Below are 53,031 nucleotides of genomic sequence, written 5' to 3' on the forward strand. Positions count from 1 at the left end.
GGGCAGGGGTTTGGATGTTTATGCGGACCAAACCCTAGCCGACGCCCTCCGGGGGGTCAGCGGGAGGGGTGCCTAGTCACTCCGTGGGTTCGCTGAATTGGCGGCTGCGGGTTGTTTGTGGCTGATCGCGCCCCGCGGCGGAGCCGCCGGTGCCACAGCTCCGCGCCCCTTGGGGGGTTAGCGTTGCCGCGTGTCTTACTTCGACGCTGCTTCCGCTGCTCCCCTCCATCCCGTAGCCCGTCAGGCGCTGTTGGCCTCATTGGATGAAGGGTGGGCCGATCCGTCCCGTCTCTACCGTGAAGGGCGCAGGGCCCGGCTGCTCCTCGACGCCGCTCGGGAGGCTGCTGCCGAGGCTGTCGGGTGCAGGCCGGACGAGTTGGTGTTCACTTCCTCCGGTACTCGGGCCGTGCACTCCGGTATTTCCGGGGCGTTGGCCGCACGGCGTCGCGTCGGGCGTCACCTGATCGTGTCAGCCGTTGAACATTCCTCCGTACTCCACTCGGGCGATGCGCACGAGGCCGACGGCGGGACGGTCACGCAGATCCCGGTGGACCGTGGGGGAAGCGTGAGTCCGCGGTCGTACGCCGATGCCCTGCGGCCGGACACCGCGGTGGCGTGTCTTCAGTCGGCCAACCACGAGGTCGGGACCGAGCAGCCGGTGGCGGAGGTGGCCGAGGTGTGTCGGGCGGCCGGGGTGCCGTTGCTGGTGGACGCGGCGCAGTCGTTGGGGTGGGGGCCGGTGGAGGGGCCCTGGTCGCTGCTCACCGCGAGCGCGCACAAGTGGGGCGGTCCCCCCGGAGTCGGACTGCTCGTCGTGCGCAAAGGGGTGCGGTTCGCTCCCCAAGGGCCGGCCGACGAGCGGGAGTCCGGGCGGGCGGCCGGGTTCGAGAATCTGCCCGGCATCGTCGCGGCGGCGGCCTCGCTGCGGGCCGTGCGGGCCGAGGCCGCGCAAGAGGCGGTACGGCTGCGGGAGCTGACGGAGCGGATCCGGGCGCGGGTGCCGCGGCTGGTGCCGGACGTGGAGGTCGTGGGCGATCCCGAGCGGCGGCTGCCGGGGATCGTCACCTTCTCGTGTCTCTATGTCGACGGGGAGACATTGCTGCACGAGCTGGACCGGGAGGGCTTCTCCGTTTCGTCCGGGTCGTCCTGTACGAGCAGCACCCTGACGCCCAGCCATGTGCTGAAGGCGATGGGCGTGCTGAGTGAGGGGAATGTGCGGGTTTCCCTGCCGATGGGGGCGGCCGAGGAGGACGTGGAGCGGTTCCTGGAGGTGCTGCCGAGAGCCGTGGCGGGGGTGCGGGAGAAGTTGGGGGCACCGGTGCCGGTGACGGTGCGGGAGGAGGGCGCGCTGGTCGTGGACGCGCTCGGCAAGCTGTGCCCCCTCCCCGTCATCGAACTGGCGAAGGTCATCGGGGACGTACCGGTGGGCGGCACGGTCCGGGTCCTGGCCGACGACGAGGCGGCCCGGCTGGACATCCCGGCGTGGTGCGAGATGCGCGGTCAGGAGTACGTGGGCGAGGAGCCGGCGGACCAGGGTTCCGTGTACGTGGTCCGCCGCGTCTCCTAGTACGTCACGCCAGGTGCTTCCTGACCTCGGCGGCGGCGTCGTGGCCGTAGGCCTTGGTGAAACGGTCCATGAAGTGGGCGCGCCGCAGCTGGTACTCCTGGGTGCCGACCGTCTCGATGACGAGGGTGGCCAGCATGCAGCCGACCTGGGCGGCGCGCTCCAGGGAGACGCCCCACGCGAGACCGGACAGGAAGCCGGCGCGGAAGGCGTCGCCGACGCCGGTGGGGTCGGCCTTGCGCTCCTCCTCGGCGCAGCCCACCTCGATGGGCCCCTCGCCCGCCTTCTCGATGCGTACGCCCTTCGAGCCGAGGGTCGTGACGCGGTGCCCGACCTTGGCGAGGATCTCCGCGTCGGACCAGCCCGTCTTGGACTCGATGAGCCCCTTCTCGTACTCGTTGGAGAAGAGGTACGTCGCACCCTCCAGCAGTATCCGGATCTCGTCGCCGTTCATCCGGGCGATCTGCTGGGAGAAGTCCGCGGCGAAGGGGATGGACCGGGAGCGGCACTCCTCGGTGTGGCGGAGCATCGCCTCCGGGTCGTCGGCGCCGATCAGGACCAGGTCGAGGCCGTCGACGCGGTCGGCGACGGTCTTGAGCTCGATCTGGCGGGCCTCGCTCATGGCGCCCGTGTAGAAGGAGCCGATCTGGTTGTGGTCGGCGTCGGTGGTGCACACGAAGCGGGCCGTGTGCAGGGTCTCCGAGATACGCACCGAGGCGGTGTCGACGCCGTGCCTCTCCAGCCAGGCCCGGTACTCGTCGAAGTCGAAGCCGGCCGCGCCGACCAGGATCGGGGTGGTGCCGAGCTGACCCATGCCGAAGGCGATGTTCGCGCCGACGCCGCCCCGACGGACGTCGAGGTTGTCGACCAGGAAGGAGAGCGAGACCGTGTGCAACTGGTCCGCGACGAGCTGATCGGCGAAGCGGCCGGGGAAGGTCATGAGGTGGTCGGTGGCGATGGAGCCGGTGACTGCGATGCGCACGGCGGGATTCTCCTGTGGGGAGAAGACGGATTGACAGTTCACGCTACCCGGTCGCGGAGCGCTGAAGCAGTGGTTGCACTCTGTTGAAGCCGCCAAATCTACCCGATAGTAGATCTTTCTTCGCGGGCAGGAGCGTGCATACGGTTCTGCCATGACGAACCTCAAGGTCCACACCCCGGCCCCGGTCGACCTCGAAGGCGACATGGCGTCGCTGTGGGGCGACTGCGCCCGGATGGTGCCCCACTGGGCCGCTCCCGACCGGGTCACTTCCCGTCCGGTCTCCCCGTCGCTCATCCATGGTGTGACGGTGCCGTCGAAGTCGGCCAGGCTGCTGGACGCGATGTCGGACTACGGGGACTGAAAGGGACCGAGTCCGGCGCGGTAGATGGCACGGGTAGTCCGGATCGGCGCGTGAGAGGGAACCGCGCGCTCCCCCGCTGCGTCCCATCGCCGTCCCCCGTAAAGGGGATGCGCGATACGACCCTTTGCAGGCCGATTTGACAGGGCCGGGTCAGGGTCATGGGACAGCACGTGAAGGAGCGATGCGGTGACTACGGAGCGACCCGACAAGGATGCCGAGGAGCAGGGCGCCCTGGAGAAGCAGGGTGCCGGGACTCCGGACGTCACGGAGGGTGAGGCGGAGGCTCCTGCGGCGGAGGAGTCCGCGGAGGAAGCTCCTGAGACGGAAGCGGAGGCTCCCGAGACGGCTGCTTCTGAGACGGCCGCTTCTGAAGCCTCGGACGCCGAAGGTGAAGAGGCCAAGGGCGTCTCGTCCGAGGAACCCGAGCGCACCGAGGTCGAGGAGGCCGGGGGCGCAGAGGCCGAGGAACCCGCACGCTCCAAGGTCGAGGAGGCCGCACGCACGGAGGTCGATGAGGCCGCGGGCGCAGAGGCCGAGGAACCCGCGCGCACCCAAGCCGAGGAGGCCGCAGGCGTAGAGGCCGAGGAGCCCGCGCGCACCGAGGTCGAGGAGGCCGCAGGCGCAGAGGCCGAGGAGGTCGAGAGCCCGGCGGCCGGTGAGGCCGCTCGTGTCCGGGCCGGCGCGGGTGGCGAGGACGACGCCGATGTCCCCGACGCCACCCCCGACCCCGAGGCCGAGCACCCCCGCCCGGTGCGTCACCGCTCCCCCGTCCTCATCGCCTCCGTCGCCGCCGCCGTTCTGCTCGTCGGCGGTGGCGGGGCCTACCTCGCGGCGTCGGCCTCCGGCGGTTCCGATGGTCGTACGAGTTCCGGGGCCCCCGGCGACGGCACTCCCCCGCCGCTCTCCCTCGACGGCTACAGCGAGGGCGGCTCCAACGGCATCGCGCCCGGGGAGCCCAACCCCTACGGCGTGACCTACAAGGTCGATGGTTCGCTGCCCGACGGACCGGACTCGGCACCCGTATACCGGGCATCCGGCGAGGTCACCCAGGACGAGGTGGCCCGGCTGGCGAAGGCGCTCGGGCTCGACGGGACGCCGGTGGAGAAGGGGCAGGCCTGGCAGGTCGGGCCCAGCAAGGACGGCTCGGGGCCGAGCCTCGTGGTGAACAGGCAGGCGCCGGGCATCTGGACCTTCCATCGGTACGCCGCCGGGACCGACGCCTGCCAGAGCGTCACCGTCTGCACGAAGGACCCGGCCAACCCCGCCGGTGACACGGTGAGCGAGGCGGCCGCGAAGAAGGCCGCGGCGCCGGTGCTCAAGGCGGTCGGTCAGGATGACGCGAAGGTCGACGCGAGCCAGGTGATGGGCGCCCAGCGGGCGGTCAACGCCGACCCGGTCGTCGGCGGACTGCCCACCTACGGCTGGACCACCGGCCTGACCGTGAGCGCGCAGGGTGAAGTGGTCGGCGGCAGCGGCCGGTTGAAGGCGCCGGTGAAGGGGGACACGTACCCCGTGCTCGGCGCGCGGAAGACGCTCGCCCTGCTGAACGCGGCGCCCACGACCGACCACCGCATGGGCATCGGCGGCTGCGCCAGCCCCGAACCGCTGAAGGACCGGCTCGAGGCGCCGTGCGGGCAGGGGACCTCGGCCGCGCCGGCGTCCCCGACGCCGGCGAAGAACACGGTCACCGTCGAGAAAGCGGTGTTCGGGCTGGCCTCGCACACCGTGTCCGGAGGGCAGCCGGCGCTGGTGCCGTCCTGGTTGTTCGAGGTACGGGCGGCGGGTGCGCAGGACACCTTCACGGCGACGTATCCGGCCATCGATCCGAAGTACCTGACCACCTCCGCCCTGGCCCCGTCCGCCCCGTCGACCATGGCGCCGAGCGACGAGCCGACCTCGGCGCCGAAGACGCACGACGTCAAGGTGGACGGCTACACGGCCGACGGCAAGGAGCTGACCGTGACCTTCACGGGCGGGGTGTGCGGCGACTACGACGCCACGGCGAGCGAGAGCGCGGACGAGGTGACCGTGACGGTGACCGAGACGCCCTGGAAGGGCAAGGTCTGCATCATGATCGCCAAGGAGATGACGAGGACCCTCCAGCTGGACTCGCCGCTCGGCGACCGGAAGGTCGTGGGCTCGGACGGCAAGGAGATTCCGCAGGTGAAGCCGGGTGCGCGGCTGCCGCGGGAGTCCGTGGCCCAGTAGCCCGGACAGACGCGAAGGCGGCGGCCCTGTCGGAGGGGGCCGCCGCCTTCGGCGTTGGTGCGGTGGTGCCTTCAGGGCTTAGCTGAAGGAGTCACCGCAGGCGCAGGAGCCGGTCGCGTTCGGGTTGTCGATCGTGAAGCCCTGCTTCTCGATGGTGTCGACGAAGTCGATGGAGGCGCCGCCCAGGTACGGGGCGCTCATGCGGTCGGTGACGACCTTGACGCCGCCGAAGTCCTTGACGACGTCGCCGTCGAGGGAACGCTCGTCGAAGAAGAGCTGGTAGCGCAGGCCGGAGCAGCCGCCGGGCTGAACGGCGACGCGCAGGGCCAGGTCGTCACGGCCTTCCTGGTCGAGCAGGGCCTTGACCTTCGCCGCTGCGGCGTCGGACAGGATGATGCCGTCGGTGACGGTGCCGGTCTCGTCCGATACGGACATCTACATCTCTCCCGGGTTGTACGGAGACTGCTTGCCGACGGCTTCAACCGTCGGGGCGCCGGATTCATTCCGGGCCGAGCGACTTCCTTTTCGCCTGTTCTTTCATGCTCGCACACCCGCGGGGAAGCGAACAGCGGCCCGCGGGCCGCCCGGACGTCGCGTCCCGTGCGGCACCGGGATTCATGTCACATCGACGCGATGACCATCGTCAAAGTGACATGAAGCGGGTTATGATAGATAACGTCAGATCGACGAAAAGTAGAAAGGGTGCGTGTCGTGACCACCGCCCAGACCACGGAGCTCGACGTACAGCCGACTCCGCTCGCCCTGCTGCTGCTCGGCCGTGAGGCCGACCCGAAGAGCGAGCGGGGCGTCGAATGCCCCGGCGACCTGCCGTCCCCGTCCGACCCGGACCTGGTGGCCCGCGCCCGCGCGGCCAAGGAGAAGCTCGGCGACAAGGTCTTCGTGCTCGGCCACCACTACCAGCGCGACGAGGTCATCCAGTTCGCGGACGTCACGGGCGACTCCTTCAAGCTGGCCCGGGACGCGGCCGCCCGCCCGGAGGCCGAGTACATCGTGTTCTGCGGTGTGCACTTCATGGCCGAGTCGGCGGACATTCTCACGAGCGACGACCAGAAGGTCGTCCTTCCCGACCTCGCCGCCGGGTGCTCCATGGCCGACATGGCCACCGCCGAGCAGGTCGCCGAGTGCTGGGACGTGCTGACCGAGGCCGGCATAGCCGAGCAGGTCGTACCCGTCTCGTACATGAACTCGTCCGCGGACATCAAGGCGTTCACGGGCAAGCACGGCGGCACGATCTGCACCTCCTCCAACGCCCGGCGGGCCCTGGAGTGGGCGTTCGAGCAGGGCGAGAAGGTCCTGTTCCTGCCCGACCAGCACCTGGGCCGTAACACCGCCGTCCGAGACATGGGCATGTCCCTCGACGACTGCGTGGTCTACAACCCGCACAAGCCGAACGGCGGCCTGACCGCCGACCAGCTGCGCGCCGCGAAGATGATCCTGTGGCGCGGCCACTGCTCGGTGCACGGCCGGTTCAGCCTGGAGTCGGTGCGGGACGTCCGCGAGCGCATCCCGGGCGTCAACGTCCTGGTCCACCCCGAGTGCAAGCACGAGGTCGTGGCCGCGGCGGACCACGTCGGCTCGACGGAGTACATCATCAAGGCCCTGGAGGCCGCGCCCGCCGGCTCCAAGTGGGCCATCGGCACGGAGCTGAACCTGGTCCGCCGCCTCGCGAACCGTTTCGCCCCCGAGGGCAAGGAGATCGTCTTCCTCGACAAGACGGTCTGCTTCTGCTCGACCATGAACCGCATCGACCTGCCCCATCTGGTCTGGACCCTGGAGTCCCTGGCCGAGGGCAATCTGGTCAACCGGATCGAGGTCGACGAGGAGACGGAGGCGTTCGCCAAGCTGGCGCTGGAGCGGATGCTGGCGCTGCCGTAGGGCTCGTGCGCCGTGCGCTCACCCCGAGGCGGGCTTCCGCCCGGGGTGAGCGGGGTCGAGGGAGAAGACGGTGCCGTCCGGGGTGCTCACGACCAGCGCGCCGCCGTACAGCAACACCTCGGACTTGACCGTCTCGCCGCTCGCGAGCTGGTCGGCGTGCGCGCCCGTCTCCCACAGCAGCGTGCCCTTGCGTGCGTCGAGGGCCGCGACCCGGCCGCTGGTGCTGGCCAGGTACAGGGTGCGGGTGCGGGCGTCGTACGTGGGCTGCCCCGAGCCCTCCACGCTGGTGCGGGTCTGCCACAGCTGCTTGCCGGTCAGCGGGGACACGGCGGCCACCTGGCCGTTGGCCCCGGTGATCCACAGGGTGCCGGCGGCCAGCCGCACCGAGCCGTCGTAGGTCTTCGTCAGCTGTGTCGTGGTGGCGGCGCCGGTGTCCGGGTCGAGCAGCCGGATCTTGCTGAAGGTGAGTTCCTCGGGGCGGGCCGGGCCGGATTCGCCGCTGACCACGAAGGCCAGACGGCCGTCGACGGTTCCGAGCAGGCCGCTCCCGTTCGGGGTGCTCAGACGGTGGCGCACCGTTCCGTTGGTCTTGTTCAGCTCCAGGAGTACGGCGTCCTTGGACTCGTCGTCCGGGAAGCAGTGCGCGTACAGGCGGGAGCCTTCCGTCGCGAACTGGCAGTAGTCGCCGGAGGGCAGTTGCACGGTCCAACGGTCGGTGCCGGTGCGCGGGGAACGGGCCGTCACCAGGCGGCCGCTGAGGTCGGGGGTCAGGACGAGGTCGCCGGACACGATCTGGTCGACGGTCACGTTGTTCCGATCGCGGGCCCACAACTGCTCGCCGCTCTCGGTGTCGAGGGCGACGATGCTGACCTTCGTGCCCCCGTCGGCCCCGTAGACGTAGTGCTGGAGGAGCATCGCGTCGTCCCGCACCCCGAGGAGTTCGAAGTTGTCCCGCCCCGAGTCCGAGCCCTCGGCGGAGGAGGCGAGCGCGGAGCGCCAGACGGTGGCGCCGGTACGGCCGTCCAGCCGGACCGGGAGGACGTTGTTGCCCGCGCAGTAGACCGCGTTCTCGTACCTCTCACAGGTGGCGTCGCCCGGGTCTCCGCTGTCCTTCGCCAGCGGGTTGACCTCGCCCCGCGGTGACGTCTTGTACATCGTCGTCTGCCAGGACTGCCAGCCGGTCGGCACCGCCGCCCACCGGGAGTCCGCGGTCGTGGCGCTCGAACTCGTGGTCTGCGGGCTGTCGTCGAATCCCGGGCCGAAGCGTAGGTACCAGAGCATGCCGAGGGCCACCGCACCCACCGTGCCGGCCGCCGCCACCAGCGGGCGGCGGCGGCCCCGTCGGCGGACCTTCGGCAGCTTCGTCACCGCCGCCGGGTCGGCCCCCGAGGAGGTCGCCTCGACACTCCGCAGGACCTCCGCACGCAGGGTCACCGTATGCGGGTCATCGGGGTGCCATTCGGGCAGGACGTCCGCGAACTCCTGGGCCAGTCGGTCGAGTTCGGGGCGGTCGCCGGGCTCCTTGCTGAGGCAGCGCTCCAGGACCCCACGCAACGGCTGCGGTATGCCCTCCAGTTCGGGTGCCTCGTGGACGACCCGGAAGGCGGTCATATAGGGGCTGTCGGTGTCGAAGGGGCCGCGCCCGGTGGCGGAGAACGCCAGCAGCGCGCCGAGCGAGAAGACGTCCGAGGCGGGGCCGACCTTGCGGGCGTCGGTGAACTGTTCCGGGGACATGAAGGGCGGAGTGCCGATCATCTGGCCGGTCTCGGTGAGCGTCTTGTGGTTCTCGGCCGCGCGGGAGATGCCGAAGTCGATGACGCGGGGGCCGTCCTCGGCCATCAACACGTTGGCGGGCTTGAGGTCCCGGTGCACCACTCCCGCCCGGTGGATGTCCCGCAGCGCCTCCACCAACCCCAGGGCGAGCCGCCGCAGTTCGGTGCTCTTGAGGGCTCCGTGGTCGCGGATCCGTTCGGCCAGGGAGCTGCCCGGCACGTACTGGGTCGCCATCCAGGGCCGTATCGCCTCAGGATCGGCGTCCACCACGGGTGCGGTGAAGGCGCCGCTGACCTTGCGGACGGACTCGATCTCCTGCCGGAAGCGGGCGCGGAAGACCTCGTCCTCCGCGTACTGGGCGTGCACCACTTTGACGGCGACGTCACGCCCGGAGCGGGATCTGCCCCAGTAGACGACGCCCATGCCTCCGGAGCCGAGCCGGTCGACCAGCTTGTACCCGCCGACCGATTTCGGGTCGTCCTTGTGCAGTGGCACGGCCGGGATCCCCTTCACCGTTAAGCAGTTCGAGGCACAAGATACATAACCGCGAAACGGGGGCGGCCGGGTTCCGGACCGTCATGGTCCGGAACCCGGCCGCCTCATGCGTCACACGCCGGCGGGCTCCCGCACCTCCGGCGCGGCTTCCGCGCCCTTCTTCTTCGCCGCCCGCTTCTTCGCCCGCCGCTCCTTGCGGAGTTCGAGCATCGCGTAGAGCGTCGGGACGAGGAGGAGGGTGAGGAGTGTCGACGTGATCAGGCCGCCGATGACGACCACCGCGAGCGGCTGGGCGATGAAGCCGCCCTCGCCGGTGACGCCCAGGGCCATCGGGAGCAGGGCGAAGATCGTCGCCAGGGCGGTCATGAGGATGGGGCGCAGCCGGTGGCGGCCACCCTCTATCACCGCCTCCACGACGCCATGACCCTGCTTCCGGTACTGGTTGATCAGGTCGATCAGCACGATCGCGTTCGTCACCACGATGCCGATCAGCATCAGCATGCCGATCATCGCCGGGACGCCCATCGGGGTGCCGGTGGCGATCAGGAGGCCGATCGCGCCGGTCGCCGCGAACGGGATCGAGACGAGCAGGATCAGCGGCTGGGCCAGCGAGCGGAAGGTCGCGACCAGCAGCATGAAGACGATCGCGATCGCCGCCAGCATCGCCAGGCCCAGGTTCTTGAACGCGCTGTCCTGGTCGGAGGTGACCCCGCCGATCTCGGCCGTGGCACCCGCCGGGAGCTTCAGGGCGTTGATCTTCGACTGGAGCTTGGTGCTGACCGCGCCCGTGTTGTCGCCGGTCGGCTTCGCCGTGATGGTGGCGGCTCGCTGACCGTCGATACGGGTCATCGACACCGGGCCGTCGACCACCTTCACGGTGGCGATGTCACCGAGCTTCACCGGGCCCAGCCGGAGGTTCTTCAGCTGGTCCAGTGTCACCGCCGGCTTGGCCGACCTGATGACGACGTCGCGCTCGGTGTCGTCCAGGATCGCCTTGGCGGCCGTGGTGCCCTTGACCGCCTGGGCGACGGCCGCGCCGAGCGTCTGGTCGTTGAAACCGGCCGCGGCCGCCTTGGAGTTGGCCCTGACCGAGACGCGCGGCACGCTCTGCGAGAGGTCGCTGGTGACGTCGGTGACATGGTCGAGGCCCGCCACCGCGGTGCGCACCTGCTCCGACGCCTTGCGCAGGACGTCCCCGTCGGCCGCCTTCACGACCACGCTCAGGTCCTGGTTGCCGAAGCCGTCACCGGCGGAGACGGTGGTCGTGCCGATACCGGAGAGCTTCTTCAGACCCGCCTCGATGGCGTCGGTGACATCGGTGGACTTCGCGTCGTCCTTCAACATCACCTGATACGACGCCTGGTTGGTGTCGGTGCCGCCGCCGAAGGCGGCCAGGAAGCCGGACGAGCCGACGGTCACCTGGTAGTCCTTGACGCCCTTGGTGCCGGCGATCAGCCTCTCGACCTTCTTCGCCTGCTCGTCGGTGGCCGCCAGGCTGGTACCCGGCTTCAACTCCTGCTTGACGGTGAGGACTTCCTGCTCGCCCTGGTCGAAGAAGTTCGTCTTCAACAGGGGCGCCATGCCGAAGGTGCCGACCAGGATGACGGCCGCGAGCAGCACGCTGGTCAGACGGCGGCGCGTCGCGAACCGCAGGACGGGGACGTAGAACCGCTGGAGCCTGCTCTTCGCCTCCTTCTCCTCCGCCTTGCGGCGGGCCTCCTCGGCGTCGTCCGGGGTGCCCTTGGGGGCGCGCAGGAACCAGTACGACAGAACCGGTACGACCGTCAGCGACACGAGCAGGGACGCCAGCAGGGCGGCCGTCACCGTCAGGCTGAACGGGCCGAACAGCTGGCCCACCATGCCGCCGACCAGGCCGATCGGGAGGAACACGGCGACGGTGGTGAGGGTCGAGGAGGTGACCGCGCCGGCGACCTCACGGACCGCCTTGAGGATGGCCTCCTGGCGCTCCTCGCCGTAGCCGAGGTGCCGCTTGATGTTCTCCAGTACGACGATCGAGTCGTCGACCACCCGGCCGATGGCGATGGTCAGCGCGCCGAGCGTCAGCATGTTGAGCGACAGGTCGCGGGTCCACAGCACGATCAGGGCCAGGACGATCGAGAGCGGAATGCTCACCGCCGTCACGAGCGTCGAGCGGACCGACGCCAGGAAGACCAGGATGACGAGGACCGCGAAGAGGAGGCCGAGCCCGCCCTCCGTCGTCAGGCCGCTGATGGACTTGGAGACCGCCGGGCCCTGGTCGCTGACGACCGTGATCGTCGTGGCGGAGCCCAGGTCCTTGCGCAGCTCCGGAAGTCTGTCCTTGACCGCCTTGGAGATGGCGACCGCGCTGCCGTCGTGGTCCATGGTGACCTGGACCGCGAGGGAGGGCTTGCCGTCGGTGCGGGTGAGGGAGTCCGCGGTGGCCTGCTCCTGCCTGACGGTGGCGACGTCACCGAGGCGGACCGGCTTCCTGGCCGAAGTGCCGGCCTCGCCCGTGACCATCAGGTCCTGGATCTGGGCGAGCGAGGTGTAGCCGCCGCCGACCTGGACGGTGCGGTTCTTGCCGTCCTCGGCGAAGGAACCGGCCGGGACGGTCGCGCCGCCCGCCTGCATTGCCTGGGCCAGCGACTGGGTGGTCAGCCCGGCGGCCGCCAGCTTCCTGTCGTCCGGAGTGACCGAGACCTGCAGGTCGCGTACGCCGCCGACGGTGACCTGGCCGACGCCGCCGATGTTCTTCAGGTCCGGCACGACCGTCTTGTCGAGCTGGTCGGCGAGGGCCTGCTGGTCCTTGTCGGAGCTGACGGCGAGGACGACGGTCGGGATGTCGTCGGTGGAGCCGGCCACGACCTGCGGGTCGACGTCGTCCGGGAGCTGGACGCGGGCCCGGTTGACGGCCTGCTGGACGTCGGCGACGAGCTGCTTGGTGTCGGGGCCGTAGTCGAAGGACGCCATGATCACGGCGTTGCCCTCGCTCGCCGTGGAGGTCACGCCTTTGATGCCGTCGACCGCTTCGAGGTTGTTCTCGATGGGCTCGACGACCTGCTTCTCGACCACGTCCGGGGAGGCACCCTGGTAGGGCGCGAGCACGGACACGACCGGCAGTTCGATGGAGGGCAGCAGCTGCTGCTTGAGCTGGGGTATCGCGATCGCCCCGAAGACGAGCGCGATGATGGACATCAGCCCGATCAGGGCCCGTTGCGCGAGGCTGAACCTGGACAGCCAGGACATGGGTCAGGAATCTCTCTTCTGGAGCGGCAGAAGTGGTGGCTCTCTCAACCCTGTGCCATCCCTGAGTGCCGTTGCGTAGCCCCCAGGTCCATTTCCTTATACGGCGCATACCGCGACCGCAGTACGACCGGGTGGAGCTCACTCCACCCTCGGACGTACCAGCCCGGACTCGTACGCGATCACGACCAGCTGGGCCCGGTCGCGGGCTCCCAGCTTGGCCATGGCCCGGTTGACGTGCGTCTTCACGGTGAGCGGGCTGACCTCGAGCCGCTCGGCGATCTCGTCGTTCGAGTGCCCGCCGGCGACCTGGACCAGGACCTCGCGCTCGCGGACGGTCAGGGCGTCCAGCCGCGCGGTGCGGGTGGGGTCACGGCCGTCGTCGGTGTCGCCCTGGGCGAGGAAGCGGGCGATCAGGCCCTTGGTGGCGGCCGGGGAGAGCAGGGCCTCGCCGCCCGCCGCGACCCGGATGGCGCTCAGCAACTCGTCCGGTTCGCTGCCCTTGCCGAGGAAGCCGGAGGCGCCGGCGCGCAGGGACTGCACCACGTAGTCGTCGACCTCGAAGGTGGTCAGGATGACGATCCGGACGTGCGCGAGGGTGGGGTCGGTGCTGATCATCCGGGTGGCCGCGAGGCCGTCCGTCCCCGGCATCCGGATGTCCATCAGCACCACGTCGGCCCGCTCCTCCTTGGCCAGCCGCACCGCCTCCGCCCCGTCGGACGCCTCCCCCACGACCTCCATGTCGGGCTCGGAGTCGACGAGCACCCGGAAGGCACTGCGGAGCAGGGCCTGGTCGTCGGCGAGCAGGACGCGGATGGTCATGCGGGGTCCTTTGCGGGGCAGGGGGTTCTGCTACGACAACTGCCGCGGGGTGCGCGGAAGTTCCTCGGTGTGTCCATCCGACGTCATACGGCGTCCTCCGGCGCCCGGGACCGGGTCTTGACCGGCAGGATCGCATGGACCCGGAAGCCGCCGCCGTAACGCGGGCCGGTGGTGAGGGTGCCGCGCAGGGCGGTGACGCGTTCGCGCATGCCGAGGAGGCCGTGGCCACCGCCGTTGTCGGCTTCGCCGTCCGGGGCGGTGTCCTCGCCGGTGCCGTTGTCGAGGACGGTGACCTCGATGTTCGGGCCGACGCGGACGACGCTGACCTCGGCCTTCGCCTCGATGCCGGCGTGCTTCTGGACGTTGGTGAGGGCTTCCTGGATGACGCGGTAGGCGGCGAGGTCGACGGCGGCGGGGAGGGTGGTGCCGTGGTCCGCGCGGGCGACCTCGACGTGCAGGCCGGCGCTGCGGAAGGTGCCGACGAGTTCGTCGAGGCGGGCGAGGCCGGGGGCCGGTTCGGTGGGGGCCTCGGGGTCGCCGGACTGGCGGAGCAGGCCGACGGTGGCGCGGAGTTCGTTGAGCGCGGAGCGGCTGGCCTCGCGGACGTGCGCGAGAGCCTCCTTGGCCTGGTCGGGGCGCTTGTCCATGACATGGGCGGCGACGCCGGCCTGCACATTGACCAGGGCGATGTGGTGGGCGACGACGTCGTGCAGATCGCGGGCGATACGGAGCCGCTCCTCGGCCACGCGCCGCCGGGCCTCCTCCTCACGGGTCCGTTCCGCTCGCTCGGCCCGCTCGCGGATGGCCTGGACGACGGCTCTACGGCTTCGTACGGCGTCCCCCGCGGTCGCGCCGATGCCGGTCCAGGCGAAGATCGCGAGGTTCTCCTGGGCGTACCAGGGCAGGGGGCCGCCGAGCATCGCGGCGCCGGTCAGGACCGTCATGGTGAGCAGGCCGAGTCGCCAGGTGGTGGGGCGGTCGGTGGTGGAGGCGACGGTGTAGAGGGCGACGACCGCGGACATGGCGACGGGGGCGCGGGGGTCGTCGGCGACGCATTCGATCAGCGAGACGGTGCCGGTGAGGGCGAGGACGGTTCTGGGGGCGCGGCGGCGGAAGACCAGGGCGAGGGCGCCGAGGGTCATGAGGACGAGCGAGAGGGGGTCGGGGGTGCGGACGCCCCAGGTGACGCCGTTCCTGCCGTGCGGGTCCACGAAGGAACCGGCGACCATGCAGGCGAGGACGCCAGCCGCCAGGGCCGCGTCCAGCGCGAGGGGGTGCGCCTTCAGCCGGCATCGGGTGCGTTCTAGCGTGCCGCTCACAGCTGAACAGTACGGGGCGCTTGACCTGGGCGGAACTGGTGGTGGCCGTACCTCGGAGCGACCGCCACCGGGGGCTGCCGCCCCCAGACCCCGACTTCGGCCTGAACGGCCTCGTCCTCCGACGCCGGACGGGCTGAGGTGCCGTGACCGGCGTCAGGAGGACCGTCAGCCAGGAATCAGCCCGTCGTCGCTCAGTAGTTCCCGGACCTCCTCCAAGGTCGCGTCCGAGGACGGGAGGATGAGGTCGGACGGTTCCAGGGCGTCGTCGGGCAAGGGGGTGCCCAGGTCGCGGACCTTGGACAGGAGAGCCTGCAGGGTGCGGCGGAAGCCGGGGCCGTCGCCGTTCTCCATTTCCCTCAGGAGTTCGTCGTCCAGCTTGTTGAGTTCGGTGAGGTGGCTGTCCGCCAGCCTCACCTGCCCCTCACCCATGATCCGTACGACCATGTCGCCCATGTCGGCCTCCTAGGCGTGGCCCCTACTGCTTGTCGAAGCGCGGGGTGTCCTGCGGCTGCTGCTGGGACTGAGCCTGCCCTGTGCCGCCCTCGATCGCCTGCTGGGGCGACCCTCCGGCCAGCTCAGCCTTCATGCGCTGCAGTTCCAGCTCCACGTCCGAGCCGCCGGAGATCCGGTCCAGTTCGGCCTGGATCTCGTCCTTGTGCATACCGGACTGGTCGTCCAGGGCGCCGGACGCGAGGAGCTCGTCGATGGCGCCGGCCCGGGCCTGGAGCTGCGCCGTCTTGTCCTCCGCACGCTGGATCGCCAGGCCCACATCGCCCATCTCCTCCGAGATGCCGGAGAAGGCCTCGCCGATCCGGGTCTGCGCCTGGGCCGCGGTGTAGGTCGCCTTGATGGTCTCCTTCTTGGTGCGGAAGGCGTCCACCTTGGCCTGCAGCCGCTGGGCCGCCAGGGTGAGTTTCTCCTCCTCGCCCTGGAGCGTCGCGTGCTGCGTCTCGAGGTCCGTCACCTGCTGCTGCAGCGCGGCACGGCGGGACAGCGCCTCACGGGCGAGGTCCTCACGGCCCAGTGCCAGCGCCTTGCGGCCCTGGTCCTCCAGCTTCGTGGACTGCGACTGCAGCTGGTTGAGCTGGAGCTCCAGGCGCTTGCGGGACGTGGCCACGTCCGCCACGCCCCGGCGCACCTTCTGGAGCAGCTCCAGCTGCTTCTGGTACGAGTAATCGAGGGTTTCGCGCGGGTCCTCGGCCCGGTCAAGGGCCTTGTTCGCCTTCGCGCGGAAGATCATCCCCATACGCTTCATGACACCGCTCATGGGCTTCGCGCGCCCCCTTCTGACGGACTTCCAGCTCCAGCTCTGCGACAGAACCCACAGTACGGGCCCTGCATCCATTGACGCACTGTTCGGGGACGGATGCGCTCATCCCCAAGGACGACTGCACCCTCACCCGCTCCGGCGTAGGGAGTAGGTGTCCCCCCGACGTAGCCGGATCGTGCGCAACGCCCCCTCTGTCCCTTACATGACGACTGGTGTTGCCGGATCGTTCCCCACCAGGCTGGGGTCCAACCCCGGCCACCCCGTACCCTTGGGTTTTGTGTTCCGTAGCCGTGCCAAGGATGAGAAGGCCGCAGTCGCCGACAAGGCGTCCCCGGCCGACTCCAAGCAGCCCCGTGACCCGCAGGCCCCCAAGGGTCGCCCCACGCCCAAGCGCAATGAGGCCCAGTCCCAGCGCCGCAGCGTGGCCAACACCTCGCTGACGCGCAAGGACGCCTCCAAGCGGCAGCGCGACGAGCGCCGTGCCGCGCTGGAGCGGCAGCGCCAGGCGCTGGCCGGCGGTGACGAGCGTTATCTGCCCGCCCGCGACAAGGGCCCGGTGCGCAAGTTCGCGCGCAACTGGGTCGACTCCCGGTTCAACGTGGCGGAGTTCTTCCTGCCCATGGCCGTGGTCATCCTCGTGCTGAGCGTGGTGCGGGTGGGCGCGCTGCAGAGCATCGCGCTGCTGCTGTGGCTCGTCGTGATCGTGCTGATCGTGCTCGACTCGGTCATCAGCGGCCTGAGGCTGCGCAAGGCGCTCGGCGAGCGTTTCGCCGACCAGAACCGCCGCGGCGCCGTCGCCTACGCCCTGATGCGTTCCCTCCAGATGCGCCGTCTCCGGCTGCCGAAGCCGCAGGTCAAGCGCGGAGAGCGGCCCTGAGCACGACGTCGTTCTCCGGGGGCGCGGCGGATTCCTGGCTGGCGAAGCTGGGTGGGCTGCGGAATGCCGTACGACAGGAGCTGGTGGCCCGGCAGCTCGACGAGCAGATAGCCGGGCGCTTCCCGGTGGGGCAGCGGCTGCGGGTGCTGGACGTCGGGATGGGCCAGGGCACGCAGGCGCTGCGGCTGGCCCGGGCGGGGCATCAGGTGACCGGCGTCGAACAGGACGCCACGATGGTCGCGGCCGCGCGGGAGGCCCTCGCCGGTGAGCCGGAGGGCATCCGGGAGCGGGTGCGGATCGTCCGGGGCGACGGCCGGGACACCGGTGTGCACTTTCTGCCGGGCAGCTTCGACGTGGTGCTGTGCCATGGCGTGCTGATGTATGTCGAGGAGCCGGACGCGTTGCTGGCGGGGGTGGCGCGGATGCTGGCCCCCGGCGGGCTGCTGTCCCTGCTCGTGCGGAACGCGGACGCACTGGCCATGCGGCCGGGCCTGTACGGCGACTGGGCCGGGGCGCTGGATGCCTTCGACACCGTGTCGTACACGAACCGTCTCGGGCTCGATGTGCGCGCCGACCGGCTGGAGACCCTGACGGCGACGCTGGCCGGGATCGCGGCACCCTTGCAGGCCTGGTACGGGGTTCGGGTGTTCACGGACACGGCGGCGGACGACGCGGAGGCACCGGCCGACGTGGAGACGCTGCTGGCGGTCGAGGAGCGGGCCGGGCGGACGGATCCGTATCGCCGGGTCGCCGCGTTGTTGCACTTGTGCGGCGTGCGGGGCTGAGGGGCCGGTTCACCCGTTCGGATGAACAGTACGGGCCTGGGCATCTGCCCGCCGTGAGACTCGGGGCATGGCTGACTCCCGTTCCCGTGCCTCTCGACTGGTCGCGTCCGTCGTCGTCCTCTCCTGTTCCGTCGCCCTGGTCTCCGGCTGCTCGGCGTCCGGTTCGTCCGGCAGGTCCGAGACGCCGACCACGCAGGCCGCGCAGGCCGTCGTAAGGAAGTCGGGCAACGATCTGCAGAGCGACTACCAGAAGGTGATCAGGGACGTGCTGCCGTCGGTCGTGCAGATCGAGGCCGGCAGCGCTCTGGGGTCGGGGGTCGTCTACGACGACAAGGGGCGCATCGTCACCAACGCGCACGTGGTCGGTGACGAGAAGACCTTCAAGGTGACGACCGCCAACAGCCAGGACACCCTCACGGCCAAGCTCGTCTACTCGTACCCGGACCAGGACCTCGCCGTCATCAAGCTCGACAAGGTGCCGGACGGGCTGAGGACGGCCGCCTTCGCGGACTCCTCGAAGGTCGAGGTCGGACAGCTCGTGCTGGCGATGGGCTCGCCGCTCGGGCTGTCGTCCAGCGTGACCCAGGGCATCGTGTCGGCGACCGGACGGACCGTCAGCGAGGGCAGCAGCGACGGCGATACGGGTGCCACCATCCCCAACATGGTGCAGACGTCCGCGGCCATCAACCCCGGCAACAGCGGCGGCGCCCTGGCCAACCTCGAGGGCCAGGTCATCGGCATCCCGACGCTCGCCGCGACCGACCCCGGCCTCGGGGGCAGCGCGGCGCCCGGCATCGGGTTCGCGATCCCCGCGTCGATGGTGAAGACGGTCGCCGACCAGATCGTCAGGAGCGGCAAGGTCACCGACTCGGGGCGGGCCGCGCTCGGCATCACGGGCCGTACGGTCGTCGACGACGGCTACCGGGCCGCCGGGGTCGCCGTCGTCCAGGTCAAGAGCGGTGGGGCGGCCGCCAAGGCCGGAATCGAGGCCGGGGACATCATCACCCGGCTGGGTGACACGGACATCACGACGATCACGTCACTGTCCGAGGCGCTGGCGGCGGACGAGCCGGGTGAGAAGACGTCGGTGACGTTCACCCGGAACGGGAGCGAGAAGAAGGTCGACGTGACGCTGGGCGAGCAGTGACGGAAGGGGGCGGCCGGGTGGCGCCGCCCCCTGTCCCGGTTCTAGGCCTCCGCCGAACGCAGGCTCATCGGGCCGTAGATCTCCGCGGAGTCCTCGAACAGCCGCACCTGTTCGGCGCCGCCGTCCAGCAGGGCCTTCCAGTGCTCGCCGATCCAGGACTCGGCGTCTCCCTGCGTGGTGAACTCCTCGGGCTGCACCGCGGGCTGGACCTCCCCGCCGTCGGCCTTCTCGAACCGCCACGTCCATGCCGCCATGTCGCCTCCCGTGTCAGCACACCTGCAAAGCAGGAGCCGGATCTTGGTCCGGCTCCTGCCAGAAGCCTAGTCGGAGGGGCAGCACCTGCGCAGACAGGCGAAAATCACATCCGTGGAAGTGACTCTGCTCGGTACCGGTGCCCCCGCGGGACTCCCCCGCCCCGACTGTCCCTGTGCTGCCTGCGCGGTCGCGCTCGGTGAGGATGCGCGGGCGGCCACGGCCGTGCTCGTCGACGGGACCCTCCTCCTCGACCTCACGCCCGGTGCCGCCTTCGCCGCCGCCCGGGCCGGGCATTCGCTCGGCGGGGTGCGGCAGGTGTTGTTGTCGCATCCGCACGACGGGCCCGTCGTGGAGGTGCCCGCCGGGTTGCCGCAGCCCGGGCGGGTGCCGGACGGGCAGGAGTTGGCGTTGTTGACGGGGCATCGGGTGCGGGCCGTGGCGATGGACGCGCCGGGGACCGGGTACGCGGTGACCGGACCCAACGGACAGCGGCTGCTGTATCTGCCGCCCGGAGGGGCGCCCGCGGGGCTGGAGAACGGGAGGGCGGAGTCGTACGACATGGTGCTCGCCGATGTCGTGGGGCGGCCGGACGCCTTGGCCAAGCTGCGGGCGGTGGGGGCGTTGGGGCCGACCACGGATGTCGTCGCCGTGCATCTGGACCATGACGTGCCGCCCGGTGCCGAGTTGCGGCGGCGGCTCGCGGCCGCGGGGGCGCGGGCCGCGCCGGACGGGGCGACGCTGACCGTCGGCGTGTACGAGGACGTGCCCGACGTGCCGCGGCGGACGCTGGTGCTGGGCGGGGCGCGGTCGGGGAAGTCCCTGGAGGCCGAACGGCGGTTGGAGGCCTTTCCGGATGTGCTGTACGTGGCCACCGGCGGGGCGCGGGGCGGGGACAGCGAGTGGGCGGCTCGGGTCGCCGTGCATCGCGAGCGGCGGCCCGGGTCCTGGCGTACGGCCGAGACGTGCGACCTGGTGCCCTTGCTGGCCGAGGACGGGGCGCCGCTGCTCATCGACTGTCTGTCGCTGTGGCTGACGGACGCGATGGACTCCGTCGGGGCGTGGGACGACGCCGTTTGGGCCAACGGTGGGGAGCGGCAGCTACGGGAGCGAGTGCGGGAGTTGACGGACGCGGTGCGTTCGACGCGGCGGGTCGTTGTCGCCGTGTCGAATGAGGTGGGGTCAGGGATTGTGCCGGCTACGGCGTCGGGGCGGCGGTACAGGGATGAGCTCGGGCGGTTGAACGCGGCGTTTGCGGGTGAGTGTGAGCAGGTGGTGTTGGTGGTGGCGGGGCAGGCATGGGTACTGCGGTGACAGGTGGCGTGTTGACTGCCGGTCGGTGGGGGCTGCTCGGGCCCACAAGGACAGGGCGTTGCCGCACACGTCTCTAAGAAAGCCGGCGGGCGATCAGGCGGTGGGAGTTCGCGGCGAAGCGGTCCAGGACCAGGTGGGTCGTGGTGACGATCGTGCAGTTCTGGGATTCGAGTGCGGTTCGGAGGTCTTCGGCCTGGGCGTGGGGGATCTCCAGGACCAGGAGGCCGGCGGGGCGCAGGGCGGCAAGCGCGGCGTGGAGTTCCTCCGTGGAGGCCGGGGGGCGGAGCAGGGTGACCACGTCGTAGCGGGCGCGCAGGGCCGCGGCGAGGGACGGGTCGGTGAGGGTGCCCACGTATGCCTCCTCGACGCGTTCGGCCCCGCGGGCCCGCCTCACCAGGGGGTCGGGGTCGGTGCCGTCGAAGGACGTGTACGGGAACAGTTCCTTGGCGGTCGCGGGGAAGTGCGCCTCGCCCGTTCCGATGTCCAGCCAGCTCTCCGGTTCGGGGAGAAGGCACAGGACGGCGCGGGCCGTTGAGCGATGACGGCGTTGGCGGTCGAGGTCGGCGACGCGGGTGCGCAGGCGGTTCACGGGCGGCTCCCCAAGGCGTACGGCAATTCCCTATAAAAGGGACACATGAGGGAACGTAAGGGATCTTGATCTTGGGGGCAACGACGTCAGGGGCTCGTGGTGGCCATGTGGCGCCGCCTTGTTCGACCGGTGCCGGTACTGTTCGGCGAATGAGCTCGCTTAATCTCGACGACTTCACCGATCTGATCGAGCGCCCCGACGGCGGGGTGCGCCGCGACGCCGAGGCGCGCCGGGAGCGTCAGATCGTGCCGCCCGGATCGCTGGGCCGCCTCGACGAACTGGGTGAGTGGCTGTCCGCGGCGCAGTCCGCCGTGCCGGTGCGGCCGATCGAACGGCCCCGGGTGGTCCTCTTCGCCGGCGACCACGGGATCGCCGAACTGGGCGTCTCCGCGCGGCCCGCGGGCAGCGCGGAGCGGCTGGTGCGGGAGATCCTGGAGGGCGGGCGGCCCGTGTCGGTGCTGGCGCGACGGCTCGATGTGCCGGTGCGGATCGTCGACCTCGCCCTGGACTGCGACCCGGAGTCCCTTCCGGACGCGGTGGTGAGGCATCGGGTACGACGGGGCAGCGGGCGTATCGACATCGAGGACGCGCTGACCCTGGAGGAGGCCGAGGCGGCCTTCCGGGCCGGGGTCGCGGTGGCCGACGAGGAGGCCGACTCCGGTACGGATCTGGTGGTGCTCGGCGATGTGAGCGTCGGCGGGACCACGCCGGCGGGTGTGCTGGTGGCCGCGTTGTGCGGGACCGACGCGTCCGTGGTGACCGGGCGGGGCGGCGAGGCGATCGACGACCTGGCGTGGATGCGGAAGTGTGCGGCGATCCGCGATGCGCTGCGGCGGGCTCGGCCGGTGCTGGGGGATCAGCTGCAGCTGCTGGCGACCGTGGGCGGGGCGGACCTCGCGGCGATGACCGGGTTCCTGTTGCAGGCCGCGGTACGGAAGCTGCCGGTGATCCTGGACGGGGTGGTGGCCGCCGCCTGTGCGCTGGTGGGGCAGCGGATCGCGTTCCGGGCGCCGGACTGGTGGCTGGCGGCGCATGACAGTGGGGAGCCGGGGCAGGCCAAGGCGCTGGACCGGATGGCGTTGGAGCCGCTGCTGGCGCATGGCGTGACGGTGGGCGAGGGGGCCGGGGCACTGCTGGCGTTGCCGCTGGTGCAGGCCGCGGCGGCGCTGGCCGCCGAGCTGCCGGAGAAGCCGACGATGGAGGAGGAGCCGGAGGAGAAGGAAGAGGAGAAGGAGGAGTAGGGTTCGGTCGGTTCGGCTCCGCATAACTCTTCGCCTCCGCACAACTCTCGGCGGCGAACTGAAGCAGCCGAAAGTTGGCCGCACCGCCTACCAAAGATGGAGCGGTTGAGGCGGGCATCCCCCATATGATCCTCTCTCATGGGAGATGCCCGAAATGCCTCGCGGCGAGCCGCCGCTTTTGCCGTCTGGTACCTGCGGGCCGTCGCGTTCGTCAACTTTCTCAGTGCCGCGTGGGTCTCCCTCGGGCAGGACGTGCGGCGGCACAACCAGGAGAACTTCTTCACGCCGTATCTGCTGACCGCGGGGTTCGCGTCGGGGGTGTTCACCGCCTTCCTCGCCATCACCATGCGGCGCCGCAAGCGGGCCGCGTGGATTCTGAACCTCGCCCTGGCCGGGCCGTTCCTCGGTCTGTTCGCCTTCGCCCTGACCTTCCCGGAGATCCGGCAGTACGGCCAGAACTGGATCTCGCTCGTCCTCACCGCCGCCTTCGTCGCCGCACTGCTCGTCGGCCGCAGGGAGTTCTACGCCAAGGGTGACCGCTCGAACCCGAAGCTCGCGGTCGTCGTGGCCGTCGGCGGCACCCTGGTCGCCTCGCTGCTCGCCGCCCTTCTGGTGACCGTCACCAACCAGGCGGCGGACGCTGCACGTTCGACGTTCCTGGAGCGCTGGCGCTACGGCACGTTCCGGCTGATCTCGGTCGCCGTCGACGAGAACCGCTTCCCCGGCATCGACGTGCCGAACTGGGTCAACGTCGCCGTCAACGTCCTCAGCACGGTCCTGGTCCTCGCCGTCTTCTACGCCGCCTTCCGCTCCCGGCGCGCCGTCGACCCGCTCACCGAGGACGACGAGAAGCGGCTGCGGGAGCTGCTGGAGCGGCACGGGAAGCGGGACTCGCTGGGCTACTTCTCGCTGCGCAGGGAGAAGAGCGTGGTGTGGTCCCCGACCGGGAAGGCGGCCGTCGCCTACCGGGTGGTGGGCGGGGTCTCGCTGGCCTCCGGGGATCCGATCGGGGACCCCGAGGCATGGCCGGGTGCCATTGAGCCCTGGCTCGCCGAAGCCCGCGCGCACGGGTGGATCCCGGCCGTGATGGGGGCGAGCGAGGAGGCCGGGACGGTGTACGCGCGGCACGGTCTCGACGCGCTGGAGCTGGGCGACGAGGCCCTGGTCGAGGTCGCCGAGTTCACCCTGGAGGGGCGGGCCATGCGGACCGTGCGGCAGGCCTACAACCGGGTCAAGCGGGCCGGGTACAGCGTGCGCATCCGGCGGCACGAGGACATTCCGGCCGACGAGATGACGTATCTGCTGAAGCGGGCCGACGACTGGCGGGACGGCGCCACCGAGCGTGGGTTCAGCATGGCGCTGGGGCGGCTCGGGGACCCCGACGACGGACAGTGCGTGATGCTCGAATGCACGGATGGCCGCGCGGGGGAAGGGGCCGGGGAGTTGAAGGCGCTGCTCTCCTTCGTGCCCTGGGGGCCGCACGGCCTCTCGCTCGACCTGATGCGGCGTGACCGGGACTCCGACAACGGACTGATGGAGTTCATGGTGATCGAGCTCCTGCGCCGGGCCGGAGAGATCGGGATCACCCAGGTCTCGCTGAACTTCGCGATGTTCCGCTCGGTCTTCGAACGTGGGGCGCGTCTCGGTGCCGGACCGGTGCTGCGGCTGTGGCGCTCGCTGCTCAGCTTCTTCTCGCGCTGGTGGCAGATCGAGTCGCTGTACCGCGCCAACGCCAAGTACCGGCCCATCTGGGAGCCGCGGTTCCTGCTCTTCGAGAAGAGCGCGGACCTGCCGCGCATCGGCATCGCGTCGGCCCGTGCGGAGGGTTTCCTGGAGGCGCCGGGGCTGCCGAAGTGGCTGCACCGCAGGCACCTCGAAACGCACCGCTGACGCACCTGGAACCGCACGGACGAGGACCACCGCATGAAGACACTCGCCCGCTGGGCCCGTGCCGAATGGGGGCTCCTGTACGTCGCGGTGCGCGAGTCGCTGGGGAAGCGGCACCGGCCGGCGATCCCGATGACCCTCGGGGCGGTGGTGCTGACGACGGTCGTACAGATCGTGCAGAACCAGTCGTGGGGTTACCGGTTCGTGCAGAACATCGGGGGCGTGCGCGCCCAGGACCCCCTGTGGCTGGCCCTCCTGCGCACTCCCGTGTCGCTGTTCGTGCCGGCGCCGGACCTCCCCGTCTGGGGTGCTCTCGTCCAGGTCCTCTTCGTCTTCGGCATCGCGGAGATCTGCCTGGGCCGGTGGCGCACGCTCGTCATCGCGTACACCGCCACCCTGGCCGGGACGCTCTACGCCCGCCTGGGCATCTGGCTGGGCTTCGACAGCTTCTTCGGGCTGCCGGCCTCGGACGCCCGGGTCGTGGACACCGGCCCGTCGGCGGCCGTGGTGGGTCTCGCCGTGTTCCTCGGGTGGCGCTACGGCGCGTACGTGACGGTGTGCGCGGTCACCGCCGCCATGGCGGTCGAGGTGATGCTGAAGGGCAATCTCGCCGGCAAGGAGCACATGGCGGCGATCGGGGCGATGGGGGTGCTCTGTCTGGGCTCGGCGCTACGGCACCGTCACTGTCCCCCTCACCGGCCGAGGGCGCGCGTCGGCTCGGGGTCGGGCTTTCCGCCGATCCAGTCCTGAAGTCTGCGGCGCGGGCCCGCCCAGCGTTTGTCGTGGTGGTAGGCACGGAGCGTGGCCCTGGCGCGGGCGCGCGGGCGGCGGCCGTAGAAGCGGCGGGCCCAGGGGGAGCCCGGGCGGGCCAGGCGGAGGAGGCCGATCAGGCCGACCAGCGGGACGATCACGCTGAAGATGGCCATACGGGTCTTGCCCTTGCTCAGCACGGCGAGCGCGAACAGGAAGTTGATGGTGACCGTCGAGATGACGCCGCCCCGGTCGTGCAGCTCCGCCTGGCTCATGTCGTTGACCCCGAAGGGCGAGAACCCGGCGAGCACCAGTCCGACCAGGGCCGCGGTGAGGACGACGACCTCGACGCTCTTGCGGCCCTCCTCGCTCCAGTACACGTCGTCCAGGTGCAGGATCAGCGCGAACTCGTCGAGGACCAGCCCCGCGCCCATCCCGAAGAGGACGGCGAAGGCGGCCGACCCGAAGCCGTGCCGCTCGCTGGCGACCGCGCCGAAGCCGCCGACGATCGTGAGGACGACGCCGGGGACGACGTGGTGGATGTGCAGCCCGCCCGCCTTGACGTTGCCGAACGGCCCCTTGCCCGCCCGGATCAGACGGGTGATGACCCGGGTGATCAGGAACGTCAGCACGAACGCGGTGAGCGCGAGGAGCAGCGGCAGCTTGCCGGGCTCGATGATGTTGCGCTGCAGCCAATGTCCCATAAGCGAACTTTAGCCAGACATGCGTGTGCGCACCGGTGCCGCTCGCCCTGACGGCCCGCTTTTCCGGCCGGGGGTCCGGGGGTTGTCCCCCCGGAAGAGCACAGCATCCGCGGGTGCCGGGGCCGCTCTCCCCGCCCGGTAACCTGCGCCGGTGTCCAAGACCTCGCCCCTCGACGGCCTCCGCTTCGCCTTCGGCACCCTCACGGTCCTGCCGGTCAGGGTCACCCGCTGGGACCGGGAGGCCGCACGCCGCGGAATGATGAACGCCCCGGTGGTGGGGCTGGTCGTCGGCGGCTGCTCGGCCGGGCTCGGTCTGCTCCTGCTGTTCCTGGGCGCGGGTGCGCTGCTCGCCGCCGTCGCGAGCGTCGCCGTACCCGCCGTACTCACCCGTGGCCTGCACCTGGACGGCCTCGCCGACACGGCGGACGGGCTCGGCAGCGGCAAGCCCGCCGAGGAAGCGCTGCGGATCATGAAGCAGTCGGACATCGGGCCGTTCGGGGTGATCACGCTCGTCTTCGTGCTGCTCGCCCAGGTGGCCGCGCTCGCGCGGATGTACGGCGACTCGTGGGCCCGGGGTGCCGCCGCCGCCCTGGTCTCGGCAGTCGCGGCACGGCTCGCGCTCACCCTGGCCGCCCGCGCCGGGGTCCCGGCCGCCCGGCCGGAGGGACTGGGGGCGGCGGTCGCGGGCGTGGTTCCGGTCGGGGGTGCGCTGGGCGTGACGGTGGCCTTCACCGTGCCCTGCGCGGCCTTGGGGCCGCTCCTCGGGTCGTACGGCCACATCCGTGCGGTCGCCGCGATCGCCCTCGCGCTGGCCGGCGCCGAGCTCCTCCTGCGTCACTGCACCCGCCGCTTCGGCGGGATCACCGGCGATGTGTTCGGCGGGCTGGCCGAGACGGCGGCGACGGTCGCGCTGCTGGTGTTGTCGCTGGGGCAGTAGTCTCTGCGCCGTACACGGACAAGTGATCGTGATCGGGGGACGTTCGTGCCGAAGCTTCGTCGTGCCGTGGCCTGGTTCATCGACTTCGGGCTGGTGCTCACCCTGGCCGCCCTGCTCGCCGTGCTCACCTTCCACCGGATAGCCGGTCTCGTCACGGACGTGCCCGACCTCGCCACCCGCGGCGGACTCGACCTGCTGACCTCGCGCGGTGACGTCCTCGGCGCCTCGGAGCACCTAGGGCTGTCGCTGTGGGACAACGCGGTGCTCGACGTCGAGGAGGCCTTCGGGGTGCTGGTCGTGGCGACCTTCCTCTACCAGTGGGGGTGCCTGGCCTTCGCCGGGCGGACCGTCGGCAAGGGGCTGCTCGGGCTGAAGGTGACCCCAACCGCCCCTCGCCGGGCGGCGGTTCGGGCGGCGGTCACCGCGACCGCCGACATCGCCGTGTACTCCGTGGCCTGCGTCCTGCTGGTCGAGCAGCACTACGTGCTGTCGGTGCTGGTGTGGGCCGCCGCCGTCCTGGTCTTCCTCCTGAACGCCCTGCCGGTCCTGACCCCCACCTGCCGCTCCCTCGCCGACCGGGTGGCCGGCACGACGGTCACCGGGCTCGGGCTCAGCACGCCCGGCGCCACACCCCCAGTTCGTACTTCTTGAGCATCGAGCTGAACTTCAGCCGCCGGGACTCGGCGCAGAAACGGCTGGTCGGCAGCTCGTACTCGACATGGAAGACCGCCTTGTCCGCCTTGATGAAGGGCTTCACGGCGTCGCACTCGTCGTACTGGGCGCACTGCTCGTTGACCGCGAAGTCGAAGTCCCCGACGAGTCGGGGGATCTGGTCCAGGTCGTTCTTCAACCCGACCGCCATGCCCCGGTCGTGGGCGAGCTCGGCGATCAGCCGGTTGTAGCGGAGCTGGTCGGCGGCCCTGAGCGGGAAGCCGGTGGTGTTCTTGTAGCCGTCCATGTTGTCCGGCTCCACCGCGTCGAAGCCCTTCGTGCGGCACATGTCGAAACGGGCCGCCATCAGCGGTTCCAGGACGTCGGTGCGGCGGATGTCGAGCCAGCGCTCGCCCTTCCAGCCGTTGCCCTTGCCGATCACCGACTTCGGGAACCTCTTCGCGTCCGGACGCCAGTCCTCCCAGGCGCCGGTGGAGAGGTAGCAGATCGCCTTACGGCCCTTGTGGTGCAGGGCGGTGACCGTGGCCTTGGGCTGGTCGAAGCCGTCGATGTCGTAGACCGGCACGTCGACGGAGGTGTCGACCCGGCCGCTGAGCTGCCACTGCCAGGCCACGCCGGGGCGCGGCTGCCAGTGCCCGGCCGACGGCTTGGAGTCGGCCGCGGTGCCGCAGCCCGCCAGCAGCAGGGTCAGGGCGGCGAGCAGGAAGATCGGGCGTCTCAACGGACAGGCTCCAGAGTGTGGGGACGCGTTCCCATGGATGATCGCCGATGCCTGTCACCGCGCGGTGCAGCGGGGTGAGTGAAGGCACACACACGCGTAGGCTCATCCGGAGTGTTCGACGCACCGGGGAAGGCCCCGCGCAATCCGCACCCTCGCCGCCGCATTCGGGGTCGGCTGTCGGGCCCGGTCGACCCACACACATCGACCACTGGAACTTCACATCGGAAGCGAGATTTCACCACAGTGACTGCTCTCACTCTCAGCACCGCCGCGGCGCCCGGCCTGCGGGCCGACGCGATCGTCGTCGGTGTCGCCAAGGGCGCGGGGGGCCCGGTCGTCGCGCCGGGCGCCGAAGCCGTGGACAAGGCCTACGACGGCAACCTCGCCGGCGTCCTGGAAACCCTCGGTGCCTCCGGCGCCGAGGGCGAGGTGACGAAGCTGCCGGCGCCGTCCGGCTTCAAGGCCCCGCTGGTCGTGGCGGTCGGCCTCGGCGCCGAGCCCGACAAGGACTCCGGCTACGCCGGCGAGGCGCTGCGCAAGGCCGCGGGCGCCGCCGCCCGTGCCCTCACCGGCGTCAAGAAGGCCGCCTTCGTCCTGCCGATCGGGGACCCCTCCGACGTCGGCTCGATCGGCGAGGGCGTGCTGCTGGGCGCGTACTCCTTCGACACCTACAAGGAGAACGGGAAGGACGCCAAGGCCAAGAACGGCAAGGCGCCGCTCGCCGAGGCCGCGCTGCTGGGCGGCAAGCCCCGGGACGCCGCGCACAAGGCGGCCCTCGCGCGCGCCACGGCCGTGTCCGAGGAGCTCAACCGGGCCCGCGACCTGATCAACACCCCGCCGAACGACCTCAACCCCGAGGCGTTCGCGGGTATCGCGCAGGCCGCGGCCAAGGAGCACGGCATCAAGGTGCAGGTGCTCGACGTGAAGGCGCTGGAGAAGGGCGGCTACGGCGGCATCCTGGGCGTCGGCGCGGGGTCGGCGTCCGGGCCGCGCCTCGTGAAGCTGTCGTACACCTCCGCCAAGGCGAAGAAGCACCTCGCGCTCGTCGGCAAGGGCATCACCTACGACTCGGGCGGCATCTCGCTGAAGCCGGCCGGTCACAACGAGACGATGAAGTGCGACATGAGCGGGGCGGCGGCGGTCTTCGCGGCCGTCGTCGCGGCGGCGCGGCTCGGTCTCGAGGTGAACGTCACCGGCTGGCTGGCGCTGGCCGAGAACATGCCGTCGGGTTCGGCCACGCGTCCCGGTGACGTACTGCGCATGTACAGCGGCAAGACGGTCGAGGTGCTCAACACCGACGCCGAGGGCCGGCTGGTGCTCGCCGACGCGCTGTGGGCGGCCTCGCAGGAGAAGCCGGACGCGGTCGTCGACGTGGCGACGCTGACCGGCGCGATGATGCTGGCGCTGGGCAGCCGGACGTTCGGGATCATGGCGAACGACGACGCGTTCCGCTCCGCGGTGCACGAGGCGGCCGAGGAGGTCGGCGAGCCGGCCTGGCCGATGCCGCTGCCGGAGCACCTGCGCAAGGGCATGGACTCCCCCACCGCCGACATCGCCAACATGGGTGAGCGGATGGGCGGCGGCCTGGTCGCCGGTCTCTTCCTGCGGGAGTTCGTGGGCGAGGGCATCACCTGGGCCCACCTGGACATCGCGGGACCGGCCTTCAACGAGGGCGGGCCGTGGGGTTACACCCCCAAGGGCGGTACGGGTACGGCGGTGCGCACGCTGGTCCGGCTGGCCGAGCTGACGGCCTCGGGCGACCTGGGCTGACGCGGCTGTGATGTCGCTCTGAGTGAGGGGGCTCCGCATGCGGGTAGGGCGGAGCCCCCTCTTCCGTGCCCGCTCGGCCGAACGTGGGACGTCTCACACACCGGCCCGGCGTCTCGTTCACCTCCGACAAGTGCGAAGATGGGGCTCGGCAGGACAGGGCCCCACCACAGGGCCGAAGAAAGAGCGGCCGGACACCAGCCGCCGACCGGTCACTGCTGACCGGCGTAGGCGCACATGCATGGAGGACGTGACGTGGCGAACGACGCCAGCACCGTTTTCGACCTAGTGATCCTCGGCGGTGGTAGTGGCGGTTACGCCGCGGCCCTGCGCGGGGCGCAGCTGGGCCTGGACGTCGCCCTGATCGAGAAGGACAAGGTCGGCGGTACCTGCCTGCACCGTGGGTGCATCCCCACCAAGGCCCTGCTGCACGCGGGCGAGATCGCCGACCAGGCCCGCGAGAGCGAGCAGTTCGGCGTGAAGGCCACCTTCGAGGGCATCGACGTACCCGCGGTCCACAAGTACAAGGACGGCGTGATCTCCGGCCTGTACAAGGGCCTGCAGGGTCTTATCGCGTCCCGCAAGGTGACGTACATCGAGGGCGAGGGTCGTCTCTCCTCCCCCACCTCCGTCGACGTGAACGGCCGGCGTGTCCAGGGCCGCCACGTCCTGCTGGCGACCGGCTCCGTGCCGAAGTCGCTGCCGGGCCTGGAGATCGACGGCAACCGCATCATCTCCTCGGACCACGCTCTCGTCCTGGACCGCGTGCCGCAGTCCGCGATCATCCTGGGCGGCGGCGTCATCGGCGTCGAGTTCGCCTCCGCCTGGAAGTCCTTCGGGTCGGACGTCACCGTCATCGAGGGCCTCAAGCACCTCGTCCCGGTCGAGGACGAGAACTCCTCCAAGCTTCTTGAGCGCGCGTTCCGCAAGCGCGGCATCAAGTTCAACCTGGGCACCTTCTTCTCGAAGGCCGAGTACACCGCGAACGGTGTCAAGGTCACCCTTGCCGACGGCAAGGAGTTCGAGGCCGAGGTGCTGCTCGTCGCGGTCGGCCGCGGCCCCGTCTCTCAGGGTCTCGGCTACGAGGAGCAGGGCGTCGCGATGGACCGCGGCTACGTCCTGGTCGACGAGTACATGCGGACGAACGTCCCGACCATCTCCGCCGTCGGCGACCTCGTCCCGACCCTCCAGCTCGCGCACGTCGGCTTCGCCGAGGGCATCCTCGTGGCGGAGCGTCTGGCCGGTCTGAAGGCCGTCCCGATCGACTACGACGGTGTCCCCCGTGTGACCTACTGCCACCCGGAGGTCGCCTCCGTCGGCATCACCGAGGCCAAGGCCAAGGAGATCTACGGTGCGGACAAGGTCGTCGCTCTGAAGTACAACCTCGCGGGCAACGGCAAGAGCAAGATCCTGAACACCGCGGGCGAGATCAAGCTCGTCCAGGTGAAGGACGGTGCCGTGGTCGGCGTCCACATGGTCGGCGACCGCATGGGCGAGCAGGTCGGCGAGGCCCAGCTGATCTACAACTGGGAAGCGCTGCCCGCCGAGGTCGCCCAGCTCATCCACGCCCACCCGACGCAGAACGAGGCGCTCGGCGAGGCCCACCTGGCCCTGGCCGGCAAGCCGCTGCACTCGCACGACTGACCCTCGGTCGACGAAGCGACGACTCAGACTTCCGCAATTCGTAAGGAGCAACCGAAACCATGGCGGTTTCCGTAACCCTTCCGGCGCTCGGCGAGAGCGTCACCGAGGGCACTGTCACCCGCTGGCTGAAGGCCGAGGGTGAGCGCGTCGAGGCCGACGAGCCGCTGCTCGAGGTCTCGACCGACAAGGTCGACACCGAGATCCCCTCGCCCGCTGCCGGTGTCCTCGCCTCCATCAAGGTCGCCGAGGACGAGACTGTCGAGGTCGGCGCCGAGCTGGCCGTCATCGACGACGGCACGGGCGTGGCTGCCGCTGCCCCGGCCCCCGCCGCTGAGCCCGTAGCGGCTCCGGCCCCGGCCCCTGTGGCCGAGGCCCCCGCTGCCCCCGCCCCCGCTCCGGTCGCCGAGGCCCCTGCAGCCGCTCCGGCCGGTGGCGCGTCCGGCACCGACGTGGTCCTCCCGGCGCTCGGCGAGTCCGTCACCGAGGGCACCGTCACCCGCTGGCTGAAGTCGGTCGGCGACTCCGTCGAGGCCGACGAGCCGCTGCTGGAGGTGTCGACCGACAAGGTGGACACCGAGATCCCGGCGCCCACCTCCGGTGTGCTGCTGGAGATCACGGTCGGCGAGGACGAGACGGCCGAGGTCGGCGCCAAGCTCGCGGTCATCGGCGCCCCGGGCGCCGCGCCCGCCGCTGCACCGGCCCCTGCCGCTCCGGCTCCGGTCGCCGCCCCGGCCCCTGCCGCCCCCGTGGCTCCGCCTGCCCCGGCGCCGGCCGCTCCGGCTCCCGCGCCTGCGCCTGCGCCCGCCCCGGTCGCCGCCGCCCCGGCTCCGGCTGCCCCGGCCCCCGCGCCGGCCGCTCCGGCTCCGGTCGCCGCCCCGGCCGCGCCCGCCCCCGTCGCCCCCTCCGGTGACGACGGCGCCTACGTCACCCCGCTGGTGCGCAAGCTCGCCGCCGAGAACGGCGTCGACCTGGCCTCCGTCAAGGGCACCGGCGTCGGCGGCCGCATCCGCAAGCAGGACGTCATCGCCGCCGCCGAGGCCGCGAAGGCCGCCGCCGCCGCTCCGGCCCCCGCGGCCGCCGCCGCTCCGGCTGCCAAGAAGGCGCCGAGCCTGGAGGCCTCCCCCCTCCGTGGCCAGACCGTCAAGATGCCGCGCATCCGCAAGGTCATCGGCGACAACATGGTCAAGGCGCTGCACGAGCAGGCGCAGCTGTCCTCGGTCGTCGAGGTCGACGTCACGCGTCTGATGAAGCTGCGCGCCCGGGCCAAGGACGCGTTCGCGGCCCGCGAGGGCGTGAAGCTCTCCCCGATGCCGTTCTTCGTCAAGGCCGCGGCCCAGGCGCTGAAGGCGCACGCGCCGATCAACGCCAAGATCAACGAGGCCGAGGGCACGATCACCTACTTCGACACCGAGAACATCGGTATCGCGGTGGACTCCGAGAAGGGCCTGATGACCCCGGTCATCAAGCACGCGGGCGACCTCAACATCGCCGGCATCGCGAAGGCCACGGCGGAGCTGGCCGGCAAGGTCCGCGGCAACAAGATCACGCCCGACGAGCTGTCCGGCGCGACCTTCACCATCTCCAACACCGGTTCGCGCGGCGCGCTCTTCGACACGATCATCGTGCCGCCGGGCCAGGTCGCGATCCTCGGCATCGGTGCCACGGTCAAGCGACCGGCGGTCATCGAGACCGAGGAGGGCACGGTCATCGGCGTCCGCGACATGACCTACCTGACCCTCTCCTACGACCACCGTCTGGTGGACGGCGCCGACGCGGCCCGTTACCTGACCGCGGTCAAGGCGATCCTGGAGGCGGGCGAGTTCGAGGTCGAGCTCGGCCTGTAGGGCTCGTTGTCCGTAGGGTGGCGCCCCTGTCCGGAGCCTCAGGGCTTTCCGGGCGGGGGCGCCGTCGTATGCCCTAGCGCGGCGTGAGCGTGTGGTCGCTCCAGTCCCACAGCGTCTCCACCCAGACGTTGGGGATGTCCAGGTGCGGCGCGTACGTCAGGTGCCGGGTCCGGTAGGCGTGCAGGACGTCGTAGGTGGCGTCCAGGCAGTCCCGGGAGGTCAGTTCGCCGGTCTTCGGGTCGATGCCGACCAGGAAGCCGCGGCCCTCGACGGTGCGGATCATCCGCCAGGCCTTGTTGACGTCACTCGTCGAGGACGGGACGCACCGGTAACGGCTGTACGGATGGGTGGACTTGCCGGGGTAGTGCGCGTCCCGGGACATGTCGCTGAGCATGCGCGCGTACGACCCCTGCGCATGCCACGCACCGATGTACCCGCCGGGCGGGGTGTACAGCTTGTCGGTGGGGTTCTCGACCGCGCCGTAGACCCACTGGCCGGTCCCCGTGACCCGGAAGCCCCAGCCGACGTGTCCGAACTTCTGCGCCCCGTCCGGCTTGACGAAGACGCAGGCGCCACCCGATCCGGCGGAGGCGGACATGTTCGTGAGGCCGCCGGTCGCCTCCCCCGCACTCCTGGCCTTGCGGGCCTTCGGGTGCCGCGGCTGGTGCGTCCCGGAGCTCGTCGAGTGGCACCCGATGAAGCCGCCGACCGCCATCGTCACGGCCACGGTGACCACGCACGCGATCCGTCCGGTTCGTCCCCCGATGAACATCGCATCCCCCTGTGGTGCGGCGGGCCTCCGGCCGGAAGCCCCTCTGCCCACCGCGACACCGGGTGGACCCGCGGGGTTTCGCCGGTGACACGGCGGTGACGGCTCCGCGTCGGGCCCGGTACGGGTCTTTACAGGGGGTGCCGCTCTGCAGAGCGTGTAAGTCTCGTCTCACCTGCATGAAAGCGCCCCCGTGCGCCCCTCCTGGGGGCGTCTGCGGCCTTATTGTCTAAACGTCAAACGCCCCCGGGGGCCGCACGGCCCCTCGCTACGAGGAGCCCTCATGACCGCGCCCGTCGTCCACTCGCTGCGCGAACAGATCCGCGAGCACATCGTGGAGGGGATCGTCAGCGGGCGCTGGAAGCCGGGCGAGCGGATCGTGGAGCGGCGGATCGCGACCGAGCTGGAGGTCAGCCAGACGCCGGTGCGGGAGGCCCTGCGCGAGCTGGAGTCGCTGCGGCTGATCGAGTCGGCGCCGAACAAGGGCGTCCGGGTGCGGAACCTGACGGCGGCCGACCTGGAGGAGAGCTATCCGGTCCGGGCCGGCCTGGAGGCGATCGCGGCGGAGCTGGCGGCGGAGCGGCTGGCGCAGGACTGCTCGGCGCTGGAGCCGCATGTGGCCGCGCTGTACGAGGCCGACCGGGAGTCCGACGGGACGGGGCAGGTGCGGCACACGGTCGGCTTCCACCGGGAGCTGGTGCGGGCCGCGGGCAACTCCGTGCTGCTGCACACCTGGGAGGGCCTGGGCATCGAGGTCTTCACGGCACTGTCGATCCGCTGGCTGGGAACCGTTCAGCAGTCGTACGCGGAGGAGCACGAGGAGCTGGTGCAGGCGTTCCGGCGCCGGGACCCTCGTATCGCGGAACTGGTCAAGGCACACGTGCTGGGCTGCGCGCCGCGAGCCTGAGCGCTGCCCCGCTCACCTGCGGAAACCCCTCAAAGACGCGGCACCGGGTGCCCGCCCGAAAGACACCCCGTGCCTACTTTCTCGCAATCGAGAAGTTTTGCCCCTCAACCCTTTGATCGATCATCGATCAGGGAGTTATTGTCGCCGACGGGCCACGCGGCGGCAGCCGCAAGGTGTCACAGCACCGCGGCCCCCGCCCTGTCCTGCCAAAGACCAAGGGCACCCCCGAACCCTTACCTGTGAGGGAACCCCCTTCGACTGAGGAAGGCGGCGACATGACCGACCCCAACGCCATCCAGCCGAGCGAGCTCGACCAGCTCCCCGACCGGGACCCCGAGGAGACCGCCGAATGGCAGGCCTCCCTCGACGCGGTCGCCAAGGCGGCGGGCCCGCACCGTGCCGCGTACCTGATGCGCCGAACGCTGGAGCGCGCGGAGGGCAACGGCATCGCGCTGCCCAAGCTCCTCGAGACGGACTACGTCAACACCATCCCGACCGCCGCCGAACCGGGCGTGCCCGGTGACGAGGCGATGGAGCGCCGCATCACCGCGTGGAACCGTTGGAACGCGGCCGCGATGGTGACGCGCGGCTCCAAATACGGCGTCGGCGGCCACATCGCCACCTTCGCCTCCGCGGCCTGGCTCTACGAGACCGGCTTCAACCACTTCTTCAAGGGCAAGGAGGGGGACGGCAGCGGCGACCAGCTCTACATCCAGGGCCACGCCTCCCCCGGCATCTACGCCCGCGCCTTCCTCGACGGCCGGCTGACCGAGCAGCACCTCGACAACTTCCGCCGCGAGTCGGGCGGCGACGGCCTGCCGTCCTACCCCCACCCGCGCCGCCTCCCCTGGCTCTGGGAGTTCCCGACCGTCTCCATGGGTCTCGGCCCGCTGTCGGCGATCTACCAGGCGCGCTTCAACCGGTACCTCACCGCCCGCGGCATCAAGGACGTCTCCCAGTCCCACGTCTGGGCCTTCCTCGGCGACGGGGAGATGGACGAGCCGGAGTCGACCGCGGCACTCGCACTCGCCTCCCGCGAGGGCCTCGACAACCTCACCTTCGTCATCAACTGCAACCTGCAGCGCCTCGACGGCCCGGTGCGCGCGAACTTCAAGATCGTGCAGGAGCTGGAGGCCCAGTTCCGCGGCGCCGGCTGGAACGTCGTCAAGTCGCTGTGGGGCTCCGCCTGGGACGAGCTGTTCCGGCTCGACACCACGGGCGCGCTCGTGCGACGGCTCCGCCAGGTGCCGGACGCGCAGGTGCAGACGTACCAGACCCGTGACGCGGCCTACATCCGCCAGGACTTCTTCGGGGCCGACCCCGCGCTGGTCGAGATGGCGAAGCTGCTGAGCGACGACAAGATCCTCGAGTGCTTCCACCTGTCCCGTGGTGGTCACGAGGCGCGCAAGGTGTACGCGGCCTACAAGGCGGCCGTGGACCACAAGGGCGCGCCGACCGTGATCCTGGCCCAGACCGTCAAGGGCTTCACCCTCGGCGAGGGCTTCGCGTCGAAGAACGCCAACCACCAGATGAAGAAGCTGACGGTGGACGAGTTCAAGCAGATGCGTGACCTGCTCGAACTCCCCATCAAGGACAGCGACTTCGTCGACGGTGTGGTGCCCTACGGCCACCCCGGCGCCGACTCCCCCGAGGTCCGGTACCTCCAGGAGCGCCGCGCGGCCCTCGGCGGCCCGGCCCCCGCTCGTCGTACGCACGCACTCGCGCCCCTGCCCGCCCCCGCCGAGAAGGCCTTCACCTCCTTCGACAAGGGCTCCGGCTCCCAGAACGTCGCCACCACCATGGCCTTCGTCCGGCTCATCAAGGACCTGGTCCGCGACAAGGAGACGGGCAGGCGCTGGGTGCCGATCGTCCCCGACGAGGCGCGCACCTTCGGTATGGAGTCGCTGTTCCCGTCGCTCGGGATCTACTCCCCCAAGGGCCAGACGTACGAGCCGGTCGACCGCGACCAGCTCATGTACTACAAGGAGGCCAAGAACGGCCAGATCCTCAACGAGGGGATCACCGAGGCCGGTTCGATGGCCGACTTCATCGCCGCGTCGACCGCTTACGCGACGCACGGCGAGGCGATGATCCCGTTCTACATCTTCTACTCGATGTTCGGCTGGCAGCGCACGGCCGACCAGATGTGGCAGCTCGGCGACCAGCTCGGCCGCGGCTTCCTCGTCGGCGCGACCGCCGGCCGTACGACCCTGACGGGCGAGGGCCTGCAGCACGCCGACGGTCACTCGCCGGTCATCGCCGCGACCAACCCGGCCGCCCTCACCTATGACCCGGCGTTCGCGTACGAGGTGGCGGCGATCGTCAAGGACGGTCTGCGCCGCATGTACGGCGAGGCGGCGCCGGGCGAGGACCCGAACGTCTTCTACTACCTCACCGTCTACAACGAGCCGCTCCCGCAGCCCGCCAAGCCGTCCGTCCCGGGCATCGACGAGGGCATCGTCAAGGGCCTGTACCGCTTCAACACGGCGGAGTCGGCGGGTCTGAACGTGGCCGCCGCCAACGCCCCGCGCATCCAGCTGCTGGGTTCCGGCACGGCGATCCACTGGACGCTTCAGGCGCAGAAGCTGCTCGCCGAGGAGTGGGGCGTGGCGGCCGACGTCTGGTCGGCGACCTCCTGGACGGAGCTGCGGCGCGACGCGCTGGAGGCCGACGCGGCCCTGCTGCGCGGCGAGGAGCGGATGCCGTATGTCCGGCAGGCGCTGCACGGTGCCGACGGGCCGGTGCTCGCGGTCTCCGACTACATGCGCCAGGTGCCGGACCAGATCGCGCAGTGGGTCGAGCAGGACTACTCCTCGCTCGGTGCCGACGGCTTCGGCCTCTCCGACACCCGCGAGGGCGCCCGCCGCCACTTCGGCGTCGACGCCCAGTCGATCGTCGTGGCGGCCCTGGCCCAGCTGGCCAGGCGCGGCGAGGTGAAGGCGACGGCGGTGAAGGAGGCCCGGGAGCGGTACGGGTTGTAGTTCGGCCGCGGGTGCATGGGGGCTGGTCGCGCCCACGGGGCGGGGGCGCGACCGGCCACAGCGGACCCGCACCCGCCCGCCCCCGGCATCATGGCGGTATGCGCGCTGCCCGCCTCATCAAGATGGTGCTGCTCCTCCAGTCCCGGCCCTCCATGACCGCCGCCGAGCTGGCGCGGGAGTTGGAGGTGTCCGAGCGGACGATCACCCGGGATGCCCAGGCGCTGTCGGAGGCGGGGGTTCCGGTGTACTCGGACCGGGGGCGGGCCGGTGGGTACCGGCTGATCGGTGGGTATCGGACGCGGCTGACCGGGCTGGCGAGGAGTGAGGCCGAGGCGCTTTTCCTGAGCGGCGTACCCGGGGCCCTGCGTGAGATGGGTCTGGAGGACGCCGCCTCCGCCGCCCGGCTGAAGGTGTCGGCGGCGCTGTTGCCATCGCTGCGGGACGCCTCCCACATCGCGTCCCAGCGTTTTCATCTCGACGCGCCCAACTGGTTCACCGCGCCGAAGGCACCCGAGCTGCTGCCCGCCGTCGCGGACGCGGTGTGGGACGACCGTCGGGTCACCGCCCGCTATCGCAGGGGCGAGAGCGAGGTGGAGCGGGAGCTGGAGCCGTACGGCCTCGTGCTGAAGGCGGGCGTCTGGTACCTGTGCGCGCGGCTCCCCGATCCCGGCTCCTTCCGCGTCTACCGGATCGACCGGTTCGTGGCCGTCGAGGCCTCCGAGGATCGGTTCGAGCGCGACGAGGGCTTCGCGCTCCCCGCCTTCTGGGAGGAGCGGGCCGAGCAGTTCGCACGGTCGATCCTGCGGGCCCAGGTCGTCGTACGGGTCTCGCAGGACGGGGCGCGAAGACTTCCGTACGCCGTCGATCCCGCCGCCGCCCGGGAGGCGCTGGCGGCCGCGGGCGGTGCGGACGGGGACGGGTGGGTGACGGTGACCCTGCCGGTGGAGTCCGAGAAGGTCGCGCACGAGCAGCTCGCGGGGCTGGGACCGGAGGTGGAGGTGCTGGCGCCGGAGAGCCTGCGGGCGCGCTTCGTGAGCGATGCCGTACGGCTGGCCGCTCTGTACGGGACATAACAATCCGCCGCACTCCACGTGCGCCCCACCCGCCCAGGCCCGATGCTGGACCCGTGATGGAAGAGTCGGAGTTCTGGGAGCTGGTGGACGCCGCCCGCGAGGCCGCCGAGGGCGACCCCGAGGAGCAGGCCGACCTGCTCGTGGAGCGGCTCCTGGAGTTCGACCCGGAGACGGTCCTGGACTTCGCCCGTCACTTCGAGGCCCGCTACAACCGCGCGTACAGCTGGGACCTGTGGGGCGCCGCCTGGGTGCTGCTCGACGGGGCCAGCGACGACGCCTTCGACTTCTTCCGCTGCTGGCTGATCGGACAGGGGCGCGAGGTCTACGAGGGTGCCGTGCACCATCCCGACTCGCTGGCCGACCTCCTGGACGACTTCGACGAGGAGATCGACGGCGACGGGGAGGAGCTGGGGTACGCGGCGGACGAGGCGTACGAGCAGCTCACCGGTGCCGTGGCACCCGACCTGGGCATCGCGCCCGCGGCCGCCGAGCCGGAGGGCACGCCGATCGACCTCGAGAACGAGCGGGTGCTGGCGGAGCGGTATCCGAAGCTGTGGGAACGGTTCAGGGACTGACGTCCGCTGCGGCCGCTCGACATCAGTACGGCCACTCGACAAGGGGGATCATGGCCCGCATTCCGTATCCGGAGCGGCAAGCCGCCGGTGTCGCGAAGCTTCCCGTGCCGCTCAACGCCTTCCGGATGCTCTCCCACGCCCCGCCCCTGACGGACACGGCGATCGACCTGGGCCTCGCGGTCCTCACGGAGTCGACCCTGTCCGTCCGGCTGCGCGAGCTGGTGATCATGGCGGTGGCCGCCGGCACGGAGTGCGCCTACGAGGCGGTGCAGCACCGGCCGATCGCGCTCAACTCCGGTAACACACCGGAGCAGTTGGCGGCTGTCGCCGAACGACGGTCCGACGGGCCGGAGTTCGACGCCTCGGAGTCGGCCGCGGTGGCGGCATCCTTCGAGCTGGTGGCCCGACACACCCTGTCGGAGGGCGTGTTGGCGGCTCTCCGCGCCCGCTTCACCGACCGGCAGGTCGTCGAGATCGTCACGACGGTCGGCTACTACGTCATGCTGGCCGGTCTCATGAACGGGCTCGGGGTGGACGTCGATCCGTCCGGCGAGCAGTTCCTCGGCCTGACCGGCGACCCTCGGTGACGGCTCAGACCGCAGCGGCGCGCCGACGGGTGGTGTCCGAGGGGATGTAGGCCTGCGTCTGCTCCGCCTTCACCGCGTGGTGCATCGGGGCCGCGTTGGCCTGGTCGAGCGCGGACGCGGTGACGGCGGCCGGCCCCAGGATGACGGCGGCGGCCGCGCAGAGCGCCGCCCAGGGGCCGAACACGGTCCGGGTCCGGCCGTCGGTCTTGTGCGCGGTGATGCTGTGACTGTTCACTTCTTCCCCACCTTCGGTCAGTGCGTGTGCCTGACGATAGGGGCGGCGTCTCGGGAAGCTCCATGAGGCGGCTACGAGAAACCTGTGAGGCCATGACCAGCCCGTACGTCAGGGAGATCACGCGCGAGGAACACCTCGCGCATCTTCGGCTGTACCCCGACGCCAGCCATCTGCAGATTCCCGAGTGGGGCGATGTGAAGCCCGACTGGACGGCGGAGAGCGTCGGCTGGTTCGAGGGGAAGCTGCTGGTCGCGGTGGCACTGGTGCTGTACCGGCCACTGCCGGGGACCCGACGCTGCCTCGCCTACCTCCCCGACGGCCCCGACATCGACTGGTGGAACCCGCGGCTGGAACGCTGGCTGGATCCGCTCGTCGCACATGTCGCGGAGCGCGGGGCGTTCGCGGTGCGGATCGGACCGCCCGTCGTCGTACGGCACTGGGACGCGGCCACCGTCACGGCGGGGATCGCCGATCCCGACGTACGGCATCTGCACGACCTTCCGGCGGCCGGTATCGACGGGTTCGCGCTGGACGCCGCCGAGAAGCTGACGCGGCTCGGGTGGCGGCGGTGCGCGGAGGACGAGAGCAGCGGATTCGGCCTCGGCCAACCGCGCTACGGCTGGCACGTCCCGCTGGCGGACCGGTCGGTGGACGACCTGCGCGAGGGCCTCGCCCCGCACTGGGAGCAGTCGCTCGGCCGGGCGGAGCGGGCGGGCGTCCGGGTCTCCTGGGGCTCGGCCGCCGACCTCCCCGACTTCCACCGCCTGTACACCGTGACCGCCGCCCACGACGGCTTCAAGGCCCGCCCGCTGGAGTACTTCCAGCGCATGTGGAAGGCCCTCAACGCCGAGGACGACGACCGGCTGCGGCTCTATCTCGCCGAGTACGACGGCTTCGTGCTCTCCGCGGCCCTCATGATCAACGTCGGCTCCCGGGCCTGGCACTCGTACGCCGCGTCCGGCCGCCAGGGCCGTGAACTGCGGCCCTCCAGCGCCCTGTTGTGGCGGATGCTGTGCGACGCGCGCGCGGCGGGCGCCGAGACCTACGACCTGCGCTCCATCACCCCGACCCTCACCGAGGACCGTCTGCTGGGCCGACTGCGCTTCAAGACCGGGGCGGGCGGCCGGGCGGTGGAGTACCTCGGGGAGTGGGAACGGCCGGTGGGGAGCCAGGGCAAGGTGTTGCAGCGGGCGGTGCGGATGTACCTCGGGCGGCGGTGAGGACGGGGGCGGGTGCCGCATACGGGTCTACCGCCGCTTGCCCACGGCTCTTGACGGACGGGGCGGTCAGTCCCACTGCTCGTCCGCCAGGGAGCTGACCGGCTGGGGCTTGCCGATGACCGCCAGGGCGATGAAGAAGTTGATCTGGCCGATCGCGATGGTCAGGGTGGCCAGCGCCTTCTCGTCGTAGTGCCTGGCCGCCTCGGCGTACAGCTCGTCGGAGACCCGCTCCTTGCCGGGCGGGGCGGGCTGGAGGGTGGCCTCCACCAGGGCGAGGGCGGCGCGCTCGGCGTCGGTGAAGTACGGGGCGTCCGTCCAGGAGGAGACGGCGGTGATGCGCTCCTCGGACTCCCCGGCCTTGCGCAGGAAACCGGTGTTCAGGATCGTCAGATAGGTGTTGCCGACGATCTGCCCGGCGCGCAGGTGGACGAGGTTCATCGTGGTGCGCGGCACCGAGCGGTTGCCGGTGGCCCGGAAGAGGGCGGCGCTGATGTCGCTCAGTTCGGGCACGAACTCGCCCGGGTTCGGCATCCGGGAGATGGAGGTCTTCGTCATGGCTGCTCTCCTTCGTCATGGCCTGGTCGGCCTCTTCGCAGCACTGACGCGCGGGCGCACACGGATGTGACAGGAGTCCGGAGAAGTTCTGAGGCGTCTTACGGCGTCCTGCTCTGCAGCCGTGCCGCCAGGTCCCTGATCTGCGGGAGGCGGGCGGCGAGGGCGGCTCCGGGGCAGTTCGTCATGAAGCCGTCCCTGTGGCCCGCGAGGGCGGGGAGCAGGGCCGTGGTGCCGGCGCGGTAGCGGCTGAGGCTGTTGCTGGAGGTGAGGCGGGCCTTCGAGCGCGGGTCGACGTCGGCCAGGCCCAGCTTCCAGGCGGCCAGCGCCGCGATCGCGTCGGTCATGGCCTGCGGGACGGGGACGCCCGCCGTGAAGGTGCCGAGGGCGGCGATGCCGGTCGTGCGGTGGTTGAAGCCCTGGGTGTGGGCGCCGGTGACGGGGCGGTCGACGCCGCCCGCGCGCCCCTCGTAGATGGTGCCGCAGCGGTCGACGAGGAAGTTGTAGCCGATGTCGTCCCAGTTCCGGGCGCCGGTCTGGCCCGCGTAGAGGTAGCGGATGATGCGGGGTGCGTCGGCGCAGTCGTAGCCGTTGGGCGAGTCGGTGTGGTGGACGAAGACGGCGACGACCTTGTCGTCGTAGCGCGGGGGCGGCTGAGCGTGCCGGGCGAGGTCGTCCAGCCAGGCCGACCGCGGCACGATACGGGGCCTGGGGGCGGAGTGCGGGGCGGAGGCGGGCCGGGTGACGACGGCCGCGGGCCGACCGGACCGGGCCGTGCTGGTGTGCTCGACACCGTCCACGCACAGGACGAGCCCGACGACGGCGGCGAGACCGGGGAGACAGGCGAACAGCACACGGGCGGGCCGGGGCAGCGGACGGCTCCGCCCGGCAGGCCGGGCCGGCGGCGCCCACCGCGATCTTCGGACACGCATACGCCCACTCTCGGCCGGATTCGCTCCGCCCGCGATGTGTGCTGTGCCACCCGGTGGAACCATCGTCCTGGTCCGCGACGTTTTTCCGAGTGATCGGGGGAACGGGCACGCTCGCGCTCACGGGGGCGTGCCGGTGCTGATCATCGGGCCCGTCCCGCGCGTACTAAGGGGTCTGAAGAGAAAGGCGGCTCTGTGGACCTGCTCGACATCCTGCTCATGCTGGTGGTTCTGGCCTACGCGGCATCCGGCTACCGGCGCGGACTGGTCGCCGGCTGTGTCTCGCTCGCCGGTTTCGTGGGCGGCGCGGTCGTCGGCGTGTGGGTGCTGCCGTGGATGATGGACCTGGTGACGGCGGGGACCACCCGGGCGACGGTCACCGCGGTGCTGACGGTGCTGGTCCCGGCGGTCGTGGGGCACGAACTGGCGGGGCGGCTGGCGCTCAAGCTGCGCAGGGAGATAGAGAGAGGGCCGCTCAGGCTGGCCGACGGTGTCGGCGGGGCCGCCGCCAACTCGGTCGCCGTGCTGATCGTCGCGTGGGTCGCCGCGAGCGTGCTCGGCGCGTCGTCGTCGCCGCTGGTCACGACCGCGATCCGGGACTCGACGCTGCTGGGTGCCGTGCAGAACCTCATGCCGGAGACGACCCCGACCTGGTTCTCCCGGGCCACCTCGGCCCTCACCCAGGCCGGCTTCCCGCAGGTCTTCAACCCGTTCGAGAACGAGTCGACGGCCCGCGTGGCCAAGCCCACCGGCGACAGCGTCACCGCCCGCGCCACCGACTCCGCCAAGCTGAGCACCGTGAAGATCGAGGGTGTCGCCGGCAACCAGGGCCGCGAGGGCAGCGGGTTCGTGTACGCGTCCGAGCATGTGATGACCAACGCGCACGTGGTGGCCGGCATCGACGACCCGAGCGTCCGGATCGGCGGGGTCGGACGGTCGTACGAGGCACGGGTGGTGCTCTTCGACCCGGACAAGGACGTCGCCGTGCTGTATGTGCCCGGCCTGAGCGCGCCGATCCTGAAGTTCGACGACACTGCCGAGCGCGGCGACTCCGCGGTGGTCGCCGGCTATCCGCAGGACGGCGACCTCAACCTCCAGGCGGCGACCGTCGCGGGCCGGGTCCGTGCCACCGGCCAGAACATCTACAGCGACGCCACGGTGACCCGCGAGATCTACTCGATCCGCTCCACCGTCCGCCCCGGCAACTCCGGCGGCCCGCTGCTGACCACCGGCGGCCAGGTCTACGGCGTCGTCTTCGCCCGCTCGACCTCCGACAACGAGACCGGCTACGTCCTGACGGCGGCCGAGGTCTCCTCCGACGCCCGGCGCGCGGCGAACTCGACGGCGGCGGTGGACACGGGCGACCTCATCACGTCGTAGTGCCCAACCCCTCTCGGGCCGGGCTCCCCCGCCGGGCCGGCCGTCCGCCGTCTGCGTGAACTGTCGGGCCGAGCAGGTCAGAGACTGCGTCCCATGAAGACGTCGTCCACGTACGCGCCGTCGAGAAGGAACTCCTCGGGCAGCACGCCCTCCACCACGAAACCCTCGGACTCGTAGAGCCCCCGGGCCGGGGTGTTGTGGCCGAGGACGCGCAGAGTCAGCCGGCGTGCGCCCTGGCGGCGGGCCTCGTCGCCCACGGCCCGCAGCAGCGCCCGGCCGACCCCCAGCCCGCGCGCCTCCTCCGCGACGACCAGGCCCTGGATCTGGCGGACGTGGCGGTTGGCGGCGAGGGGCGTCGGAAAGCCCAGCCGGACATAGCCGACGACGGCACCGTCGAGCTCGGCGACCAGATGGTCGCGGGGGCCGAAACGGTCGTCGAAGAAGGGTTCGTACGGCGGCTGGGGGCGGGGCGCCACGGCGTGCAGGGTGGACCAGGTGACCCGGTCGAGGAGGCCCAGCGCGTCCTCGTCGTCGAGGGTGGCGTGGCGTATGTGCGGAACCGGCATGACCGCCACCTTATGAGTCCACCGAGCACAATGGCCTCATGATTTCTTCCCGAGTCGTGGTGGCCGGTGCGTCCGGTCTGATCGGTGACGCCCTGGTGCGGTCCCTTGTCGCCGACGGGCACGAGGTGGTGCGGCTGGTGCGCCGGGAGCCCCGGGGCGCCGACGAGATCCGCTGGGACCCGGAGGCCGGGCGGGTGGACGCGCGCGGGCTCGCCGGGTGCGACGCCGTGGTGAACCTCGCGGGCGCGGGGGTGGGCGACCGGCGCTGGACGGAGGCGTACAAGACACGCATCCGGAGCAGCCGGGTGCTCGGCACGAAGGCGCTGGCGGAGGCGGTCGCGGCGCTGGACGAGAAGCCGCGGGTGTTCGTGAACGGCAGCGCGATCGGGTTCTACGGCGAGACCGGCGACCGGACCGTCGACGAGAGTGCGCCGCACGGGTCCGGCTTCCTGCCCGAGCTGTGCGTGGAGTGGGAGGGGGCGGCGGCGCCGGCGCGGGAGGCGGGCGTACGGACCGTGTTCGCGCGGACGGGGCTGGTGGTGTCCCGGCAGGGCGGGGCCTGGGCCAGGCTCTTCCCGCTCTTCAAGGCGGGCCTTGGCGGGCGTATGGGCGACGGGCGGCAGTACTGGTCGTACGTCTCGCTGCACGACGAGGTGGCGGCGATCCGGCACCTGATGGACACGGAGGGTCTGTCCGGCCCGTTCAACCTCACCGCCCCCACCCCCCTGACGAACCGTGAGATCACCGCGGCGATGGGACGGGTGCTGCACCGGCCGACGCTCTTCGCCGTGCCGGCACCGGTGTTGCGGACCGCGCTCGGCGAGATGGCCGGGGATGTGCTGGGCAGCGCGCGGGTGTTGCCGGAGCGGCTGCTGGAGTCGGGGTTCACGTTCGCGTTCCCGGACATCGAGGGAGCGATCAGAGCCGCACTCTGACCGTATGCGACCGCTGTGCGACCGTGCCCTGTGCATGCGCGACTGTCCTTGACCGGTCACCGCCCTACCCTCGACCCGAACTCGGGTATCCCCGGAGGCAGTTGGGGGCATGACGTCTCCACCGGCCGCGCAACCTCGAGGAGGGGCACGTGCTTGAGCCCGCGTACCAGGTGGATGTCGTGATCGTGGGAGCCGGGGTCGCCGGGCTCTCCGCGGCGCACCGGCTGACCAGCGCAGGAGTGACGACCGCGGTCCTGGAGGCCGCCCCATGGGTCGGTGGCCGCATGTCGACCGAGAAGGTCGACGGCTTCCGGCTCGACCGCATCGGACAACTGCTGTCCATGGCGTATCCCGAACTGCGCCGCGCACCCGGCCTCGACGCCCTCGTCCTGAGCCCGTTCACCCCGGGAGTCCTGCTGCACAGCGACGGACGACACCACCGGGCGGGGACCATGGCGGGTGCGGGGGGCGCACGGGGCGCACTCCACGCGGTCCGCGCTCTGGCGAGCGCCCCTCGCGCTACGGGGGCGGCAGCGGGGACGCGGAGCCGCGGGGCCGAGCCGGGATCGGGGGCCGCGCCGAAGGGCCGAGCGGCCGGACGTCGACTCACTTCCGCGCAGAGGCGTGCGAGCGCGACGCGGCCGACGTCCGGGACGGGGGCGGACACACGCAGCGCCATGCCATGGCCGACTGGCGGGGCGGAAGGGCGCGCGGGACAGGCGCCGCCGATCGTCGAAGCGGAGGGGCGCGAGGGTGAGGTGTCGCCGACGAACGGGGTGAAGGAGCGCGGGGACGCGGGGACGCCGACGGGCGGAGCGAAGGGGCGCGGAAGCGCGGGGTCTCCCGCGGGCGGGACACCTACGCGCGGAGGCTCGGGGTCGGCGAACGGCGGCGCGAGGGGGCGCGGAGGCTCGGGGTCGGCAAACGGAAGCGCAGAGGCGACCAACAGCAGCGCGAAGGCACCCGGAAGCATCGGTTCGGCCAACAGCAGCGCGAAGGCACGCGGAAGCGCAGAGGCAGCCAACAGCAGCGCGAAGGCACCAGGAGGCGCAGGGTCGGCCAACAGCAGCGCGAAGACTCCCGGAAGCGCAGGGGCAGCCAACAGCAGCGCGAAGGCACCAGGAGGCGCGGGGTCGGCCAACAGCAGCGCGAAGACTCCCGGAAGCGCAGGGGCGGCCAACAACGGCGCGAAGAGGCGCCGAAGCGCAGAGGCGGCCAACAACGGCGCGAAGAGGCGCGGAAGCGCAGAGGCGGCCAACGGCGGCGCGAAGAGGCGCGGAAGCGTCGGTTCGGCCAACGGCGGCGTGAAGGGGCTCGGTGGGGTTCCCTGGCCGGCTGCTGTGTCGAAGGGGCTTGCCGGTGTGCCTCGGTTTGTCTCCGGGCCGTGGGGTCAGGGGGGTGTGGCGGCCGCTCCTCGGGCGCGGACCGGGGCCCCGCTGGGTACCGCCGTCGATCAGGCGCGACTCGGGGCGGCGCTGGTGCGCCTCGCGTCGATGCCGGTCGAACGGCTGCTGTCCCGGCCGGAGTTGCCGGCCGGCCAGGCCCTCGCCGCACGCGGCATTCCCGCACGCGCCGTCGACGGCTTCCTGCGCCCGCTGCTCGCCGCTCTCCTCTGCGACCCGGAGCTGACGACGTCCAGCCGGTGCGCCGACCTCGCGTTGCGGGCCTTCGCCGGCGGGCGGCTGTGTCTGCCGGAAGGCGGCGCCGAGACGCTGCCGGAGCTGCTGGCACGGGCGCTGCCGCCGGGGACCGTACACACCGGGGTCCGGGTCACCTCGGTCTCCACCAACTCGGTGACGACCGCGGAGCACGGCGAGATCCGCTGCCGGGCAGTGCTGCTGGCGACCGACGCGAGGGCCGCGGCCGAACTGCTGCCGGGCCTGCGCGTACCCGACTTCCACCAGCTCACGGTCGTCCACCACACGACGGACGAGCCGCCGACGACCGGAGCCTCCCTGCTCCTCGACGCGGACCGCGGCGGCCCGGTGGCCCACACGGCGGTGATCAGCGAGGTGGACCCGACCCGCGCCCCCGAAGGGCGGGCACTCATCTCGTCCACGGTCCTGGGCCCTCCCCCACCCGACCTCGAAACCGCCGTACGCACCCACCTCTCCCGCCTCTACGGCACCTCCACGCGCCGCTGGGAAACCCTCGCCGTCCACCACACCCCCGAAGCGGTCCCCGCCATGCGCCCACCCCACGACCTACGCCGTCCGGTACGCCTCCTGGCAGGCCTCTACGTCTGCGGCGACCACAGGGACACCAGCACGGTCCAGGGAGCCCTGCATTCGGCCCACAGGGCGGCGACAGCGATCCTCACGGACCTGGGCGCGGCAGGTTCGATGCACCGGGCCGACCCCGTCACCACAGCCGAGGCCGCCTGAAACGCGCCGCGTGGTGGGTTGCTAATGAAGCGCCGCCACCTTGTCCCGATACCCCCTCACCGGCGCCGAATCCTTGTACGGCTCCAACCGGCGTTCGAAGTCCTTCACATACTCGACCGCCCGCACGGACCGCATCTCCGCAGCGGCCCCCGCCGCCTCCGCCCCCAACTGACACGCCTGGTCCAACTCACCCAACCCCAACCGGGCGGAAGCCAGCACCACCCGACAGAACAGCCGACTACGCGCATACGCGGGCGCCTGCAACTGCAGCGAGCGCTCGGCGTGCTGCGCCGCCGCCCGGAACTGCTGCAGATCCCGATGCGCATGCCCGAACTCGTCCGCCAACTGCGCCTCGTCGAAGAACCGCGCCCAGTACGGCACTTCGTCCCCCGAGCGGGCCGTCTCCAGGGCCCGCTCGGCCCGGACCAGCGACCCCGTACAGTTGCGCACCTCCCCCAGCACCCCGTGCCCCCGTGCCTCGGCCGCGTGCAACAGCGCCTGCACGACGGGCGGCGCGTTCGTCCCGGCACCCTGCTGCGCCACCCGCGCCAGCTGCACGGCCTCCCGCCCGTGCCCGAGATAGACGGCCTGCCGGCTCATGGTGACCAGCACGTACGAGCCGTACGCCCGGTCCCCCGCCGCCTGCGAGAGCCGCAACGACTGCACGAAGTACCGCTGCGCCAGCCCGTGCGCCGCGATGTCGTACGACGTCCAGCCCGCGAGCCGCGTCAGATCCGCCGCGGCCGCGAACAGTTTCCGGCCGGTCTGCTCGCCGTAGGTGCCCCGCAGCATCGGCTCGCACTCGTGCTCCAGATACCGGACCAGGGCCTGCCGGGCGTGTCCGCCGCCGTACATGTTGTCGAGGGTGCGGAAGAGCTCGCCGACCGAGCGGAGCGCGGCGATGTCGCCGCCGGTGACCCTCTGGCCGGGCCCGCCCGTGCCGCGCTGGCGCGGGACGACCGGGCGGCCCTGCGCCGGAACCTTGACCGGCTGCTCGCCACGGGCCACCTTGTCGTCGGCGCGGCCGATCAGCCAGTCCCGGCTGGGCACCACCAGACCCGCCGGGGTGAACGCGATCTTGCGGAGCTCGGCATGCGAGCCGGAGTCCTTCCTCCACAGCCCACCGACGATGTCGACGGCCTCCTCGGGCGTCGCGGCGAACTCCAGCCCGGCGTAGACGGGAGCGCACGCGTCGAGCCCCAGGTCCTGGGCGGTGAGCCGGCGCCCGAGCCGCCGGGTGAAGACCTCGGCGATGAGGGCGGGGGTCGTGCCGCGGGGCTGCTGTCCTCTCAGCCACCTGGTCACGGACGTCTTGTCGTATCTCAGATCAAGCCCGTGTTCGAGACCGAGTTGGTCCACGCGACGGGCGAGCCCCGCGTTGGAGAATCCCGCTTCTGCGATGAGCGCGGCGAGCTGTCGGTTGGGAGTGCGCTGCGCGGGTCGTTCCGTCATCTGCGGTGCGGTCTCCTGCCTTTCGGGCCGTCCTGGCGCCGTTACGGCGTCCGGGTGCCCGGATTGCCTGTGAGCAGCCCTTATGGCCTCTGTGAACGGCGCGAATGTAGCGGAGAGTGAGCACCCGGTCGCACATTTCGACGCTCGTTCATCCGATCGTGTGAGGATTGACCCCGGGGCTGACGCGAGACGGTCGGTCGTACAGTGGCGTAGGCACGTTTCGTGCCTTACGACCTTCTAGGGAGGCGCTTGCCGTGAGTGAGCTGCGGTTCGTCCGCATGGGGTTCGGCTCCGAGGCCGTGGACTACCAGGCGGCCTGGGACGAGCAACGCCGGGTGCACGCGGCGCGGTTCGCGGACGAGGTCCCCGACACCGTGCTGCTCCTGGAGCACCCGCCGGTGTACACGGCCGGCCGGCGCACCGCGGACAACGAACGCCCCCTGGACGGCACCCCGGTCATCGACGTGGACCGCGGCGGCAAGATCACCTGGCACGGACCGGGCCAGCTGGTCGGCTACCCGATCCAGAAGCTGCCGCGTCCGGTGGACGTGGTCGCGCACCTCCGCCGGCTCGAAGAGGCGATGATCCGCGTCTGTGCGGAGTTCGGCGTCGCGACCAGCCGGGTGGAGGGCCGGGCAGGCGTCTGGGTGCTGGGCGACCCGGTGGAACAGCGCCCCGCCCTCGGCGGCCTCTCCCTCGACTTCGACCCCCGGCTGACCGACGAGGAGTTCGACCCCCGTCTCAACGGCCCCGAGTACGCCCCCTCCAACGCCGGCCAGCGCCGTGAGGACCGCAAGATCTGCGCCATGGGCATCCGGGTCGCCAAGGGCGTCACCATGCACGGCTTCGCCCTGAACGTGAATCCGGACACATCCAACTTCGACAAGATCATCCCCTGTGGCATCCGGGACGCGGGCGTCACCTCCCTCGCGTACGAGCTGGGGCGCGAGCTGACCATCGCCGACGTCCTGCCGGTCGCCGAGCGGCACTTGACCGACGTACTGGGGAACGCGGACCTGAGGCCGCGGGAGATCGAGAAGGCCTCCGCCTGACACCGGGAATCAGCCCCTCAGCGGCGGGGTTGGCCTGAAGCAGGGCTTGGTAAGCACGGGCGTACTCTGGTGTGCGCCGAAGAATCGAAGCACAGGGAGCCGACGTGTCCGCAGTCTCACCGGACGGACGCAAGATGCTGCGCCTGGAGGTCAGGAACGCCCAGACCCCCATCGAGCGCAAGCCCGAGTGGATCAAGACGCGGGCGAAAATGGGCCCCGAGTACACGAAGATGCAGAACCTCGTGAAGAGCGAGGGGCTGCACACCGTATGCCAGGAAGCCGGCTGCCCCAACATCTACGAGTGCTGGGAGGACCGCGAGGCGACGTTCCTCATCGGTGGTGACCAGTGCACCCGGCGCTGCGACTTCTGCCAGATCGACACCGGCAAGCCCGAGGCGCTCGACCGTGACGAGCCGCGCCGCGTCGGCGAGTCCGTGGTCACCATGGACCTGAACTACGCCACCATCACCGGCGTCGCCCGCGACGACCTGGAGGACGGCGGCGCCTGGCTGTACGCGGAGACGGTCCGGCAGATCCACGCGCAGACCGCCGGGCGCGAGGCCGGGCGGACCAAGGTGGAGCTGCTCGCCCCCGACTTCAACGCGATCCCGGAGCAGTTGGAGGAGGTCTTCTCCTCGCGCCCCGAGGTCTTCGCGCACAACGTCGAGACGGTCCCCCGGATCTTCAAGCGCATCCGCCCCGGCTTCCGCTACGACCGCTCGCTGAAGGTCATCACGGCCGCCCGCGACCACGGCCTCGTCACCAAGTCGAACCTCATCCTCGGCATGGGCGAGACCCGCGAGGAGGTCGGCGACGCGCTGAGGCAACTGCACGAGGCGGGCTGCGAACTGGTCACCATCACCCAGTACTTGAGGCCGTCCGTGCGCCACCACCCCGTGGAGCGCTGGGTGAAGCCGCACGAGTTCGTGGAGCTGAAGGAGGAGGCCGAGCAGATCGGCTTCTCCGGGGTGATGTCCGGTCCGCTGGTGCGGTCCTCGTACCGGGCCGGGCGGCTGTACCAGATGGCCGTGGAGAAGCGCGGGGCGTACGTCGCCTCGCAGGCGGTCTGATGGCACGGAGTGCCACTCCAAACGTGTGAATCTGGGCACAAGTAACTACCGGCGGGTAGTGGCCGATTGACGCGGTCCTGGACGTCCTCGCAGCTGGGGGCACCATCAGGGCCGCGTCAGCGTTTTGACCCTGCGTATCAAGGCTTCATTGGTGTTTGACCGGTCGGTCACGCCCTGGTAACACCAATCAGTGACCCTGGCTGTACACCCCGTGCACCACTCACCAGAGCCGCCATTCCCGAGGGGGACCTCCATCATGCAGGCCGCGCCCGTTCGCGCCACCGCCATCCCGTCCTTCACCGATGCACTCCGTGCCGTCGAGTCGCTGCTCATGAGCAGCGGCCAGCGCACCGCTCGCCGCAACGCCTGGACCTCCGTCCTGGAGGACCGCCGCCGCGCCAAGGACCGGGTGGAGGCGCAGCGCGTCCTCGACCAGGTCACCGTCGTCCGTCCCTGACCCACCCCGCTCCCTTCCCCGGCACTGCCGTCGTCGGCGCTTCCAGGGCCACGTAGACTTCGTGCCATGGCGAGGAAGGACACAGCAGCGGACACCGCTGCGAACCCCGGGCGACTGAAGCAGATCGCCCTGACGTACAAGATGACCCGCAAGGCCGACAAGAAGATCGGTCTTGTACTCGCGGCTGTCGGCATCGGCATCTTCGGTGTTTTCCTCGCGATCGGCTTCTTGATCGGTCACCCCATCTATCTCGGGATCCTGGGCCTGCTGCTCGCCCTCCTCGGGGCGGCGATCGTCTTCGGACGCCGGGCCGAGCGGGCGGCCTTCGGACAGATGGAGGGCCAGCCGGGCGCCGCTGCGGCCGTGCTGGACAACATCGGCCGGGGCTGGACCACCACTCCTGCGGTGGCGATGAACCGCAGCCAGGACGTGGTGCACCGGGCCGTCGGCAAGGCCGGCATCGTCCTGGTGGCCGAGGGCAACCCGAACCGGGTGAAGAGCCTGCTGGCCGCCGAGAAGAAGAAGATGAACCGCATCGTCGCGGACGTACCGGTGCACGACATCATCGTCGGCGCGGGCGAGGGGCAGACCGAGCTCAAGAAGGTGCGGACGACGATGCTCAAGCTTCCGCGCGTGCTGACCGGTCCCCAGGTGACGGCCACCAACGACCGGCTGCGCGCGATGGGCGATCTGATGAGCAACATGCCGCTCCCGAAGGGGCCGATGCCGAAGGGTATGAAGCTGCCGAAGGGTGGGCCGAAGGCGCGCTAGGACACCGGCAGTCACGAATGGGCCGGGGGGGGGCGCCCACGCGGGTTGGGGGGGCGGGCGCGAGGGAGGGGGGGGGCCAGAACGGGAGGG

At 71.1% G+C, this 53,031-nt stretch carries 46 protein-coding genes and 2 pseudogenes; 30 read left to right on the forward strand and 18 right to left on the reverse strand.

The genetic code is table 11. The features are described 5' to 3' along the window. Positions 1–190 precede the first annotated feature (190 nt). On the forward strand, positions 191–1,567 hold the full coding sequence (locus tag ACWC09_RS39960; RefSeq protein ID WP_450855968.1) for an aminotransferase class V-fold PLP-dependent enzyme: 1,377 nt from the start codon (positions 191–193) through the stop codon (positions 1,565–1,567). A gap of 4 nt (positions 1,568–1,571) precedes the next feature. Here the strand turns inward: ACWC09_RS39960 and ACWC09_RS39965 are convergent, their stop codons facing one another. Continuing rightward, positions 1,572–2,546, reverse strand: a complete 975-nt coding sequence (locus ACWC09_RS39965) for a carbohydrate kinase family protein (RefSeq protein ID WP_450855969.1) — start codon at positions 2,544–2,546, stop codon at positions 1,572–1,574. Between the two features lie 151 nt (positions 2,547–2,697). Here ACWC09_RS39965 and ACWC09_RS39970 point away from each other — a divergent pair, with 151 nt between their 5' ends. Then, entirely contained in the window at positions 2,698–2,907 is a 210-nt protein-coding gene (locus tag ACWC09_RS39970; RefSeq protein ID WP_450855970.1) for a hypothetical protein, read from the forward strand. 186 nt (positions 2,908–3,093) lie between these two features. Beyond that, positions 3,094–5,115 carry a hypothetical protein gene (locus ACWC09_RS39975; protein ID WP_450855971.1) on the forward strand — a complete coding sequence of 674 codons (2,022 nt, stop codon included), beginning with the start codon at positions 3,094–3,096 and terminating at the stop codon, positions 5,113–5,115. A 78-nt stretch (positions 5,116–5,193) separates the two neighbouring features. On the opposite strand, the gene ACWC09_RS39980 is transcribed toward ACWC09_RS39975, so the two are convergent. After that, positions 5,194–5,550: an iron-sulfur cluster assembly accessory protein gene (locus ACWC09_RS39980; protein WP_020137379.1), complete on the reverse strand. Its 357-nt coding sequence runs from the start codon at positions 5,548–5,550 to the stop codon at positions 5,194–5,196. Positions 5,551–5,826: 276 nt separating this feature from the next. Here ACWC09_RS39980 and nadA point away from each other — a divergent pair, with 276 nt between their 5' ends. Further along, positions 5,827–7,011, forward strand: a complete 1,185-nt coding sequence (gene nadA, locus ACWC09_RS39985) for a quinolinate synthase NadA (RefSeq protein ID WP_450855972.1) — start codon at positions 5,827–5,829, stop codon at positions 7,009–7,011. 18 nt (positions 7,012–7,029) lie between these two features. Here nadA and ACWC09_RS39990 read toward each other — a convergent pair whose 3' ends face one another. The 6 genes from ACWC09_RS39990 to ACWC09_RS40015 all read right to left on the reverse strand — a co-directional run bounded on the left by ACWC09_RS39990 (position 7,030) and on the right by ACWC09_RS40015 (position 15,885). Then, positions 7,030–9,279, reverse strand: a complete 2,250-nt coding sequence (locus tag ACWC09_RS39990) for a protein kinase domain-containing protein (protein ID WP_450855973.1) — start codon at positions 9,277–9,279, stop codon at positions 7,030–7,032. 111 nt (positions 9,280–9,390) lie between these two features. Beyond that, a complete protein-coding gene (locus tag ACWC09_RS39995; protein ID WP_450855974.1) occupies positions 9,391–12,507 on the reverse strand; it encodes an efflux RND transporter permease subunit in 3,117 nt (1,038 codons plus the stop codon). Positions 12,508–12,645: 138 nt separating this feature from the next. Beyond that, positions 12,646–13,326: a response regulator gene (locus ACWC09_RS40000; RefSeq protein WP_450855975.1), complete on the reverse strand. Its 681-nt coding sequence runs from the start codon at positions 13,324–13,326 to the stop codon at positions 12,646–12,648. Positions 13,327–13,409: 83 nt separating this feature from the next. Continuing rightward, positions 13,410–14,645, reverse strand: a complete 1,236-nt coding sequence (locus ACWC09_RS40005) for a sensor histidine kinase (RefSeq protein WP_450855976.1) — start codon at positions 14,643–14,645, stop codon at positions 13,410–13,412. Positions 14,646–14,810: 165 nt separating this feature from the next. Continuing rightward, positions 14,811–15,089, reverse strand: a complete 279-nt coding sequence (gene pspAA / locus ACWC09_RS40010; RefSeq protein WP_450856010.1) for a PspA-associated protein PspAA — start codon at positions 15,087–15,089, stop codon at positions 14,811–14,813. 31 nt (positions 15,090–15,120) lie between these two features. Next, positions 15,121–15,885, reverse strand: a complete 765-nt coding sequence (locus ACWC09_RS40015; RefSeq protein ID WP_450856011.1) for a PspA/IM30 family protein — start codon at positions 15,883–15,885, stop codon at positions 15,121–15,123. Positions 15,886–16,117: 232 nt separating this feature from the next. Here ACWC09_RS40015 and ACWC09_RS40020 point away from each other — a divergent pair, with 232 nt between their 5' ends. From ACWC09_RS40020 to ACWC09_RS40030, 3 genes are all read left to right on the forward strand, one after another. Further along, a complete protein-coding gene (locus ACWC09_RS40020) occupies positions 16,118–16,792 on the forward strand; it encodes a DUF3043 domain-containing protein (RefSeq protein WP_450855977.1) in 675 nt (224 codons plus the stop codon). A gap of 83 nt (positions 16,793–16,875) precedes the next feature. After that, entirely contained in the window at positions 16,876–17,577 is a 702-nt protein-coding gene (locus tag ACWC09_RS40025) for a class I SAM-dependent methyltransferase (protein WP_450855978.1), read from the forward strand. A gap of 67 nt (positions 17,578–17,644) precedes the next feature. Then, a complete protein-coding gene (locus ACWC09_RS40030; RefSeq protein ID WP_450855979.1) occupies positions 17,645–18,724 on the forward strand; it encodes a S1C family serine protease in 1,080 nt (359 codons plus the stop codon). A gap of 41 nt (positions 18,725–18,765) precedes the next feature. On the opposite strand, the gene ACWC09_RS40035 is transcribed toward ACWC09_RS40030, so the two are convergent. Then, positions 18,766–18,978 (reverse strand): hypothetical protein, encoded by a 213-nt coding sequence (locus ACWC09_RS40035; RefSeq protein WP_450855980.1) that lies wholly within the window; start codon positions 18,976–18,978, stop codon positions 18,766–18,768. Positions 18,979–19,090: 112 nt separating this feature from the next. Between ACWC09_RS40035 and ACWC09_RS40040 the strand changes: the two genes are divergently transcribed. Continuing rightward, complete coding sequence (locus tag ACWC09_RS40040; RefSeq protein WP_450855981.1) at positions 19,091–20,290, forward strand: bifunctional adenosylcobinamide kinase/adenosylcobinamide-phosphate guanylyltransferase; 1,200 nt, start codon at positions 19,091–19,093, stop codon at positions 20,288–20,290. A gap of 73 nt (positions 20,291–20,363) precedes the next feature. On the opposite strand, the gene ACWC09_RS40045 is transcribed toward ACWC09_RS40040, so the two are convergent. Continuing rightward, complete coding sequence (locus tag ACWC09_RS40045) at positions 20,364–20,879, reverse strand: methyltransferase domain-containing protein (RefSeq protein WP_450855982.1); 516 nt, start codon at positions 20,877–20,879, stop codon at positions 20,364–20,366. Positions 20,880–21,028: 149 nt separating this feature from the next. On the opposite strand from ACWC09_RS40045, the gene cobT reads away from it, so the two are divergent. From cobT to ACWC09_RS40060, 3 genes are all read left to right on the forward strand, one after another. Further along, entirely contained in the window at positions 21,029–22,120 is a 1,092-nt protein-coding gene (gene cobT / locus ACWC09_RS40050; protein ID WP_450855983.1) for a nicotinate-nucleotide--dimethylbenzimidazole phosphoribosyltransferase, read from the forward strand. Between the two features lie 138 nt (positions 22,121–22,258). Continuing rightward, on the forward strand, positions 22,259–24,010 hold the full coding sequence (locus ACWC09_RS40055) for a phosphatidylglycerol lysyltransferase domain-containing protein (RefSeq protein ID WP_450855984.1): 1,752 nt from the start codon (positions 22,259–22,261) through the stop codon (positions 24,008–24,010). A 33-nt stretch (positions 24,011–24,043) separates the two neighbouring features. Next, positions 24,044–24,757, forward strand: a complete 714-nt coding sequence (locus ACWC09_RS40060) for a hypothetical protein (RefSeq protein WP_450855985.1) — start codon at positions 24,044–24,046, stop codon at positions 24,755–24,757. Here ACWC09_RS40060 and ACWC09_RS40065 read toward each other — a convergent pair. Then, complete coding sequence (locus ACWC09_RS40065) at positions 24,700–25,461, reverse strand: hypothetical protein (protein ID WP_450855986.1); 762 nt, start codon at positions 25,459–25,461, stop codon at positions 24,700–24,702. The two genes, ACWC09_RS40060 and ACWC09_RS40065, sit on opposite strands and share 58 nt — an antisense overlap. Before the next feature lie 151 nt (positions 25,462–25,612). Between ACWC09_RS40065 and ACWC09_RS40070 the strand changes: the two genes are divergently transcribed. Further along, entirely contained in the window at positions 25,613–26,398 is a 786-nt protein-coding gene (locus tag ACWC09_RS40070) for an adenosylcobinamide-GDP ribazoletransferase (RefSeq protein ID WP_450855987.1), read from the forward strand. Between the two features lie 45 nt (positions 26,399–26,443). Beyond that, positions 26,444–27,049, forward strand: a complete 606-nt coding sequence (locus ACWC09_RS40075) for an RDD family protein (protein ID WP_450855988.1) — start codon at positions 26,444–26,446, stop codon at positions 27,047–27,049. Here ACWC09_RS40075 and ACWC09_RS40080 read toward each other — a convergent pair. Next, on the reverse strand, positions 27,009–27,791 hold the full coding sequence (locus ACWC09_RS40080; protein WP_450855989.1) for an endo alpha-1,4 polygalactosaminidase: 783 nt from the start codon (positions 27,789–27,791) through the stop codon (positions 27,009–27,011). The genes ACWC09_RS40075 and ACWC09_RS40080 overlap by 41 nt on opposite strands. Before the next feature lie 243 nt (positions 27,792–28,034). Here ACWC09_RS40080 and ACWC09_RS40085 point away from each other — a divergent pair, with 243 nt between their 5' ends. The 3 genes from ACWC09_RS40085 (at position 28,035) to sucB (ending at position 33,046) form a co-directional block, all read left to right on the forward strand. After that, positions 28,035–29,561 carry a leucyl aminopeptidase gene (locus ACWC09_RS40085; RefSeq protein WP_450855990.1) on the forward strand — a complete coding sequence of 509 codons (1,527 nt, stop codon included), beginning with the start codon at positions 28,035–28,037 and terminating at the stop codon, positions 29,559–29,561. A 252-nt stretch (positions 29,562–29,813) separates the two neighbouring features. Continuing rightward, the gene (gene lpdA / locus ACWC09_RS40090; protein ID WP_450855991.1) at positions 29,814–31,202 is read left to right on the forward strand and encodes a dihydrolipoyl dehydrogenase; all 1,389 of its coding nucleotides are present in this window, start codon (positions 29,814–29,816) and stop codon (positions 31,200–31,202) included. 59 nt (positions 31,203–31,261) lie between these two features. Beyond that, entirely contained in the window at positions 31,262–33,046 is a 1,785-nt protein-coding gene (gene sucB, locus ACWC09_RS40095; protein WP_450855992.1) for a 2-oxoglutarate dehydrogenase, E2 component, dihydrolipoamide succinyltransferase, read from the forward strand. Positions 33,047–33,119: 73 nt separating this feature from the next. On the opposite strand, the gene ACWC09_RS40100 is transcribed toward sucB, so the two are convergent. After that, positions 33,120–33,782, reverse strand: a complete 663-nt coding sequence (locus ACWC09_RS40100; RefSeq protein ID WP_450855993.1) for a hypothetical protein — start codon at positions 33,780–33,782, stop codon at positions 33,120–33,122. A 316-nt stretch (positions 33,783–34,098) separates the two neighbouring features. Between ACWC09_RS40100 and ACWC09_RS40105 the strand changes: the two genes are divergently transcribed. The 5 genes from ACWC09_RS40105 (at position 34,099) to ACWC09_RS40125 (ending at position 39,938) form a co-directional block, all read left to right on the forward strand. Then, a complete protein-coding gene (locus ACWC09_RS40105; protein WP_450855994.1) occupies positions 34,099–34,722 on the forward strand; it encodes a GntR family transcriptional regulator in 624 nt (207 codons plus the stop codon). Positions 34,723–34,997: 275 nt separating this feature from the next. Further along, entirely contained in the window at positions 34,998–37,703 is a 2,706-nt protein-coding gene (gene aceE / locus ACWC09_RS40110) for a pyruvate dehydrogenase (acetyl-transferring), homodimeric type (protein WP_450855995.1), read from the forward strand. Positions 37,704–37,801: 98 nt separating this feature from the next. Next, on the forward strand, positions 37,802–38,776 hold the full coding sequence (locus ACWC09_RS40115) for a helix-turn-helix transcriptional regulator (protein WP_450855996.1): 975 nt from the start codon (positions 37,802–37,804) through the stop codon (positions 38,774–38,776). A 56-nt stretch (positions 38,777–38,832) separates the two neighbouring features. Next, positions 38,833–39,351 carry a DUF4240 domain-containing protein gene (locus ACWC09_RS40120; RefSeq protein WP_450856012.1) on the forward strand — a complete coding sequence of 173 codons (519 nt, stop codon included), beginning with the start codon at positions 38,833–38,835 and terminating at the stop codon, positions 39,349–39,351. A gap of 50 nt (positions 39,352–39,401) precedes the next feature. Further along, a complete protein-coding gene (locus ACWC09_RS40125; protein WP_450855997.1) occupies positions 39,402–39,938 on the forward strand; it encodes a carboxymuconolactone decarboxylase family protein in 537 nt (178 codons plus the stop codon). 4 nt (positions 39,939–39,942) lie between these two features. Here ACWC09_RS40125 and ACWC09_RS40130 read toward each other — a convergent pair whose 3' ends face one another. Next, the gene (locus tag ACWC09_RS40130) at positions 39,943–40,173 is read right to left on the reverse strand and encodes a hypothetical protein (RefSeq protein ID WP_450855998.1); all 231 of its coding nucleotides are present in this window, start codon (positions 40,171–40,173) and stop codon (positions 39,943–39,945) included. Between the two features lie 92 nt (positions 40,174–40,265). Between ACWC09_RS40130 and ACWC09_RS40135 the strand changes: the two genes are divergently transcribed. Continuing rightward, a complete protein-coding gene (locus ACWC09_RS40135) occupies positions 40,266–41,393 on the forward strand; it encodes a lipid II:glycine glycyltransferase FemX (protein WP_450855999.1) in 1,128 nt (375 codons plus the stop codon). 66 nt (positions 41,394–41,459) lie between these two features. On the opposite strand, the gene ACWC09_RS40140 is transcribed toward ACWC09_RS40135, so the two are convergent. Next, positions 41,460–41,948, reverse strand: coding sequence for a carboxymuconolactone decarboxylase family protein (locus tag ACWC09_RS40140; RefSeq protein ID WP_450856000.1), 489 nt, complete (start codon positions 41,946–41,948; stop codon positions 41,460–41,462). A gap of 98 nt (positions 41,949–42,046) precedes the next feature. Continuing rightward, the gene (locus ACWC09_RS40145) at positions 42,047–42,877 is read right to left on the reverse strand and encodes a peptidoglycan recognition protein family protein (protein ID WP_450856001.1); all 831 of its coding nucleotides are present in this window, start codon (positions 42,875–42,877) and stop codon (positions 42,047–42,049) included. A 192-nt stretch (positions 42,878–43,069) separates the two neighbouring features. Here ACWC09_RS40145 and ACWC09_RS40150 point away from each other — a divergent pair, with 192 nt between their 5' ends. After that, positions 43,070–44,254 carry a MarP family serine protease gene (locus tag ACWC09_RS40150; RefSeq protein ID WP_450856002.1) on the forward strand — a complete coding sequence of 395 codons (1,185 nt, stop codon included), beginning with the start codon at positions 43,070–43,072 and terminating at the stop codon, positions 44,252–44,254. A gap of 77 nt (positions 44,255–44,331) precedes the next feature. On the opposite strand, the gene ACWC09_RS40155 is transcribed toward ACWC09_RS40150, so the two are convergent. Then, entirely contained in the window at positions 44,332–44,820 is a 489-nt protein-coding gene (locus tag ACWC09_RS40155; RefSeq protein WP_450856003.1) for an N-acetyltransferase family protein, read from the reverse strand. 38 nt (positions 44,821–44,858) lie between these two features. Here ACWC09_RS40155 and ACWC09_RS40160 point away from each other — a divergent pair, with 38 nt between their 5' ends. The 3 genes and pseudogenes from ACWC09_RS40160 to ACWC09_RS40170 form a co-directional block, all read left to right on the forward strand. Further along, entirely contained in the window at positions 44,859–45,755 is an 897-nt protein-coding gene (locus ACWC09_RS40160) for a TIGR01777 family oxidoreductase (RefSeq protein ID WP_450856004.1), read from the forward strand. Positions 45,756–45,904: 149 nt separating this feature from the next. Then, positions 45,905–46,286, forward strand: a pseudogene (locus ACWC09_RS40165) (FAD-dependent oxidoreductase); the annotation flags it as partial. Positions 46,287–47,158: 872 nt separating this feature from the next. Then, positions 47,159–48,139: pseudogene (locus tag ACWC09_RS40170) on the forward strand (NAD(P)/FAD-dependent oxidoreductase); the annotation flags it as partial. 21 nt (positions 48,140–48,160) lie between these two features. Here the strand turns inward: ACWC09_RS40170 and ACWC09_RS40175 are convergent. Beyond that, positions 48,161–49,591, reverse strand: a complete 1,431-nt coding sequence (locus ACWC09_RS40175) for a regulator (RefSeq protein ID WP_450856005.1) — start codon at positions 49,589–49,591, stop codon at positions 48,161–48,163. A gap of 254 nt (positions 49,592–49,845) precedes the next feature. Here ACWC09_RS40175 and lipB point away from each other — a divergent pair, with 254 nt between their 5' ends. From lipB to ACWC09_RS40195, 4 genes are all read left to right on the forward strand, one after another. Further along, the gene (gene lipB / locus ACWC09_RS40180; protein WP_450856006.1) at positions 49,846–50,643 is read left to right on the forward strand and encodes a lipoyl(octanoyl) transferase LipB; all 798 of its coding nucleotides are present in this window, start codon (positions 49,846–49,848) and stop codon (positions 50,641–50,643) included. A gap of 104 nt (positions 50,644–50,747) precedes the next feature. Then, on the forward strand, positions 50,748–51,713 hold the full coding sequence (gene lipA / locus ACWC09_RS40185) for a lipoyl synthase (RefSeq protein ID WP_450856007.1): 966 nt from the start codon (positions 50,748–50,750) through the stop codon (positions 51,711–51,713). Positions 51,714–51,969: 256 nt separating this feature from the next. Then, on the forward strand, positions 51,970–52,170 hold the full coding sequence (locus ACWC09_RS40190) for an SCO2195 family GlnR-regulated protein (protein ID WP_450856008.1): 201 nt from the start codon (positions 51,970–51,972) through the stop codon (positions 52,168–52,170). Positions 52,171–52,236: 66 nt separating this feature from the next. Then, a complete protein-coding gene (locus ACWC09_RS40195) occupies positions 52,237–52,941 on the forward strand; it encodes a DUF4191 domain-containing protein (RefSeq protein ID WP_450856009.1) in 705 nt (234 codons plus the stop codon). Positions 52,942–53,031: the final 90 nt, after the last annotated feature.

Source organism: Streptomyces sp. NPDC001617 (assembly GCF_053596855.1).

Coding starts and splice junctions, on each gene's coding strand:
- ACWC09_RS39970 (WP_450855970.1), top strand. CDS start 2,698: ATGACGAACCTCAAGGTCCACACCCCGGCCCCGGTCGACCTCGAAGGC.
- ACWC09_RS39980 (WP_020137379.1), bottom strand. CDS start 5,550: ATGTCCGTATCGGACGAGACCGGCACCGTCACCGACGGCATCATCCTG.
- ACWC09_RS39995 (WP_450855974.1), bottom strand. CDS start 12,507: ATGTCCTGGCTGTCCAGGTTCAGCCTCGCGCAACGGGCCCTGATCGGG.
- ACWC09_RS40000 (WP_450855975.1), bottom strand. CDS start 13,326: ATGACCATCCGCGTCCTGCTCGCCGACGACCAGGCCCTGCTCCGCAGT.
- pspAA (WP_450856010.1), bottom strand. CDS start 15,089: ATGGTCGTACGGATCATGGGTGAGGGGCAGGTGAGGCTGGCGGACAGC.
- ACWC09_RS40015 (WP_450856011.1), bottom strand. CDS start 15,885: ATGATCTTCCGCGCGAAGGCGAACAAGGCCCTTGACCGGGCCGAGGAC.
- ACWC09_RS40020 (WP_450855977.1), top strand. CDS start 16,118: ATGACGACTGGTGTTGCCGGATCGTTCCCCACCAGGCTGGGGTCCAAC.
- ACWC09_RS40030 (WP_450855979.1), top strand. CDS start 17,645: ATGGCTGACTCCCGTTCCCGTGCCTCTCGACTGGTCGCGTCCGTCGTC.
- ACWC09_RS40035 (WP_450855980.1), bottom strand. CDS start 18,978: ATGGCGGCATGGACGTGGCGGTTCGAGAAGGCCGACGGCGGGGAGGTC.
- cobT (WP_450855983.1), top strand. CDS start 21,029: ATGAGCTCGCTTAATCTCGACGACTTCACCGATCTGATCGAGCGCCCC.
- ACWC09_RS40055 (WP_450855984.1), top strand. CDS start 22,259: ATGGGAGATGCCCGAAATGCCTCGCGGCGAGCCGCCGCTTTTGCCGTC.
- ACWC09_RS40060 (WP_450855985.1), top strand. CDS start 24,044: ATGAAGACACTCGCCCGCTGGGCCCGTGCCGAATGGGGGCTCCTGTAC.
- ACWC09_RS40065 (WP_450855986.1), bottom strand. CDS start 25,461: ATGGGACATTGGCTGCAGCGCAACATCATCGAGCCCGGCAAGCTGCCG.
- sucB (WP_450855992.1), top strand. CDS start 31,262: ATGGCGGTTTCCGTAACCCTTCCGGCGCTCGGCGAGAGCGTCACCGAG.
- ACWC09_RS40105 (WP_450855994.1), top strand. CDS start 34,099: ATGACCGCGCCCGTCGTCCACTCGCTGCGCGAACAGATCCGCGAGCAC.
- aceE (WP_450855995.1), top strand. CDS start 34,998: ATGACCGACCCCAACGCCATCCAGCCGAGCGAGCTCGACCAGCTCCCC.
- ACWC09_RS40115 (WP_450855996.1), top strand. CDS start 37,802: ATGCGCGCTGCCCGCCTCATCAAGATGGTGCTGCTCCTCCAGTCCCGG.
- ACWC09_RS40120 (WP_450856012.1), top strand. CDS start 38,833: ATGGAAGAGTCGGAGTTCTGGGAGCTGGTGGACGCCGCCCGCGAGGCC.
- ACWC09_RS40125 (WP_450855997.1), top strand. CDS start 39,402: ATGGCCCGCATTCCGTATCCGGAGCGGCAAGCCGCCGGTGTCGCGAAG.
- ACWC09_RS40135 (WP_450855999.1), top strand. CDS start 40,266: ATGACCAGCCCGTACGTCAGGGAGATCACGCGCGAGGAACACCTCGCG.
- ACWC09_RS40140 (WP_450856000.1), bottom strand. CDS start 41,948: ATGACGAAGACCTCCATCTCCCGGATGCCGAACCCGGGCGAGTTCGTG.
- ACWC09_RS40145 (WP_450856001.1), bottom strand. CDS start 42,877: ATGCGTGTCCGAAGATCGCGGTGGGCGCCGCCGGCCCGGCCTGCCGGG.
- ACWC09_RS40155 (WP_450856003.1), bottom strand. CDS start 44,820: ATGCCGGTTCCGCACATACGCCACGCCACCCTCGACGACGAGGACGCG.
- ACWC09_RS40160 (WP_450856004.1), top strand. CDS start 44,859: ATGATTTCTTCCCGAGTCGTGGTGGCCGGTGCGTCCGGTCTGATCGGT.
- ACWC09_RS40175 (WP_450856005.1), bottom strand. CDS start 49,591: ATGACGGAACGACCCGCGCAGCGCACTCCCAACCGACAGCTCGCCGCG.
- ACWC09_RS40190 (WP_450856008.1), top strand. CDS start 51,970: ATGCAGGCCGCGCCCGTTCGCGCCACCGCCATCCCGTCCTTCACCGAT.
- ACWC09_RS40195 (WP_450856009.1), top strand. CDS start 52,237: ATGGCGAGGAAGGACACAGCAGCGGACACCGCTGCGAACCCCGGGCGA.